General features: G+C 45.9%; 47 protein-coding genes (1 of these 47 running past the window's edge). 24 read left to right on the top strand and 23 right to left on the bottom strand.

Annotation, left to right across the window (positions count from 1 at the left end; all coding sequences use genetic code 11):
• Together QUA42_RS13235 and QUA42_RS13230 are read left to right on the top strand one after the other, a co-directional pair.
• A partial coding sequence (locus tag QUA42_RS13235; protein ID WP_333137665.1) for a GAF domain-containing sensor histidine kinase occupies positions 1–935 on the top strand: 935 nt, incomplete at its 5' end.
• A gap of 170 nt (positions 936–1,105) precedes the next feature.
• Positions 1,106–2,638 (top strand): ATP-binding protein, encoded by a 1,533-nt coding sequence (locus QUA42_RS13230; RefSeq protein WP_333137664.1) that lies wholly within the window; start codon positions 1,106–1,108, stop codon positions 2,636–2,638.
• A 247-nt stretch (positions 2,639–2,885) separates the two neighbouring features.
• On the opposite strand, the gene QUA42_RS27760 is transcribed toward QUA42_RS13230, so the two are convergent.
• The 3 genes from QUA42_RS27760 to QUA42_RS13220 all read right to left on the bottom strand — a co-directional run bounded on the left by QUA42_RS27760 (position 2,886) and on the right by QUA42_RS13220 (position 5,399).
• On the bottom strand, positions 2,886–2,996 hold the full coding sequence (locus tag QUA42_RS27760) for a hypothetical protein (protein ID WP_445301314.1): 111 nt from the start codon (positions 2,994–2,996) through the stop codon (positions 2,886–2,888).
• A 287-nt stretch (positions 2,997–3,283) separates the two neighbouring features.
• Positions 3,284–3,976 (bottom strand): hypothetical protein, encoded by a 693-nt coding sequence (locus tag QUA42_RS13225; protein ID WP_333137663.1) that lies wholly within the window; start codon positions 3,974–3,976, stop codon positions 3,284–3,286.
• A gap of 28 nt (positions 3,977–4,004) precedes the next feature.
• Positions 4,005–5,399: a sensor histidine kinase gene (locus tag QUA42_RS13220; protein WP_333137662.1), complete on the bottom strand. Its 1,395-nt coding sequence runs from the start codon at positions 5,397–5,399 to the stop codon at positions 4,005–4,007.
• Positions 5,400–5,514: 115 nt separating this feature from the next.
• On the opposite strand from QUA42_RS13220, the gene QUA42_RS13215 reads away from it, so the two are divergent.
• Positions 5,515–5,682: a hypothetical protein gene (locus tag QUA42_RS13215; RefSeq protein ID WP_333137661.1), complete on the top strand. Its 168-nt coding sequence runs from the start codon at positions 5,515–5,517 to the stop codon at positions 5,680–5,682.
• Between the two features lie 106 nt (positions 5,683–5,788).
• On the top strand, positions 5,789–6,112 hold the full coding sequence (locus QUA42_RS13210) for a DUF3155 domain-containing protein (RefSeq protein ID WP_006635576.1): 324 nt from the start codon (positions 5,789–5,791) through the stop codon (positions 6,110–6,112).
• 374 nt (positions 6,113–6,486) lie between these two features.
• Here QUA42_RS13210 and QUA42_RS13205 read toward each other — a convergent pair whose 3' ends face one another.
• The 3 genes from QUA42_RS13205 to QUA42_RS13195 all read right to left on the bottom strand — a co-directional run bounded on the left by QUA42_RS13205 (position 6,487) and on the right by QUA42_RS13195 (position 8,276).
• Positions 6,487–7,020: a cofactor assembly of complex C subunit B gene (locus tag QUA42_RS13205; RefSeq protein ID WP_333137660.1), complete on the bottom strand. Its 534-nt coding sequence runs from the start codon at positions 7,018–7,020 to the stop codon at positions 6,487–6,489.
• A gap of 317 nt (positions 7,021–7,337) precedes the next feature.
• Positions 7,338–7,730, bottom strand: a complete 393-nt coding sequence (locus QUA42_RS13200; RefSeq protein ID WP_333137659.1) for a PadR family transcriptional regulator — start codon at positions 7,728–7,730, stop codon at positions 7,338–7,340.
• A 342-nt stretch (positions 7,731–8,072) separates the two neighbouring features.
• Positions 8,073–8,276 (bottom strand): DUF751 family protein, encoded by a 204-nt coding sequence (locus tag QUA42_RS13195; protein ID WP_190657763.1) that lies wholly within the window; start codon positions 8,274–8,276, stop codon positions 8,073–8,075.
• A gap of 274 nt (positions 8,277–8,550) precedes the next feature.
• Here QUA42_RS13195 and QUA42_RS13190 point away from each other — a divergent pair, with 274 nt between their 5' ends.
• Positions 8,551–9,426: a DNA adenine methylase gene (locus QUA42_RS13190; protein ID WP_333137658.1), complete on the top strand. Its 876-nt coding sequence runs from the start codon at positions 8,551–8,553 to the stop codon at positions 9,424–9,426.
• 86 nt (positions 9,427–9,512) lie between these two features.
• On the opposite strand, the gene QUA42_RS13185 is transcribed toward QUA42_RS13190, so the two are convergent.
• Together QUA42_RS13185 and QUA42_RS13180 are read right to left on the bottom strand one after the other, a co-directional pair.
• Complete coding sequence (locus QUA42_RS13185) at positions 9,513–9,995, bottom strand: PD-(D/E)XK nuclease superfamily protein (RefSeq protein WP_333137657.1); 483 nt, start codon at positions 9,993–9,995, stop codon at positions 9,513–9,515.
• A gap of 27 nt (positions 9,996–10,022) precedes the next feature.
• Positions 10,023–10,958 carry a metallophosphoesterase gene (locus tag QUA42_RS13180; RefSeq protein WP_333137656.1) on the bottom strand — a complete coding sequence of 312 codons (936 nt, stop codon included), beginning with the start codon at positions 10,956–10,958 and terminating at the stop codon, positions 10,023–10,025.
• A gap of 102 nt (positions 10,959–11,060) precedes the next feature.
• On the opposite strand from QUA42_RS13180, the gene QUA42_RS13175 reads away from it, so the two are divergent.
• Entirely contained in the window at positions 11,061–12,092 is a 1,032-nt protein-coding gene (locus QUA42_RS13175) for a hypothetical protein (protein WP_333137655.1), read from the top strand.
• Positions 12,093–12,401: 309 nt separating this feature from the next.
• On the top strand, positions 12,402–12,674 hold the full coding sequence (locus QUA42_RS13170) for a hypothetical protein (RefSeq protein ID WP_333137654.1): 273 nt from the start codon (positions 12,402–12,404) through the stop codon (positions 12,672–12,674).
• 557 nt (positions 12,675–13,231) lie between these two features.
• On the opposite strand, the gene mrdA is transcribed toward QUA42_RS13170, so the two are convergent.
• Positions 13,232–15,046 carry a penicillin-binding protein 2 gene (gene mrdA / locus QUA42_RS13165; protein ID WP_333137653.1) on the bottom strand — a complete coding sequence of 605 codons (1,815 nt, stop codon included), beginning with the start codon at positions 15,044–15,046 and terminating at the stop codon, positions 13,232–13,234.
• 214 nt (positions 15,047–15,260) lie between these two features.
• Here mrdA and QUA42_RS13160 point away from each other — a divergent pair, with 214 nt between their 5' ends.
• Entirely contained in the window at positions 15,261–15,620 is a 360-nt protein-coding gene (locus QUA42_RS13160; protein WP_333052282.1) for a phage holin family protein, read from the top strand.
• Positions 15,621–15,832: 212 nt separating this feature from the next.
• Here QUA42_RS13160 and QUA42_RS13155 read toward each other — a convergent pair whose 3' ends face one another.
• Positions 15,833–16,507 (bottom strand): N-acetylmannosamine-6-phosphate 2-epimerase, encoded by a 675-nt coding sequence (locus QUA42_RS13155; RefSeq protein ID WP_333137652.1) that lies wholly within the window; start codon positions 16,505–16,507, stop codon positions 15,833–15,835.
• A 145-nt stretch (positions 16,508–16,652) separates the two neighbouring features.
• Complete coding sequence (locus tag QUA42_RS13150; RefSeq protein ID WP_333137651.1) at positions 16,653–19,199, bottom strand: ATP-binding protein; 2,547 nt, start codon at positions 19,197–19,199, stop codon at positions 16,653–16,655.
• 608 nt (positions 19,200–19,807) lie between these two features.
• On the opposite strand from QUA42_RS13150, the gene QUA42_RS13145 reads away from it, so the two are divergent.
• The 6 genes from QUA42_RS13145 to QUA42_RS13120 all read left to right on the top strand — a co-directional run bounded on the left by QUA42_RS13145 (position 19,808) and on the right by QUA42_RS13120 (position 29,430).
• A complete protein-coding gene (locus tag QUA42_RS13145; protein ID WP_333137650.1) occupies positions 19,808–21,094 on the top strand; it encodes a chemotaxis protein in 1,287 nt (428 codons plus the stop codon).
• Positions 21,095–21,296: 202 nt separating this feature from the next.
• Positions 21,297–23,219, top strand: a complete 1,923-nt coding sequence (locus QUA42_RS13140) for a response regulator (protein WP_333137649.1) — start codon at positions 21,297–21,299, stop codon at positions 23,217–23,219.
• Positions 23,220–23,489: 270 nt separating this feature from the next.
• A complete protein-coding gene (locus QUA42_RS13135; protein WP_333137648.1) occupies positions 23,490–26,960 on the top strand; it encodes a PAS domain S-box protein in 3,471 nt (1,156 codons plus the stop codon).
• A gap of 283 nt (positions 26,961–27,243) precedes the next feature.
• Positions 27,244–27,630 (top strand): response regulator, encoded by a 387-nt coding sequence (locus QUA42_RS13130; protein WP_333036815.1) that lies wholly within the window; start codon positions 27,244–27,246, stop codon positions 27,628–27,630.
• Between the two features lie 1,066 nt (positions 27,631–28,696).
• Entirely contained in the window at positions 28,697–29,005 is a 309-nt protein-coding gene (locus tag QUA42_RS13125) for a DUF1830 domain-containing protein (protein WP_333137647.1), read from the top strand.
• A 5-nt stretch (positions 29,006–29,010) separates the two neighbouring features.
• On the top strand, positions 29,011–29,430 hold the full coding sequence (locus tag QUA42_RS13120; protein ID WP_333137646.1) for a late competence development ComFB family protein: 420 nt from the start codon (positions 29,011–29,013) through the stop codon (positions 29,428–29,430).
• An 82-nt stretch (positions 29,431–29,512) separates the two neighbouring features.
• Here the strand turns inward: QUA42_RS13120 and QUA42_RS13115 are convergent, their stop codons facing one another.
• Together QUA42_RS13115 and QUA42_RS13110 are read right to left on the bottom strand one after the other, a co-directional pair.
• Positions 29,513–29,866 carry a DUF6464 family protein gene (locus QUA42_RS13115; RefSeq protein ID WP_333066483.1) on the bottom strand — a complete coding sequence of 118 codons (354 nt, stop codon included), beginning with the start codon at positions 29,864–29,866 and terminating at the stop codon, positions 29,513–29,515.
• Between the two features lie 445 nt (positions 29,867–30,311).
• Positions 30,312–31,043, bottom strand: coding sequence for a sucrose-phosphate phosphatase (locus QUA42_RS13110; RefSeq protein WP_333137645.1), 732 nt, complete (start codon positions 31,041–31,043; stop codon positions 30,312–30,314).
• A gap of 171 nt (positions 31,044–31,214) precedes the next feature.
• On the opposite strand from QUA42_RS13110, the gene QUA42_RS13105 reads away from it, so the two are divergent.
• Positions 31,215–33,461, top strand: a complete 2,247-nt coding sequence (locus tag QUA42_RS13105) for an iron uptake porin (protein ID WP_333137644.1) — start codon at positions 31,215–31,217, stop codon at positions 33,459–33,461.
• Positions 33,462–34,033: 572 nt separating this feature from the next.
• On the opposite strand, the gene QUA42_RS13100 is transcribed toward QUA42_RS13105, so the two are convergent.
• Both QUA42_RS13100 and QUA42_RS13095 read right to left on the bottom strand, forming a co-directional pair.
• Positions 34,034–37,375 carry a PAS domain S-box protein gene (locus QUA42_RS13100; RefSeq protein ID WP_333137643.1) on the bottom strand — a complete coding sequence of 1,114 codons (3,342 nt, stop codon included), beginning with the start codon at positions 37,373–37,375 and terminating at the stop codon, positions 34,034–34,036.
• A 407-nt stretch (positions 37,376–37,782) separates the two neighbouring features.
• A complete protein-coding gene (locus QUA42_RS13095; RefSeq protein ID WP_333137642.1) occupies positions 37,783–38,442 on the bottom strand; it encodes an HAD family hydrolase in 660 nt (219 codons plus the stop codon).
• A gap of 111 nt (positions 38,443–38,553) precedes the next feature.
• On the opposite strand from QUA42_RS13095, the gene QUA42_RS13090 reads away from it, so the two are divergent.
• Positions 38,554–39,297 (top strand): Uma2 family endonuclease, encoded by a 744-nt coding sequence (locus tag QUA42_RS13090; RefSeq protein ID WP_333137641.1) that lies wholly within the window; start codon positions 38,554–38,556, stop codon positions 39,295–39,297.
• 28 nt (positions 39,298–39,325) lie between these two features.
• Here the strand turns inward: QUA42_RS13090 and QUA42_RS13085 are convergent, their stop codons facing one another.
• A complete protein-coding gene (locus tag QUA42_RS13085; protein ID WP_333137640.1) occupies positions 39,326–39,523 on the bottom strand; it encodes a hypothetical protein in 198 nt (65 codons plus the stop codon).
• 67 nt (positions 39,524–39,590) lie between these two features.
• Here QUA42_RS13085 and QUA42_RS13080 point away from each other — a divergent pair, with 67 nt between their 5' ends.
• Positions 39,591–41,399, top strand: coding sequence for an aspartate kinase (locus tag QUA42_RS13080; RefSeq protein WP_333137639.1), 1,809 nt, complete (start codon positions 39,591–39,593; stop codon positions 41,397–41,399).
• Positions 41,400–41,798: 399 nt separating this feature from the next.
• Here the strand turns inward: QUA42_RS13080 and dcm are convergent, their stop codons facing one another.
• Entirely contained in the window at positions 41,799–42,830 is a 1,032-nt protein-coding gene (gene dcm, locus QUA42_RS13075) for a DNA (cytosine-5-)-methyltransferase (RefSeq protein ID WP_333137638.1), read from the bottom strand.
• A gap of 337 nt (positions 42,831–43,167) precedes the next feature.
• On the opposite strand from dcm, the gene QUA42_RS13070 reads away from it, so the two are divergent.
• On the top strand, positions 43,168–43,551 hold the full coding sequence (locus QUA42_RS13070; protein WP_190734275.1) for a DUF4346 domain-containing protein: 384 nt from the start codon (positions 43,168–43,170) through the stop codon (positions 43,549–43,551).
• A gap of 59 nt (positions 43,552–43,610) precedes the next feature.
• On the opposite strand, the gene psb32 is transcribed toward QUA42_RS13070, so the two are convergent.
• Positions 43,611–44,333: a photosystem II repair protein Psb32 gene (psb32, locus tag QUA42_RS13065; RefSeq protein ID WP_333137637.1), complete on the bottom strand. Its 723-nt coding sequence runs from the start codon at positions 44,331–44,333 to the stop codon at positions 43,611–43,613.
• 132 nt (positions 44,334–44,465) lie between these two features.
• Between psb32 and QUA42_RS13060 the strand changes: the two genes are divergently transcribed.
• On the top strand, positions 44,466–44,696 hold the full coding sequence (locus tag QUA42_RS13060; protein WP_006635545.1) for a hypothetical protein: 231 nt from the start codon (positions 44,466–44,468) through the stop codon (positions 44,694–44,696).
• A gap of 152 nt (positions 44,697–44,848) precedes the next feature.
• Here QUA42_RS13060 and QUA42_RS13055 read toward each other — a convergent pair whose 3' ends face one another.
• Entirely contained in the window at positions 44,849–45,394 is a 546-nt protein-coding gene (locus QUA42_RS13055) for an NADPH-dependent FMN reductase (RefSeq protein ID WP_333137668.1), read from the bottom strand.
• Between the two features lie 326 nt (positions 45,395–45,720).
• Here QUA42_RS13055 and ftsH point away from each other — a divergent pair, with 326 nt between their 5' ends.
• Entirely contained in the window at positions 45,721–47,655 is a 1,935-nt protein-coding gene (gene ftsH, locus QUA42_RS13050) for an ATP-dependent zinc metalloprotease FtsH (protein WP_333137636.1), read from the top strand.
• 235 nt (positions 47,656–47,890) lie between these two features.
• Here ftsH and QUA42_RS13045 read toward each other — a convergent pair whose 3' ends face one another.
• Positions 47,891–48,445, bottom strand: coding sequence for a M23 family metallopeptidase (locus tag QUA42_RS13045; protein ID WP_445301315.1), 555 nt, complete (start codon positions 48,443–48,445; stop codon positions 47,891–47,893).
• A gap of 264 nt (positions 48,446–48,709) precedes the next feature.
• Positions 48,710–48,895 (bottom strand): hypothetical protein, encoded by a 186-nt coding sequence (locus tag QUA42_RS13040; protein WP_333137634.1) that lies wholly within the window; start codon positions 48,893–48,895, stop codon positions 48,710–48,712.
• 33 nt (positions 48,896–48,928) lie between these two features.
• On the opposite strand from QUA42_RS13040, the gene QUA42_RS13035 reads away from it, so the two are divergent.
• Positions 48,929–49,309 (top strand): hypothetical protein, encoded by a 381-nt coding sequence (locus tag QUA42_RS13035; RefSeq protein WP_333036846.1) that lies wholly within the window; start codon positions 48,929–48,931, stop codon positions 49,307–49,309.
• Positions 49,310–49,553: 244 nt separating this feature from the next.
• Here QUA42_RS13035 and QUA42_RS13030 read toward each other — a convergent pair whose 3' ends face one another.
• A complete protein-coding gene (locus QUA42_RS13030; protein WP_333137633.1) occupies positions 49,554–50,363 on the bottom strand; it encodes a phytanoyl-CoA dioxygenase family protein in 810 nt (269 codons plus the stop codon).
• A gap of 226 nt (positions 50,364–50,589) precedes the next feature.
• Here QUA42_RS13030 and QUA42_RS13025 point away from each other — a divergent pair, with 226 nt between their 5' ends.
• The 3 genes from QUA42_RS13025 (at position 50,590) to QUA42_RS13015 (ending at position 53,607) form a co-directional block, all read left to right on the top strand.
• Complete coding sequence (locus QUA42_RS13025) at positions 50,590–51,981, top strand: RecQ family ATP-dependent DNA helicase (RefSeq protein WP_333137667.1); 1,392 nt, start codon at positions 50,590–50,592, stop codon at positions 51,979–51,981.
• Positions 51,982–52,176: 195 nt separating this feature from the next.
• The gene (locus QUA42_RS13020) at positions 52,177–53,142 is read left to right on the top strand and encodes an RluA family pseudouridine synthase (protein WP_333137632.1); all 966 of its coding nucleotides are present in this window, start codon (positions 52,177–52,179) and stop codon (positions 53,140–53,142) included.
• A 30-nt stretch (positions 53,143–53,172) separates the two neighbouring features.
• Positions 53,173–53,607, top strand: a complete 435-nt coding sequence (locus QUA42_RS13015) for a hypothetical protein (RefSeq protein ID WP_333137631.1) — start codon at positions 53,173–53,175, stop codon at positions 53,605–53,607.
• Positions 53,608–53,976: 369 nt separating this feature from the next.
• Here QUA42_RS13015 and QUA42_RS13010 read toward each other — a convergent pair whose 3' ends face one another.
• Positions 53,977–54,595 carry the 3' portion of a phycobilisome rod-core linker polypeptide gene (locus QUA42_RS13010; protein WP_333137630.1) on the bottom strand. Its footprint extends 140 nt past the window's final position, so only the last 619 of its 759 coding nucleotides appear in the window; its start codon lies off the right edge, out of view; it ends in the stop codon at positions 53,977–53,979.

Here is a 54,595-nt window from a genome sequence, read left to right as displayed (position 1 = left end):
TTACTACCGATCGCCTAGAATTGTTAAAACTTTTATCTTCCCAAATTGCTATTTCTATTGAGAATGCTCAACTTTACAAAAATTTACAGGAGTTTAATCAAAACTTAGAGCAATTAGTGAGCGATCGGACTCAACAATTATCGAACACCCTAGAGGCTTTAAAAGCCACCCAAACTCAGCTAGTCGAATCTGAAAAAATGGCATCTCTGGGAGGATTAGTTGCTGGTGTTGCCCATGAAATTAATACTCCTATCGGAGTGGGTGTCACTGTTGCTTCAGCTTTGGCAGAAAATACCACAGAATTTGCATCAATTTATAAAAGTGGCAAAATGAAGCGCTCGGATTTAGAAGAGTTTGTCGATATTGCTACTCAAAGCAGTAAAGCACTTCTAATTAACCTAGATCGGGCAGCAGCCTTGATTCAAAGCTTTAAGCAAGTAGCAGTAGATCGCTCTAGCGAAGAACGACGTACTTTCCAGATCAGACCTTATCTTGATGAAATTTTATTACAATTAAAACCAAAGTTGAAAAATAGCCAACATTCGCTTAAAATTAAGGGAGATAGCAAAATTGCTATAGATTCTTATCCAGGAGCATTGTCCCAAGTTGTGACAAACTTGCTAATCAATTCTCTGATTCATGCCTACGAACCAGGGATTTCTGGGGAACTAATCTTTGATTGGGAGCAAGAAGGTAATCGGCTAAGGTTTGAATACGCCGATGAAGGTAAAGGTATTCCCCCAGAAAACTTAAGTAAAATTTTTGAGCCATTCTTTACCACTAAACGTGGTCAAGGTGGCAGTGGGTTAGGGTTACATATTGTCTACAATTTAGTCACCCAAAAACTCAAAGGTGAAATTGAGTGTCTAAGTGAGGTGGGAAGAGGCACCAAGTTTATTATTAAATTACCCATGCAAATTGATTCACCAATGTAGAGTTCCAATTCTGATTTCCTGACCAAGAGAACTAAGTAAGTCCACCTCATTAAAAGTAAAGTAAAGATGACTGAAAAGGTTGCTGTGTAACTCTTCTCCCTTCTGCCTTTTTCTTAACAGGTTTTATAACTTCAAACCTAAACATTAGTAAAAAATAAAGGTGTACAGCAATGAAAAGTGATTTTGACGATTTGTTAACTCAACCATCTTCAGAAACAGTATACTTTGCCGAAGTAATCGACTCGGATGACGAGATATTGTTTGCAGATGAAACCACAGAAGAAAAACTGAGTGAAAGCTGGAAAATTTTAGTTGTAGATGATGAGGCTCAAGTTCACACCGCTACCGAAATTTCACTAAGGAAGTTTGTCTTTGAAAATAAATCTTTAACCTTCATTAATGCTTACTCCGCTCGTGAAGCTAAACAGCTAATCCAAGAAAATCCTGATGTTGCCATAATCTTACTTGATGTAATTATGGAAACAGATGATGCTGGCTTAAACTTTGTTAAATATGTCCGAGAAGTTTTAGGCAATCAGTTAGTGCGAATTATTTTACGCACGGGTCAACCCGGACAAGTCCCTGAAAAAAGCATTATTATCAATTACGATATTAATGACTATAAAACTAAAACTGAATTAACGACATCAAAGCTATACACTACGATGCTAACAGCTTTGAGAAGTTTTTCTATAAGTCAGAATTTGCAGTCTGAAATAGAGCGGCGCGAACAAGTAGAGAAAGCACTCCGTATCAGTGAAGAAAAAGAGCACCAAAAATCTGTTGCCTTAGAGCGTTTTGTCAAAGAACTCCAAGAAACACAACTCCAGCTAGTTCAAAGTGAAAAAATGTCTAGTCTCGGTCAATTAGTTGCAGGTGTCGCTCATGAAATCAACAATCCGGTTAATTTTATTTATGGCAATCTGTCCCACGCCAACGACTATATTAAAGAACTCATTAATATGTTGAATCTTTATCAAAGGTATTATCCGCAACCAGAAGCAGAAATTATCCATGAAATAGAAGATGCAGAGTTGCCATTTATCATAGATGATTTACCAAAATTGCTTTCTTCCATGCAGTTAGGGATCGAACGCATTCGCAATATTGTTCACTCTCTACGAAATTTTTCTCGGTTGGATGAAACTGAAATTAAATCAGTAGATATCCACGAAGGCATTAATAGCACTTTGATGATCTTACAGCACCGACTAAAGGCTAAGTCTGATCGCCCTGCTATTAATGTGATAAAGGACTATGGTGCATTGCCGCTTGTGAACTGTTATGCCGGTCAGCTCAATCAGGTCTTTATGAACCTTTTAGCGAATGCTATAGATGCTTTAGAAGAGCGGCTAAGTAGAGAAGATGGTGCAGTTTTTCACCCCCAGATTTTGATTCGGACTGAAGTTGTACCCGGCAATTCGCATGACAACATTAGCTCGGCTTCCCACATCCTGGTAACAATTGCTGATAATGGTGTGGGCATGACAGAAACAGTTCGTGCTAAACTTTTCACTCCATTTTTTACTACTAAACCCATAGGAAAAGGTACAGGCATGGGATTGTCCATCAGCCGAAAAATTCTGATAGAAAAACACTGCGGTCAATTGGAGTGTATTTCTACGCCAGAGCAGGGAACGCAGTTTATTATTGATCTGCCGACTATCTGTAGAGCCACTAATATCGCCGTAGCTAATGCCTAGAAAACTTATCTGGCTGAATTGATCATATATCGGTTTTCAGTTGCATGAGAATAGGATAATTGCTAATTGGTAATTGCTCATTAATCGGAATTATGATATAATTTTTACCCGCAGCAAGTACCCCCCCTTCTGGGGTCGGGATAGGCGCTCCGGCTTTAGCCACATTCTTCTAACTTAGAGCAGATTACAGGTTTATGAAGTAAACCCCTGATGGCTCAATCCCCGTAGGGGAGTGGCATTGCCGTGTCTAAAGCTGCACTTCATAAACCTGGGATACGCTGTAATTGTGTTGGTTTTCAATATATTTTTTAACTATCTCTTCGGAGACGTTACCAACTGTGTCGTAAAAATACAGCATATTCCATATACAGCGTATTCCAGGTTGATGAAGTGCACCTCAGAAACCGGGTTTCTTTACAGTTCTCGCACCATTACTGATTCTGTTCAAGGAACCCGGTTTCTCGCGCTCTACATCTACATGGAGTATGCTGTATATATAGGACAAGATTTGAGCGCGAAAATACAAGATTAATACATCCTGATAGCTCCTTATAAAAGAAATTATTTGGCTTTTATGCGATCGCCGGCGTTGCTTAGTGATACCCTAATTCTGAAACGACTTTTTTTGTAATATCATCGACGCGCTCAACGATTTTCGCTTTGCTGGAAATGCCGCCAAACTTCATGATGACAGACGTACCAAAAATACAGGGCTAAATTCACAAGACCTAATAATTTAGTGCCATCTTCTAGCATCGCGTGTAATCCTTGATTTGGAGTCTCTAAAATATCCTCTAACCGCGAGATAGCAAACAAGAAGAATGCTGCAACTAATGGCAGGTAATGAGTGGTTTTGATGTATCGCCAAAACTTAACTCCGTAAAGGAAAACTGCACTACCATAACACAAATAAATTAATTTCTTAGATATTCCCAACCGAGACATAATCAAAGTCATCCGAAACCGGTCATCCAGGTAAAAGACTCCCAGGAGTAAAGCACTAAAAAATAAGAATATCGCCGCTCTACTACCCGGATATTTTTGTCGCAACACTCCGAAAGTAAATGCACAAATTGCGACTGGGAGACACCCGAGAACTTCGGAAACTCCGGTGAAAATGCCTTCGTAAGGGAACCAGAAATTAAAAGGGTCGCTAAATAGGCGTTCAACTCCGCGTCCCTTGTTGTTGAGTTTGGCGTATATGCTCACCCCGCCCAAAATCAGAATAGTCAGAATATTAAAAAAAGCTAAAAACGGTACACCAAAAAAGTTTTTCTTGAAAAATTTTAAAGAATTTGATAACTTGGAAATTTGATTGGATAAAGGTAGATGCTTCATAAAAAATGTCTCTAAGCAATAGAGTTCCTTACTTATTCACTGGTAGCCAAACCACAAAGGTAGTGCCGCAATCGGTTGGATATACATGAGTTTCCGCCGATGGCAGCCATTCAGGATTGACTGGGGAAAATACTTCTATTTCTCCTTGCATTTGGCGGACTAAATCCCGCGCGATCGCCAAACCCAATCCTGTACCCGGAATTTCGGTCTGCGCTTTTTCTCCCCGGTAGTGCCGCTCAAATAAATGCTCTAAATCCTGGGGAGGAATGCCGGAACCTGTGTCACTGACAGCAACTGCTATGGCAGGCAATTGGCTGTATCCTGCCCGATCGCCATCCGCTGCTTTGTACCTGACTTTAATATAAATTTGGTGGCCGGCAGGGGTATATTTCAAAGCATTGTCAATTAAATTGCTCAAAACTTCGCGCAAAGCTCGATCGTTGGCTGAGACTGGTGGCAAATTCGCCTCCAGGTCGGCGACCAATTTCAGATGCCTTTCAGATGCGATCGCCTCGGCGGAAATTAACAGCGGTTTTAAGACTTCTGCCACAAAACAACAGGATTCCTGCAAATTGGCTGCAGGTGACAGCGACAGAGGAGAATGCCGGATTAATTCCACATTGGACATTGCTTTTTCTGAAGTGCCCGATCGCAGTTTTAGATGTGCTTCGCCGGTGTCAACAGTTCGATCGAACTGGCCGAGCAACTCTTGCAGCCGATCGCTCTCTCGGACAATACTAAAAGCCACATTGCGGTTTTTGTCTTCCGGTACCAGCCGCCGCGCTAACAGCTTGCCAAAAGTTCGCAACGCTGTCAGCGGACTTTTGAACTGGTGCAGCAAATTGTGCATCGTGTCGTAAACCTGAGCCTGGATTTGCCGACTCGTACCCAATTCCTGCTGCATCCACTGCGATCGCTGGTCTAAAATGCAGGCTAGGGCTAAGGTGCGAGCAATTTGTTGTATTTGAGCCTCCTCTCGCTCGTTCCAAGGCCTGTCATGCCGACCGCTGACTAGGAGTCCCATTACAGCTCCCTCGTGTATCAGAGGCGCCACAATTTGCCTGCGCTGCTGCCACAAATTCTCCGGGCCTTGGCACTGATGGGAACTGCGCTCCTTACCCGGAAGTCGATCGGGTGCGATCGCCCCTACCGTTGATTCTTCCACTGGCCGAACAGGCGGCGCCAGCAGTCGCGGTACCGGTTTCACTGTCGAGCTTTCGGAAGATTGCAACCTCAACCCCTGATTTTCTTCCGATTCGGCTGAGGTTTCTGGGTAAACTGCGATCGGCACCAACTTTGCTTCGCTGCCTTCTACCAACTCTTGTGTCAGGTATACCGCGCTGAATTCCGCTCCCAAACTAACGGCGATGGCCACCTGCGAACGGCAAAGTTTGACAAATTCTGAACTGGCTGGCATTAACATGAGCGCCACATTAAGATATCTAACGGAATTCTAAGTAAATTACAAATGATCGGCGGCCGATTACTGATGAGAGACTTCTAGATTTCAGATTTATTTCCTTTGATAGAAGGCAGCTATGTTGAAGGCATGGGGCTTTCATGAACCAAAATTGCCCCGCATCGCCCTCCGCGCAGCTTCCACCGATCCCCAACCTTGGCTCTTGCCGGAACTTGCGGCCAACCATACCACAACCCCTACACTTTTGTCGATCGGCACGAATGTTAAGATTATGTCGATATATTAAAAACAGTTGAAATTTTGAGCTAGAACGGATATACTGGCCTCGGATTTGGTAGCTATCATTACAACCTGTCTGCTCATACTGTCTGCTCACAGAGGAGGTAAAGAAATTGGCCAGGAGACGCAAACGCAAGAGTCGCCGCCGACAAGAAGGACGCAGAATTTTAGAGTGTGTGCCTCAATATAGCATCGAGAGCGGCGAAGATAAACCCGTAACAGCGGCTCGCAAGTTCATCCATGCAGAAGGCATTGCTCCCCCAGCTTTGCTGTTAGTCAAGCGTAACGAGCATACCACTGACAGATACTTCTGGGCTGAAAAAGGTTTATTTGGAGCCCAATACGTAGAAGAGAACCATTTCTTGTTTCCCAGCTTAAAGGTGATGTTGGAAGCTACCACAGAAAAAATTCCTGTGGTGTCAGCCAGCCGCGCATAGCTCAAAATGTTTAGCTCAAAACATTGACAGCAATGTTTTTCTAAGTCTTTTAACAAAAGCGCGAGAGTTCTCATTGTCTGGAGAGTGCCAACTGAAATTTCTGCGAAAAGTCCTTAGGAATTAGGGTATAAGGAGCCATCGCAAGAGGCTTGATCGCAGCCCAAGGGCGATCGCCACAATTGGCACTTTCACGATAATGGTTTTTTTTTGACTGTTTTGTCGATCAATTTGTCGATCGAACAAGTGGATCAAAAAAACAGCCACTGGTTTATCACTGGTTTATCAACGAGAGAGCCACTCTTGAGTCATCGGTTTGTCAGCTAGAAGTCTAACTACGGCATCTAGCATATCAAAAAACGTTCCGCGTCAAACTTTTAATCGATCGGTTTCAAATCTAAAGCTTTTTGCATGGCTGCTAGTTCATCGCGGTGAGCTCTGACAGTAACAAAGCTCTTGGTTTGGCTTCCCGACTCAGCAACTGATTCGAGTTTGAGGGAGACTTGCTCAGAGCGTCCAGCTTTTTTCCAGTAAAATACCCCCGCCAGCGGGGACAGCAGTACCAAAGCTAGGAAAATTTGACCCTGCTGAGGAACTAGCATTCCCAAAACCAGTCCCAAGCACAGAGCGCCACCTGCACTCAGCAGAGTTAGAAAAATAGCTAGAAACCAACTCGGCCGCACAACACCCTCAAACGTGACTTTATAGTTGGGGGCATCGACGGCTGCAACTCGGTAAGCTCTCTGGGCAAAATACTGTTGTAACTCGGTTAACAGTGACTCTTGGGCGCTCTCGGAAGCCAGCTTGACTTGTTCGATTCGATCTTTGACTGAAGCCTTGATGAAGAAAAACAAGCCAACAGCCAGCAGTAGCGTTAGCACAAATGTTGAAGGAAGAACAGCAGTATCCATCGGTAGAAGTTTGTGTAATTGAAATTATCTACTATTACTTTACAGAAGTTTACATAAGAAAGCGATCGAGGACTTACGCAGACACTTTGTTATCAAAATTCGCAGAAAGCTTCTTCTGCAAGGCGTTTTGCTCTCCATCACCCAATTCGCATATCTCCCCATCATCCCTAATTCTTAAGTGACAATGCGTAAGTCCTGACGTAGTGTAGCTGCTTTAATCGCTGTGCGGCGATCGAGCAAAGCGAAGGCAAGGAAGGCAAATCGCTTTGCAAGTAGCGCCAGCATCTCCAGGGTTTAGGCATCCGATTCCAACTCGGTTAACCCGTCTGACCAGTTTCTAAGGCGCGGGAACGACGCTCTGACGCGCCGTTTCCCTGACCAATGTAGTCATGCCAGAGACGAGCGAGGTCTTGAGCTTGGTGCCGCCACTCAGGGAGGATTTGATACATCCGACGGGGGCGGCCGCGTCCTTCTACTTTTTTCCAGTAACCGGTGATTACGGCTTCATCTTCAAGGAATTTCAGAGCGCTGTAGAGAACGGTATCAGAAAGTCGGTAGATGGGGAATTCCCTCTCTAGTTGGCCAATCAGTTCTGTACCGTAGGAATCTCCGCGCAATAACACGGAGAGAATGTAACACACCGCTAGTTCCTTGTTTAGATAAACAGGAGGGGGGTCTTGAAAAAATTGATAGATATGTTCAAACTTCATCTGTCTTGTCCGCTGGAAACTCTCGTGATACCGTCAGGTTAACGGGAGAGGAAAGCGGGGCGGGGTGTGCCGCTTCCTAATGATTAAGTGGGACACCGGGGAAACAGAGGTGCAGTATTTCCCCAGTGAATGTTGATAGCCCCAAACGCTTGTCCTGCACTTCGGTAATGTTTGCCTGCCCCTTGGTTGAGGAGCACTGCCGTAACTAGCGCAATTTTTTCCTCTTCCAATCTATCGCAGCGACTATTGTCAAGTGTGCGATCGCCTGCAAGAGTTGGCAGTTACTTTGGGAGTTAGTGTTTTAACTTAATTTGCCGTTGATGTTGGCGTTCTAGCTTGGCTTTAAACCGAACTCAGGCCTAACATAGCCCGCAGTGTAAAAGTTAGAAAGACAAAAGTCGCTACAATCGAACTAATTAGGGCGATGGCAGTTGCCGGTCGATCGAGCAGGGGTTTGAGTCGCTCGAACAGGAAAAAGAAAATTCCCAGACATATCGTAATGAAAAAGCGCGGGTAGCGAGAGACGTTATTAATAAAATCTTGCATGAGCTTGGTGGGGTAAAGTGTCACAGCACGATCTTTGACTGGTAACACTTGTGAGCGAGTTAGACAATTTTGGCACAGCCGGAGCTAAATCTGCCAATCGGGCGATCGGGCATTTTTGCCGGCGAGGCTGACATATATAATTCTAACGAAAACTTTTCGCCGATGGCTCCAGCACTCTCTGTTTAATGCCACGCGACCTCCGGTAAGAACTTCAGAAGTATTTCTATTGACTTCTAGTTGTGATAAATATTATAGGGCCGTTATTTCTAGATAAATGTCTGCTGCCGCACCTTCTTTCGTCTTGCCACGTCCCTTTCTGAAATGGGCAGGAGGCAAAACTCGGTTGATTGGACAATATCAACCTTATTTTCCTGAAAAGTTCACAACTTACTACGAGCCTTTTTTGGGTGGCGGAGCTGTATTTTTTTACTTAGCACAGCAGCACCCTGGTTTGCAAGCTGTTTTAACAGATATTAATCCTGAGTTGATTAATGCTTATCGCTGTGTAAGGGATAAAGTTGAGGAGCTGATTCTACTTTTAGAGGATCATCAGTTAGAACATACCAAGGACAATCAAGATTATTATTACTGGGTGCGATCGCGCTCCTACAAAACAGATACAGAAAAAGCAGCACGCCTGATTTACCTAAATAAAACTTGTTACAACGGCCTCTACAGAGAAAACTCAAAAGGTGAATTTAATGTTCCCATAGGTCGATACAAAAACCCTAACATTTGTCAAGCAGATTTACTGCGCTCGGTTTCATCTTTACTCGCGCCCGCTCAAATTGAAGTCAGAAAATTCGATAAAATTTTGGATTTTGCTACCAGCAGCGAAGACTTTGTTTATTTTGACCCGCCTTATTATCCCCTCAGTGCCACCAGTAACTTCACGACTTACAGCCGGGATAATTTCAAAGAATCGGAACAGCTTAAACTGAGAGATATTTTTGCAGAACTTGCAGAACGGGGCGTGAAAGTTATGCTATCTAATTCTAACTGCGATTTTATCGAAAAAATCTACAGCGAGACTCAAATTTTTCCAAATAAACCTCTGCCCAAATTCCTTGAAATATCAGCATCTAGGGGAATTAATTCTAATAGTTTCAAACGCGGAAAAGTCAAAGAATTATTAATACGTTCATTTTAAATATTACTTAAGTAAAGTCTCTAATTAAGCATATTGTGTAGGAGCAATACGTGGTTGCCCCACACGGAAAAGTTTGGTAATTACTGTTACAGATATTTGTTAGCCCAGGTAATAAAACCTTCGAGCTTGTGAACTGCCAACAGATTTTGATTTTCAGGAATTTGTTTTTTAAACCAGTCGATAGAACCTTGCCTCATACCGTCACCGCCCACTATAACAATAGTTGGCACCCGATAACAATTTTTAATATTTAAATTGAGGTAAGGATACTTCTCGTCTACTGAACCTTTGTCTTCTTGCCACTTGCACTCAACAATTAGACCCCGAGGAAAAAAACCGGAATTTACAATATAAAAATCGACATTTATTTCAGTTTCATAAATGCTAGACCCGATATAAACCTGTTTAGCATATCGCTTGGAATTTTCAGTAGAGATTAAGAGCCACTCTCGCTTGCGCTTTTTCGGCAACTGAGGGCATATTTCGAGATATCCGTGGCCTCTCAACGTACCTTCTACAGTTGTTTCTAAAACAAAACCAGTTTTATTGGCTCTAAAACCCCTATTCATTTTGTTGGCTCCTGAATATAATCTGAATTAAGCCGATCGCACTTCGATCGCTCCCCTGTCAAAAACCCGTTTGTCAGTACCGATAGAACTGACAAACATCCGGTCTTCATAGACATCAAACGTCGCAAAACTCAGGCGGCTAGCAGAATACTCCGTCCACTCAGAACGCCCTACCGGACGAGTGCCCCCGCCGGCACCGCAAATTAAATAAGTCGTACCGTTAATCGAGCGAGTGCGTTCGTAACTGTGCTCGTGTCCGTTGATATAAAGCTGCACGCCGTACTTTTTAAACAAAGGCGTCAAAGTCTTAATAAAAGATTGACTCACTCCGTATACGCCAGACGAATAAATCGGGTGGTGGCCGAACACAACTTTCCAAGGTGCGGTGCTCTGACTCAACTCTTTTTCCAGCCAAACAAGCTGATTTTTCCAATCCGCATTGTGATTGGTATCTAAAGCAAAAAACTGTACTGGATCTCGCCGAAAAGTATAGTAGCGACCTTGCATATTAAAACCCGCATATTTAACTTGCGGATCGCCGTTAGCAGTGCGGATATCGTGATTTCCCAGACAAGCATAAAATTTTACGTCTTGCTGCAATAACGGCTGATAAGGCCGCTCGAAAACAGCATTAATTTTTTCAATTTCGCCGTTGTTGTAGATATTGTCGCCGGCGAGAACAGCAACATTAAAAGGGTTTTCCCGGTGATATTGCGCCATCGCCTCAGCGACAGCATACTGACCTTCAGCGCCCGTACCGGTGTCGGCTACCGAAATAAAGCGTAAAATAGGCGGTGAGGCCGGCAAAGAGACCATCGCCCTTTCTGCCTCAACGTTAGAAGGCGCAGCAGCGTTGGCGTCTTTACCCCAGGCAGTCCGAAGCTGAAACATTTTCCAGACTCCGGCAAAACCAAAGCTGCTGAGACTGCCTAAAATTAGAAAGTGACGACGTTTGATGCTCATTTTGATTCGGTTACAACTAATAAAATGATAAATTAAGGTTGAGATGGCTCAATTAAAATTTATCTCGTTTAGATATATTTGCAACGCCCCAAGGCAGAGAAAATGTCAGAAGAACAACTAAACCAGTCAATTCCAGAACCCTCTCAATCTCCGACACCGGAGGTTGATTCGGCTGCAAAGTCTGCCCCCACTGGCAGCAAAACTCAAAATGTCAGCAGCGCGGTTCCCAAAAATCAGAGAATCAAAAATTTGATGGCATCGATTGGGAATTTGGGAAAAAAAGGCAAAAAATTACCAGCCGAACCCCCCTTGCAGCAAGTAAAGCCGATCGCGCCCACCGCTTCTGACTCAGCAACAGTAACTCCTCCCGCTGTTGCTGCGGAAGTTAACAGTGTGCCACCAAAAGTTGCTGTAAAAGTTGATAAAAAGCCGGTATCCCAACGCAGGGAAGGGAGTTTTTTAGAGAACGTCGGTGTACTTTGGCAAAGTATTGTGCGGCTAGTGCGATCGCTACTGCCACCATCTACGAACCAGAAGCTGTCCGATCCAATTTTAAACGCCGCCATAGCAGCAATTCTGATCGTTGCAGTCGGTTTAACTTTCAACAGTTTCTCAGGAAAACCGCCGGAGAAAGTAGCAAAAGTGCCTTTGCCAGCAGCGCAGCAGTCGCCGCCAACTTTTGGTGATTTTATGGCCTCGGGAACGCCGAAATCGCCCGAGGTGATCGCACCGTCTGAGCCAATCTCTGCTAAATTCAAAAGCAAGTTGCCCGATTTAGTGGCGCCGGAAAAACCGCAACCAGTAGAAATTATCCCACCGCCCCCGCTGACGCCCGAACAGTCTCTGATTGCTGGGATTCAAAATCAAGTTACTGACATTAAGAATCGACTGGGCGGCGGTTTAGTTGAGTCTGTTCAAGCTAATTTTTCCAGCAGCATTTTGACAGTAAAAGTCGCTGAAGATTGGTACAAGCTCAGCGTAGTTGAGCAAAATCAACTAGCAACCAAGATGTGGAAGGAGGCTAACTCACTCGATTTCAGCAAGTTAGAAATTGCGAATATGGAAGGCAAGTTAATAGCTAGAAGTCCGGTTGTTGGTTCGCAAATGATTATTTTAGAGAGAGGGATTAATTAGAATTTAAATAGTCTGTATCTGTACAGCATCTTACCAGCCTTAAAGTCCAGGACGCATAACCTAATTATTTAGCGTGATCCCTGCGTCCTTTACGGCTGTTGATTTTATTTGATGAGTATCTAACTTTTAAAAGTACCGACAGAATCCTAGCATTAAATCATATCATGTCAGCGGTCACGACCACAATTAAATAGTTTTGTAGTGAAGAGTTCAGTCCTCATAAAACTACTAGGAATGCAGTTCTCACTAAAAACCTTAGAACGCATATTTACCCCGCATTAAATTAATAAATTTGAGGAAAATTGAAAAATGACAATTTTAACTCAAGCCGAACAACTAGAAATTGAATATCCCAGCAGCGACGGAGAGCCGATGGCTGAAAGCGACATCACGCGCAATTACATGACTTACAGCGTAGAAGCTGTCAAGCTTTACTTTCAAGGACGTTCTGATGTTTACGTGTCAGCTAATTCTTTCATTTATTATGAACAAGGGAACAACCAAGCGGTTGTTGCTCCGGATATTTATGTGGTGTTTGGAGTGGCAAACCGCAAAAGACATAATTATAAAGTTGGGGAATAAGGCGGAATTACTCCCGATTTTGTGTTATAAATTACTTCGGAAACAACTCAGACGAAAGACCAAGAAACAAAACCGGAAATTTATTGGGCTTTGGGAGTTAGGGAATATTTTCAGTATGATCCGTCGGGAGATTATCTGAATCCAATTTTACAGGGAGTACGTCTAATAAACAATCAGTATGAGCCGATTGCAGCCAACAATATCGCTTTCGATACGCTGTGGTTGTTCAGTGAAGTGCTGGGACTAGAATTGCATCTAATTTCAGGATAATTGAGGTTTAGAGTTCCTGAAACGGGGGAGTTTTTGAAGACTCATAAGGAAGAGAACCTGGGACGACTAGCTGCGGAGTCAACATTACGCTCGCTCGTAAATCAACTCTTAAATTCTGGAGTGGGTCGGGAACAGGTAGCGCAAATGATGAATTTATCGACCGTGGAAGTGAGAGGATTGGTAGGGGAAAACTTTTGATCGATCGCACTTTTCTAAGATATCAAGAAAAGTGCGATCGAAGTATGGCAAAAAATGTGAATAGTCAACAGTCCACAGTTAGCTAATGACTAGAAAGGCTTATTAGTAGGTTTAAAACCCTGCTTTTGAAAATAGGTTCTAAATACCTCTTGAGCAATTGGTGCTGCCGCTACAGCACCATATCCGCCGCCTTCAACTATAACTGCGATCGCAACTTCCGGTTTGTCAGCGGGAGCAAAACCCACATACATAGAATTGTCAGGATGACCGGGCATTTCCACAGTCCCAGTTTTGCCAGCACTTAAAGGAATAGTACCGTCATTCATGCCGCGGCCTGTACCTTTTTTCACCACCTCAATCAATCCTTGTTTAACGACATTTAAAGTGGCCGGCTTAATACCGGTTTGAATTTTTTGAGTTATAGGAGTATTGGTTTGAGAAGCCAACAAATGCGGCTGCACTCGCCAACCACCGTTGGCAACAGTTGACACCATCACAGCCAATTCTAGAGGAGTACAAAGTACCAAACCCTGACCGATCGCCATTGTTACCGTATCCCCTACGTACCAATCTTCACCATACATTTTATTTTTCTCTGCTGGGATCGGAACTTGACCGTGATTGGCGCCGTCTATCCCCAAAAGATCTAAATTAATAGTACCGCCAATGCCCATTTTTTTAGCCCATTTTGCCATTTCTTCCGGCCCAGCAGTCATACCTACTTGATAGAAAAACGTATTGCTGCTGTAGGCTAAAGCATCGCGGAAACCGATAACGCCGTAACCGGCGCCGTGTTCGTTAAAGGAAATTCCGCCGATGTTAATTGAAGCAGAACTTACCAAAGTCGAGTCAGGAGAAAACTTGCCCGACTCCATCCCGGCTACAGAAGTTACAATCTTAAAAGTGCTGCCGACTGGATAGCCTTGAACTGCCCGATTTAAAAATGGTTTGTCTGGCCCTTGCAGCCGATCCCATTCTTTTTGAGTCACCTTGCGGGTGAAAATATTGGGGTCAAATGTCGGCCAACTAGCCATTGTTAAAAGAGCTCCGGTTTTCACGTCGATCGCCACAACGGCACCAAGGCGATCGCCCAAAGCTTTTTCGGCAGTTTTCTGCATATCTAAATCTAAAGTTAGCTGCACCGGTTTGCCGGGAATAGGATCTTTTACACCTAAATCTTGGATTTCCTCGCCCTTAGCATTTACCTCGATTAAACGGTTTCCCCAAACGCCCTCTAAAGTTGAATTGGCTAATTTTTCAACTCCCATTTGACCGACGATCATTCCCATCGGATATGCAGGATTAGCTTTTAATTGATCTAAACTAGCTTCGCCGACGTATCCCAAAAGGTGAGCTGCTAATTGCTGGTTGGGATTGTCTCGGCTCGATTCTACGCGAATTTCAACTCCCCGCAAAGTATTAGCTTGTTCTCCCAACGCCACGAAAGTACCGACATCGATATCCTTACTAATTCGCACTGGCAGGGCTGATCTGTAGCCAACTGCATCGATTTTTTTGACAATTTCCGCTGCGGGAAGTTTGACGATCGGGCCCAGTGTAGCAGCGATCTCTTGCCACTCCTTAGCCGATCGCTCTTTTGGCCACACATAGACCGATCGAGATACGCGGCTGGCCGCAAAAATTTTGCCGTTGCGGTCTAAAATTTGACCGCGATTGGCTGCGACTGACACAGGGCGAATGCGGTTATTTTCCGCCCGCTGTCGGTTGTAGGCTCCCTGTACCAGTTGCAGTTCGGCTAGACGAAATATTGGTAGCGTCACCAAGGTAGTGACGAACAGCATAAAAATCATAACTTGGAGCGATCGGCTGCCTTGCCGTGCAGGGTTGTCCAAGGCTTTTTTGTCGAATCTGATTTTAGAGTTAAAAGAAAAATCGCCAGCCATATTAATTAATCTGCTCTTTTTATTCAACTAACAGGTTGATACGGTTCCCATCCGGATCATTTGGCAGAAAATGCAGCGATTGGAATTTCTCACTCTTTAGTGACAGACATAAATTCGGCCTGTTGGCAGACGAATCAGCCGGATTGTTTGATTAAGGTAGATGTTAAATATCAGGTTTTTTTAACAATTCAACTGTTAAGGAGGTACGAGCGCTGTGGAACCGATCGATTTTTTGATTGCTTGGCTGGTGACAGGTAGCAGCTTGCTACTGATTTCTCAACTGCCGATCGGCGTAGAAATTGACAGCACACCGAAAGCAGTAATTTCGGCTGCGGTTTTGGGAATGTTGAATGTTTTAATTTTGCCAATCCTAAAAGCAGTTTTTTTCGTGCCGAACTTGCTGACGCTGGGATTGCTTTCCGGCGCCTTTGCTTTTGTAATGAACGTGATTGTTTTTGCCTCGGCTGCGAAGTTAGTTGAAGGATTTAGCTTGCGGATGGGTCTTTGGAGCGCGGTACTGGGGGCGATCGCCTTAGCTGTAGTTAGCAGCTTTATCAACGGCGCACTGATTTAGCAACTTCCCCTGATAAAGGGTGATGGAAATCGCCCGCTATTTCCCACCCTTAGCTGGCGCGTTTCCTTTGCCTACAAGCCATTTCTCTCGCCGAATATTTCTTCTCCCTTCTTCCTTCCATCCGTTACATCCGTTACATTGGTTAAATCCGTTAAACAATCGGTTGCCGAACTGCCTTCAATCCGTTAAATCCGTTAAATCCGTTGCCGAAGTTACTTCCCCATCAGCGCCTTATAGGCTGTCACCTTAATATCAATCCCAGTAATATCTGTCCCCACAACAACAGCCACCGCTCCTAAATCCAAGGCTTTTTTAGCCATTTCCGGCCCCGATATCCCGCCTTCGCAGATAATGGGAACCTTAAGCTTTTCTACCATTTCCGCAAGCAAATCAAATCCCGGCGGCGATAAATTTTCCGTCTGGGCAGTATAGCCAAAAAGAGTAGTTGCTACAGTATCTGCACCCGCTTCGGTTGCCGCGATCGCAGCTTCTATTGTATCTACATCCGCCATCACTAATTTACCCAATTCACTGTGAATTCGCGCGATTAACGTCTTTAACTCTTCGCCGGAAGGACGGTTTCTCAGAGTAGCATCAACGGCGATAATATCGGCTCCCGAGGCGGCGATCGCCCGCGCGTCTTCAAACCGAGGAGTAATGTAAATCTCGCATCCCGGCAATTGCTGCTTCCAAATCCCAATTATGGGAGCGGATATCTGTTTTCGCACCGCTGCAATGTGACCCGGAGTGTCAATCCGCACGCCCGATGCACCTCGATTGATAGCGGTTCGCGCCATTGCCACAATTACGATCGGATCGTGCAGCGGCGAATCAGCAGGTGCTTGACAAGAAACAATTAATCCTGTAGGAATTTGACAATTAATCATGGGGAATTGCGGATGGGGAATTGGTAATTGGGAATTACAAATTATACCAGTTCAAAAAAAGAATGTAACTGTAGACCATATCCCAACCCATATCCAATGAGTCATTCCCCAATCTAAAATCTAAAATCTAAAATCTAAAATTGTATTACCCATTACCAATCCCGGCCATTAAAGAAATAATTTTGTCCAGCAATTGCTCAGGGTGAATCGGTTTAGCCAAACACTCGTTAGCTCCCGCCGTCACGAAAGATATCTGATCTGGCGGAATTTCATTAGCGCTTAAAGCTAGAATCTTGATATTTTCAGTAGCGGGTTTTTGGCGCAGTTGGTGAATTATTTCGCAGCCATTCATACCGGGCAAACGCATATCGACAATCACAGCATTCGGCTGCAAAAGTTCAATTTGTTCGACCGCCGCCGAACCTTCAATCATCCACACCACTTGCAGTCCTGCTGCTGTCAGGATATCGCAAATCAGCATGGCAGTTTCTTCATCTTCTTCGACGAGTACGAGGCTGCCCCACGAGGAAGAATGCAGCGGTAAAGATGAATTCGATTTTTCATATGTAAATTTTGTGGATTCATCTTTGCTGAAAGTTTGGATGGGTATAAAAACCGTAAAAGTAGAGCCGACATCAACTGTAGAGCTGACTTCGATCGCACCGCCGTGAAGCTCTACTAACTGTTTAGTTAAAGCCAATCCCAGACCGGTGCCGCCGTATTCGCGGCGGTACGGGGAATCCAACTGCTGGAATTTTTGAAACAAAAGCGACCGCTGATTTTCGGGAATTCCAATGCCGGTATCTTTGATTTGAAAAACAGCGGTGCTGCCTGCCGGTGCAGTACCGGGCTGCCGCACTGCCGGCGTTCGATTTTTATCTTCTGTCACCCAAACTCGCAGGATGACTCGCCCGCCTTTGGGAGTAAATTTAATCGCATTTCCTAAAAGATTGAAGAGAATTTGTCTCAAGCGGCGGGGGTCAGCGATGAAGCGATCGCACTCTTGTTTGAGCCGTTGTTCTTGCAGCAGTTCCACGCCCTTAGCTGCAGCTTTTTCTTTGAGGGCGTGCAGGCTCTGAGAAGCTAATTTAGAAAGTGAAAATTCACTAATTTTTAATATTGCTTTTCCCGCTTCTACTTGCGATAAATCTAAAATATCGTTAATTAATTCTAATAAGTGGTCGCCACTGTCTCGGATAGTTTGCAGGTACTGCCGCTGCTTTTGCACTGGCACTTCTTTACTGCCAACTTTGCCGTAAGACCACCGCAGCAGCGTGTCGGAAATGCCGATGACGCAGGTGAGAGGAGTCCGCAATTCGTGGCTCATAGCTGCCAAAAATTCGCTCTTGGCGAGGCTGGCAGACTGGGCGGCAACCAGTGCATCGCGCAGTTCTCGCGTGCGTTCTATTACGCGCTGTTCTGAGGTGCGCTTTTGCTGCTGGACTTGTGCATAAAGTTCGGCTTGGTAAATGGCGATCGCCAAATGTTCTGCTATTTGTCGCAAAAATGTTTTTTTGCTTTCTTCCCACTCGCGAAAAGTACACTGGTGGGCAATTAGCAGCCCCCACAAGTCGTCTTGAACTACGATCGGCACTAGCAACTTTGCCCGTACCTTCGCCCGCCGCATCAACTCTAAAAAACAAGGCTGCGAAGAGTAACTTGTTTCCACATCCGCGACGCACAAAGCCAAACCTTTGCGATATTTCTCTCGGTCAATGACTCCATTGGTAAAACACTGCGCGTCTTCACTAAAATTTAGTACAGACGAGATACCATCATTGGCTAAAGCTTCGTAGGTAACGCGACCTAAATACAAGTAAGACCCGGAATTTTCGGGGATTTCGCCAGACCCAGAAACCGCCGCCGGTATTTCTTTAGCTAACTCGCCCTTGTGCGGCGCAGGAACTTTTTCAAATTGATAAATTAACAGGCGATCGACCTCCAAAAACTCTCGCACTTGCTCGACTGCTTTTGACAAAATTACAGGCAATTCCAGACTCTGGCGGATTTGAGTTGTGACCTGATTCAAAAGTCGCTCTTGTTCAAGCTGTTGCTGCAAAGCATCTTCTACTGGCTGACAAAATGAAATGCAGGGACTGGCAATTTGTAATTGATTGACGGCTTCAGCAATCTGGCTTTGTAGCGTTTCTGGATCTATAACTTTGGGCGCGGATTTTCCCTCTATTTCTGTTTGGCTGTGTAGGGGCAGGTGATTATTTTTGCTGGCATTGGCAGCGAGAATATCCAGCAAATTTAGGGTGAATTCGCTTTGAAGAACGGCCGAGTTAGTCTGTATATTTTTAATTGCTTGTTTGAGGGCGCGAATGTCAATTTTCCACGAGGGTGAGCCCGTTATTTCTGCGAGTTTGTCTGCCAGGGGAGACAGGAAATTGGCGATCGCCCCGGGGTCGAAAGTCAACTGCACATTCAATTGCGAATGGAGATTTTGTTCGCTGTGCTTGTGTCCGTTTGTTGCGAACTCATCTAATAGATTGCCCCGCAGCAGTGCGCTAAAATGCTCTGATACCACTGCTGCAAACCTTTCCGACGAATTGTCCAGATTTTGAGAATCAGCGATCGCATCGTCGGTCAGCCAAATCGCCCCTGGGATTTCAGCCATTTGCTGTAACAACTGGTAAGCAGCCTCAAAGGTTGCTAGCGGCAAAGTCCGATTTAAGGTTTTTGGTTTCAATCTAGATATTTTCCCGGTTGTTTTAAAGAACAAAATATGAATGCCTCTGTTGTGAGGACGGAACCCGTGGCACAACAGGCGCGGCCGATCCAACAGACTTGAGATGACAGTAGTCAGAAAGTAGGTAATAGAAGGCCCCGGAGCCAGAGAGCTAATTTCTCCCTATAGTTGTCCTCTTTCTTCTGGGCGAGTAACCCCCGCTTCAGCGCTTTACGAGCGCGAAAGCGGTAGGAGGAAACGGGGGGAAGGGATACGGCTGTATAATCGATCGCTTCGCGTGGTGTTTGTGAACCGGGTTGTTGATTGAAACTAAGCAATTCCACTCCCATTGCTGGGGTGAAGTTAGCACGCGCCTTTGTTTTCTGAGCGGATTCGGCTAATGGCACGTCCTTAACCCAAATAAAAATGTTTAACCCTTAACGACAGAACAGGGGACTAGCTACGCATCCGCTTGGTGTCATTACTGTCAGGCTGGTCAACTGAAAATGAAGTTTTAGGCGCGAAGCCCAGTCACTTCCGTGCTGGGTCGTTGACTACTTTCAACAATCTTATTCCAGTATAATATTAATATATAATTTGTTAACTTGTACTTAACACTATCCGGGTAAATGAGCAATCCAACTCAACTCACCCCCGATTTCACGATCGGACATCTGCCGTGTCACGACTTCCAAGTGAGCGCTGCAACTCTAGGACAGGTAGTGGCTGAAAGATTTGAGCAAGAACCCGATCTGCCGGGAGTCATTATTACTCATGAATCACAGGTATTGGGCATGATTTCTCGCGTCAAATTTCGAGAGCAAATGAGTTTTCCCGATCGCCTAGAACTTTACGGGTCACACCCGATTCGAGCCTTGTTAGATTTTATTAGAATTCCGCCTTTGCTGCTTTCGGCAAACTGGAAAGTTGACGATGCCGTGCAAGCGTCTTTCAACAGGCACAAAGACTTGGTTTATGAACCGATTATTGTGGTAAGAGAAGACCAGAGCCACCACCTTTTGGACGTTCATACTCTGGTGATTGCCCAGTCAAAACTTTTAGCGCAAGCTAACAAAGTTATTCAAAAATACCGAGTAGAAAGACACAAGTATTTGGCGCTACTTCAACAAGAACAGGCTAAGGTTCACGAATGTAATGAGCTTTTAAAAATCCACCAACGTCAAACAGAAAAGTCCTATGCCAATCCTAGTTCCCAGCAAGTGGCACTTATCAAACAAGCTGAAGAAATTGCTCAAATGAATCAGCGATTTGTGAGGATTGCGAAACTGATTTCTTCGGAAGGTCGCCAAGCATTTCAAGCTACTTTTCAAGGTGCTAATTCTATTTGCAACAATACAGATAAAATTTTGGGCGTGGGCAAAGCCATAGCTAATGATTTAGAAACGGTTAACCGCACTTCCCGAACCATCCGGGAGGCGATCGAACAAGTCAGGCATTTAGCAGTACAGGTGGCTGTAGTTACCAATCAAATGGGAAGTCAGCCCAGTGGTCTGAGCAAAGTGAGTCTAGAAATTGGCAGGCTGGCAAGTAAAACTTTTGAATTGGGGACTCAAATGGAGCAAATTGCCAGCCGGTTTAAACTTCGAGTTCACGAACTCACGGAGGCAGCAAGAGCAGGTGCTAATGTGGCTAAATCCGTGACGATCAAGATCGATCGCGCAGAAATGGCCCTGTTAGAGTTAGAAGAATTAATAGCGGAAAAAAATTTCAATTCATTGACCGCTATCCAAGAACCTTTGGGAGTCATAAAAAGTGTTACCGCTGATTCTTTAGTGCGAGAGAGAGAACAAGCGGAAGTCACGGTTTCCGAGTTGGAAGACTTAGTTAAACATCAAGATTCCTCGCAATATCTGATTCAAAAGATTCAGCAGGCGCTGAAGTCCAAAAAGCCATAAAATCCCAGCCCAAATATAATGAAATATTTCGAGAGGCAAACAAATAAAATAAAAATAATAATTTACAATTATTCTATTTCCAGAATACTATTTGTTATACTGAAGGTGGGGAATTTTTAAATTCAGTTGTAAAAAGGCTATTTAATTAGCCCCAAAAACCGATAAAAAGTTCCAAAAATAGTTGGAAGGACAGGTGACGTTTATGAAAATCCTGCTGGTAGAAGATGACACAGTTACAGTCAGTTTGCTGACTCAAGCGCTGAACTCTCACAATTACAATGTGAATGCGGCAGCCGACGGTGAAACAGCGTTGCATTTGGTGCAGGCATACGATTACGACCTGATTGTTTTGGATGTGCTGATTCCTAAACTCGACGGCATTAGTTTGTGTCGAAAATTGCGATCGTCCGGCTGCCAAATGCCGATTTTACTGCTGACAGCGCTAGATAGCAGCAACGATCGAGTCCAAGGTTTAGAGGCGGGTGCAGACGATTATGTGGTCAAACCCTTTAATCTAGAAGAATTAATCGCTCGAATTCGGGCTTTGCTGCGCCGGGGTAAGGCAACTTTGTCGAGTACAAATTTGACCTGGGAAAAACTGCAAGTCAACCCGGACACTACGGAAGTAACTTATGCCGAAAAAGTGCTGCACTTGACTCCCAAAGAGTACAATTTGCTAGAACTTTTCCTGAGAAATCCTCGGCGCATTTTCAGTCGCAGCGCCATCCTCGATCGCATTTGGTCGGCCGGTGAATTTCCTCAAGAAGAAGCCGTTACCGCTCACATCAAGGGGCTGCGGCAGAAGCTGAAAGCAGCCGGGATGACTGTAGATTTAGTGGAAACCGTTTACGGATTGGGCTATCGGCTCAAAAGTCTGCCGGAGGAGATTGAGAGCCAACAAGTTGGGCAGGAAACGGCAGAAACTGCTAAAACTCAAGAGACTTTATCTACTGAATCCAGCGGGTCGCTCCAGGAATTAAACAAAGACGAGCGCCGTCTCAAAGTCTTGAATGCGATTGCCCAAATGCGGGAAAATTTAAAAGCTAATTTTATAGAAAAGGTGGCGATATTCGATCGCGCGATCGCTCAACTGAAAAACGGAAGCTTGGAGGGCGAAGTGCGCCAGGAAGCCCAAGCCCAAGCTCACAAATTAGTCGGTTCTTTGGGAACTCTAGGGCTGCCGAAAGGTTCAGAAGTTGCGCGCCAGATAGAACATTTGTTCAAGGCTGAAAACATCTGGAAACCGGATACGGCTCAGCAGATTGAGGGATTTCTGCATCAGCTCAAACAGATATTCGATCGCCCGTCGGCCGAACCAGAAGGCGATTTGGTTCCTGCGGTTTCCCAAAAGCGCCGAATGCTGATTGTTGATGATGATACTTTTGGGAGCGATCAACTGAAAACAGTAGCATCCGGTTCCGACTTCCAGATAGAAGTCGCCAACTCTCCGCAAGCGGCAAGAAATGCAATTTCTCAACAGCCTCCCGACGCGATTTTGCTGGATTTGACATTTTCCAGATCTCAGGAAAACGGACTTTCTCTCTTAGCCGAACTCCGCAGTGAAAAGCCCGAAATTCCGGTGATGGTTTTTAGCGGGCACAATCAATTGAGCGATCGAATAGAAGTTGCTCGTTTGGGAGCTTCGGGCTTTTTACACAAATCTATCCCCCCAGCAGATATACTCAAAGCAGTCGCCCAACTACTCGACCAGACTGGCCCTGCTGAAGCTAAAGTTATGGTGGTAGACGATGACGTGCATCTATTGGCTGCACTGCAACTGATTCTACAACCTTGGGGATTTCAAGTAACAACATTGGACGATCCCGAAAAGTTCTGGGAGGTACTCGAAACAACTTGTCCGGATTTGCTAATTTTAGATGTGGAGATGCCCGGTTACAGCGGTATCGAGCTGTGTTTGGCAGTTCGCAACGATTTGCGCTGGAGCAAGCTCCCCGTGCTATTTTTGACAGCTCATTCCGAATCGGAAACCGTGCGCCAAATGTTTGTCGCAGGTGCTGACGACTACGTGAACAAGCCGATCGTGAAACCGGAATTAATTGCTCGCCTCCTGAATCGTTTGGAGCGGACTCAACTCAGAAACAGACTGGCTCAGGCACAGCGCTAATCCCATTTTAGATTTAAAAAATTAAAGAATTAAAGAATTGAAGAACTGGGAATGACTGATAAGATATGGCTTTCGATCACGTACCTACAGTTGTATTCTTTTTTTTAAATGGGATAACTAGGAGCAAATATGCAGTGCGTGTCCGAAACAAATCAGGAAGCCTTAGCCAAGACTTGGGATTGTTAGATTGTGTGAATCCGACGCGGTGCTGTTGATTGATGCTGGCCCGCCGATCGAGAACACAGGCTAATTTAGAGAAGTATTAATCAGATGAAAGCAATGGTATTGCCCTCAGACACAGACAATCTCAATGGCAGCAACTGCGAACTAATTTACGCCCCGGCTGCGATCCAACCTCATGGCATCCTTTTAGTGCTGGAATCTCCTGATTTAAAAATTTTGCAAGTTAGTAACAATATTTTTGAGGATCTCGGCATTTATCCCGAAGAACTTTTGGGCAAATTTTTACAGGAATTTGTCGAAACTGAGGAAATTGAGGCTATAGAAAAAGCTTTATTTGAAAACTGCGATCAATCTAACGGTATCAGATTATCATTCAAAAGTCAAAACCGCCAGTCTTTTTTTCAGGGGACGGTGCATCAATCTAGTTCAGCATTAATTCTTGAACTCGAGTCGGCTGTTTCCCCAAAACCTAGCGATTCTTTCAATTTTTATCATTTAGTCCAAGAGCCGATCGACAAAATCCACAGAACACCAAACCTGCAAGTGCTGTGTCAGACAGCAGTTGAAGAAGTGCGGAGGATGATCGGTTTCGATCGAGCGATCGTCTATCAATTTGATGCCACCGGGGCGGGGGAAGTTGTCGCAGAAGACAAAGTAGAAAGTTTGGCTCCTTTATTGGGACTGCACTATCCGGCTGGCGATATTCCCCCCCAGGCAAGAAACCTGTTCAACATGAATTCAATTCGGTTTATTCCGGATATTAACTGTCAGCCTGTAGAACTAATTCCTCACTGCAATCCGCTGACCGGTCGCCCCCTGAATCTGGGCTTTTCTTTGTTGAGAGCAGTTTCCCCTTGCCATGTTCAATATCTCAAGAACATGAACATTGGTGCTAGCATGACCTTGACATTAATCAAAGATAAAAAACTCTGGGGATTGATCGCCTGTCACCACCCAACACGAAAGTATGTCAACTACGAAACAAGAAAGGCTTGCGAACTGCTAGCCAAGTTTGTGAATCTAGAACTTAGCTACAAACAAGATAGCGAAAATTGGGAATATGCAATTTATTTAAAAGAAAATTGCCATAAATTTGTCACCCAAATTTCTCAATCACACTGGTTTGTAGAAGGTTTACTTAAATCCAGAGATGAATTGCTGACCTTAGTGGGCGCTACGGGTGGAGTTGTGTGTGCCAATGAAAATTTAACAACCCTCGGCAAAACCCCGGAATTGGGAGAAATAAAAAGCTTAATTGCTTGGATAAAAACTCAAAGAAATAATGATATTTTTCATACAGATTCTCTCTCAAAACTGTATCCGCCATCCGAGAAGTTTAAAGAAGTTGCTAGCGGTTTGCTGGTACTTGCCATGTCCGAAATGCAAAATTATTACATTTTGTGGTTCCGTCCAGAAACAATTCAAACTGTCAACTGGGCCGGTAAACCAGACGGGGAAATTGAAGTTAACCCGGATGGCAGCAGGCCACTGTCTCCTCGCAATTCCTTTGACTTGTGGCAAGAAACTGTGAGGTCAAAATCTTTGCCTTGGCAGCGCTGCGAAATCGAAATAGCTCGAGAACTTCGAGTTGCTATTACTAGCATGGAGTTGCGGAAAACCAATCAGCAACTCAGCTTAGCTTTGTCGGCTACCAAAATTGGATTTTGGGACTGGGACGTGCCGAAAAATCGCATAGTTTGGTCGAGGGAACACGAAGAGTTGTTTGGGTTGACCCCAGGCACTTTTGCCGGAACTTATCAAAGTTTTGCAACTTGCATTCACCCAGAAGATTTAAAAAGTATGGAGAATGCTATAAATCAGGCGATCGCCCAGCGAGGAGATTACTGTCACGAAACCCGCGTGGTTTGGCCGGACGGCAGCATTCACTGGATGGAGGGGAAAGGTAAGTTTTTTTACAACGAAGCCGGCGATGCAGTGCGGATGGTGGGGACTGTTACAGAAATTACCGATCGCAAAGCTAGAGAATTACAGTTGCGCCTGTTGGAATCAGCAGTCACCACCACTAACGACGCCGTGTTAATTACCGAAGCTGAACCGATTGAGGAACCGGGGCCGCGAATTATTTATGTCAATCCAGCTTTCACGCGGATGACCGGCTATACGCTAGAAGAAGTTGTGGGCAAAACGCCGCGCATCTTGCAAGGAGAAAAAACCGACCGCGCAAGTCTCGATCAAGTTCGGACAGCTTTAGAAACCTGGCAGCCCGTGCGGGTTGATTCGATCAATTACCGCAAAGACGGGACGGAATTTTGGGTAGAAATGAGCATTGTGCCCATAGCTGACGAAACAGGTGAGTTTACCCACTGGGTATCAGTGCACCGGGATATTAGCGATCGCAAACTTGCTGAAGCCGCCCTCCAACAGCTCAACGAACGGTTAGAAATGCGAGTTTTGCAGCGAACCAGAGAACTAGAAAGCTCTCAAGCAGAACTCCGGGAAAGCGAAGCTTTATTTCGCTCTCTGAGCGAGAGTTCCCCCGTCGGTATTTTCAAAATCGATACTGAGGGGAAATGTACTTATACAAATCCTCGCTGTCAAGCAATTGGCCACTTCACACCTGCAGCCGCTTTAGGAAACGGCTGGATGCGCTTTGTTCACCGCGAAGACCTCAAACTAATTCTGTCTAAGTGGTCCCAATCGCAATCGCTAGATGGGGAATTTTCCTGCGAATTCCGCCACATCCAGCGAGACGGAACCATCCGGTTTTGTCGGCTTAAAACAGCTCCGATTTTTTCCGACAGATCTCAACTAATTGGTCACGTGGGCACAGTCACAGATATCACAGAAAGTCGGGCAATTGAAAAAATGAAAAATGAGTTTATTTCAATTGTCAGCCACGAACTGCGAACGCCGCTTGCTTCCATTCGCGGTTCTTTAGGTTTGCTGGCGGCTGGGGTACTCAAAAGTAAACCGGAAACTGCCAAACAGATGTTAGAAATCGCTTCCAGCGATACTGAACGGTTAGTGCGTTTGGTAAACGATATTCTCGACTTAGAGCGGCTCGATTCGAGCCAAGTTATCCTCGTCAAGCAGTGGTGCGATGCCCAGGTTTTGATGCGGAAGTCTGCAGAAGCTGTACTTTCTTTGGCTGCTGAAAATAACATTGATTTGTCGATTTTGCCCGCAACAGCCCAAATTTGGGCTGACCCCGACAGAATCGTTCAACTGCTGGTAAATTTGTTGAGCAATGCGATTAAATTCTCCGATCCAGGGAGTACAGTAACTGTCAGGGTGGAAGATTTGGGCGATTCCCTACGGGATAGCTACGCTTCACGGGTTTTATTTGAAGTCAAAGATCGAGGGCGGGGGATTCCTGCCGATAAACTAGAAACTATCTTTGGACGGTTTCAACAGGTCGATGCTTCAGACTCCCGCCAAAAAGGAGGTACGGGTTTGGGTTTGGCTATCTGTCGCAGCATAGTACAGCAGCATGGGGGCAGAATTTGGGTCGAAAGTGTTGTCTCACAAGGCTGCAGTTTCTATTTCACAGTGCCTGCACCGTTGGAAGGCGAAGGGGGAAAAAGTTTGGAGGTTTGAGATTGCTTTGATAATATCTCGCGAAAGCTCAAGTTCCTGACAACCCACGCGGGTAGAATGATTTTGGGAGGCTGATAGCTCGATTTTTCAGTTCAGGGTTTAAGTAGGTGAGCGGCAAAATATATCAACCGCGCCCGACGATTAGGACGTTTTTAAGTGCTCAAACTCTTAATTTTATTGCTTCTTCCTTTGGCTATATCTTTCAAGAAACCCGGTTGATGAGGCAGCGTGCGTAAGTCCTTTTTCGGTTTACCATGATTAATTTAAAATTAGAGTTTTAATTATGTCAGCAAAGCGCATTCTGGTCATCGATGATGAAAAAAACCTCTGCAGCGTGATTCAGGCCTGTCTGGAACATTTAGGCGGCTGGATTGTACTAAGCGCGCCCGACGGCAGCCAAGGATTGCTTTTAGCTGAAACTCAACTCCCTGACGCTATTCTGCTAGATGTGATGATGCCGGATATGGACGGACTTACTCTGTTTGGTTTGCTGCAAAACAATGCGACTACTCGGGGGATTCCGGTGATTTTCCTGACGGCTAAGGTGCAGGCGATGGATTTGAGCGAATTTGCTGATTTGGGGGTAGCGGGGGTGATTGCCAAGCCTTTCGATCCTTTGAGTTTGGCACAGCAAGTGGCGGACATTCTGGGTTGGGAACCGTTGCTTTAAACTGGGGTAAAAGGCGAGCGCAGATAGCATATCAAACTCGGCATTTGAAACCGCTACTAGACCAACAAAGTCGGCCCACCCCGACGGCAGAATCAAGGGCATTAAAGCCGGATGACGATCGAAAATCCGCTTTCTGGTTCTCTTGACTATTCCGAAAATCACGCAATTACGTTATTAAACCGGGTTGATGCGTTCACGAAAGTTCTAGTTTTTCCGGCTATTTTCATAATTTCCTCATTTTTTTGATTTAGCTTTGAGATGGATCGGTGATTGGTTAATTTAAACTCTGATTCCCTATAAGTTCTAGAGATAATCTCAGGGAGTCGGGGTTTTTTGTTACCTCCAAAGCCGATCGGCTATCACCGTATTTACAGGCAGAATAACTCCTCCAGAAGTTACGCACACTGGCATCAAGAACGGTTTTTTTTTACCCGGAATCACAGATGCAGCGAAGTTTTTGGGTGAAAAACCCGGTTTCAGCCTGCTAACCCCAGATTTACGCAGAGTTCCCTGAGAAACCTGGTTTTTTAACCCAGGATCACAGATGGAACCAAGTTTTTGGCTAAAAAACCAGGTTTTTGCCTAACTCTTGTAATCCCTGCTTCGGCCAAAGTATATTTATTAAAAAAAATGATGGTCTTCATAATTTCCTCATATTTTTTAGATAAAGTTTACTCCAAGCTCTTGATCTTAAGGTCGATCGCACTCTCAGCACCATTCCGCTGCCAAAGAGTGAATCTGTTGTCAGGAGACTTCGGCAAAGTGACGGAACTTTCAATTAACTGCTGCTACAGTACAACCAACCTCAATAAGTCAGGATATAGGCCCTGCATACCAAACAAACTGGGTTTTTTAACCGGGAAAAACGGAGTTTCTGCGCCAGACCTCTAAGTGTTGGCAGGATAACTCAATGCTACAAAAATTAATAACTGAAGATGTGATTTGCGCTCTCGAATAACACCCCAAAAATAAGTCGGTCGTTTGATCAAGAGCCAAACTCGCAATTGCCACTAACAGGCAAAGCCAAGTCTCAGTAAGTTTTTGAAAGAGTGTGGAGATTTTTTTAATGTCTGATCAGCTATCTTATAAAGGTAACAACCCGATTCTGTGCTATTACGCAAATGTTACCAACCTAGTTCAGGTGGTTCGGATTGGGAACATTCCTAATTGGTACTTTGAAAAAGTGCTGTTTCCGGGACAGCGACTGATGTTTGAAGCTGCTGCTGAAGCAGTCTTAGAAATTCACACTGGTACGGTGGCAAGTGCTATTTTATCGGACAAGATTCCCTGCTACGTGCTGCGGGTTATAGAAGAGGTAAGTTCCGAGTTCGAGCTGGTGATGACCGAAGAACGATTGGCGGTATTAGCCGGTTAAAATTTATGAGAAATCAGACGATATCGAGAACGGGCACAAAAATATTAGTTAACGAGTGTTTGGGGACAGGGAAAATGCAGAAAAATCTTGTCAATATTACCTTAGCTGTAGTAACAGAGGAAGTAGAAATTATCTTGGAGTCTTATCCGAAGCACCCATACCAACAAGCTTTTTCGCCTTCGGGATTGCGACAGGAGTTAATTGCTTATGTGCTCAGCCGAGTTCCTAATAGATATACTGCGATCGACTCCGGCGAGTCTGTGTCAAACCAAACAGTTCAGGTTCGCTGTTCTTCAGAGCAGTTGCTGCACATAGAAAATTTGATTCATACTGGCATTCGTGACGTGCTGCACAGCTATGAGAAGATAGATTACCCCCTGCCTGAAGAAGTTAAATTCGATTCCAGAGTTGCTAGTTGGTTGTGATAGTTTCTGGTAAATGAGGGAGACGCCGAGATTCTCGGCCCTCTCGGTTGGGCGAGGTGGAATTGTGTACTGACTCGATGGTTCAAGACTTTTGGTAATCGCAGCAGCAGTTGCACGGGCCATTGGGATTGACAGCACAGCGCAGAATTTCCGATCGAGCATTAAAGCGACAGCTAGCATCTCCGATAACCCAGATGCCGCTTACAAAAGTTCTTTCCGTCGGCGGTGTGGCCGACTGCACGTACAGGGCAATTTTTTGCAGTCGGTAGCGGCCGGATTTGAGTTGATAGCGGTGGTGGCGTTCCAAGACAGCGTAGGTTTGTCCCTCTAAATCTAGATAGTTCCCCGGTTGTGGCGTCCAATCCAGCCGAATGCTACCTAAATATTGGCGGGGGTGAGAGAGAATCACCTCTACAGGTAAAGTATTTTGTTCCATGTGGCGGTGCGTTCGCGAACTGAACTAAAGGGGCAAATAGTTGACTCAACCTACATCTTGTTCATCTAGAAAGATAAGTTTTTATAGAGAGAGTAATTTAGGTTTAGGCGCTACACTTAACTATAGAACCTTTGGCGCTCGAGGAATAGGCGACTTATCTTGGGATAGCCGACTCCCTCCACTACGTTCCGCCCAACAGGCTAGGAAATAAACTTCAACTCGCTTGAGGTAACTAAAGTTAAGTTCGATTAGCTTTGATAAAGCAGTACACGCTGATGGTATCGCAACTCGCAGGTTCAATCGATACGCGGTTGAGATTCCTGAACAGATTTTAACGGTTTGCAGGACTTGGGGTGCTTGAGGTGGGTTTGTACTAAGGACTTCAGTCCTCTGATTTGTATGAGGACTTAACTGCTGACTACAAACCAAACCGCTTTTTTGGCAATCAAAATTCCCAAAAATATGCCATTCCTTCCATGATTCCCCAAGCGCAAACAGAACCAGCTAAATAATGATTTGTAGTGCCAAATTCGCGATGCCATTCTAAGAGTTCTGACAGAGCATTAGCAACGATTACTCCCCGGACAGCCTGTTCAAACATACTGATATCATTGCCAGAATCACCGCAAACTAATGTTGCCTCAGATGGAATTTGTAGGCGCTTTTGTAAATAAAAAAGGGCATTGCCTTTATTGCTAGTTTGCGGTAAAATATCTACATTACTATTACTGCTAAAAATGATTTGAGCTGGCAGTCCCGATTCAGTTAACTTTTGCTGCAAAGCCTGGACAGTCGAGCTATTTTCTGCTGCTGGTTCCAGACAATAACTGATTTTCCAAGGATTTTGTTCTTTTAGGGATTGGGGTTTAAGCTGGGAAAACTGCTGAGCTAAAGAGGCGATCGCCATTTTATCCCAGTCTTGAGAAAGATATTCCGCCCAATCTAAATCGAGGATTCCGTCTTGGTAAATTTCGCTACCTACACCTGCGATCAAATAGTCGGGTGCTAGCAGTTGCTTTTGGGCAATTAATTCGCAAGTTGAAGCATTAGAACGCCCGGTAGCGTAAACCAAACAAATTTGCGATCGCTGTGATTGCAAGCGCTGGTTGAAAACTTGAGTTGCTTCGTCATCTCCGACTAGCGTGTTGTCTAAATCTGTAACTAATAAAAACTTCATTTGGGGAATTAGTCAGGAGTCAGTAGTCTTCAGTCATTAGTGATTGGGAATTGCTCGCTTCCTAAAATAATTTTAACTATTTATAAGAATTTGTTAAACCAACTACATTTATAAGCAAGCTTATCGGTTAACATTGGCCAGATTTAATTTTCAATAAGTGGTGTGAGTTTTATGGTGAATAATGCAACCTCCGTTAAAGCTTTTTGGCTGTCTTTCTTGATTTCTGGTGCTGCAGTGCCTTTGGCGCCGATCGCAGCAACAGCTCAAATTCAGGATACCTCAACTCCAGAAGTTGCGTTAGAAGCGAGTGCCGTCTCTACGGCTACCCCAGACGCAGCGCTGGCAGCAGGTAAGATTGAGATACCGCACTTAGCGGCGAGCACGGCAGAGACTAACTCAGCAGTCGATCGCGCTTTACCCGAAACAGATGCAGCATGGGTGAATAGCGCTTTACCCGAAACAGATGCAGCATGGGTGAATAGCGCTTTACCGCAAACAGATATAGCCACAGTCGATCGTGCTTTATCCGAAACAGATGCAGCATGGGTGAATCGTACTTTACCCGAAACAGATGCAGCAGTCGATCGCGCTTTACCTCAAACAGATATAGCATGGGTGAATCGCGCTTTACCCCAAACAGATATAGCAACAGTCGATCGTGCAACAACAACCCCAGAAATAACGGAGGCAATTCGCGAATTGCCCCCACAGGAGTTAGAAATTGCAAACTCTCCTCAGTCTCAACAAGTTGCTGAAGCCAGCAAAGTTGCCGACATCAGCAGCGAGACGGGCACCGCTGATGACCTCAGCATACAAGAAGACGCAGCACAAGTCACTTCTGTTTCCCAACTGTCCGACGTGCGGCCGACTGATTGGGCTTTTCAAGCCTTGCAATCCCTAGTAGAAAGATACGGCTGCATTGCGGGATATCCAGACGGCACATTCCGAGGCAATCGAGCAATGACTCGGTATGAATTCGCCGCCGGATTAAACGCTTGCTTAGACCAAATTACCAAACAACTTGGCGGTTCTAGTGGTAATTTAGTCAAGCGAGAAGATTTACTTGCTTTGCAAAGATTGCAAGAAGAATTTGCAGCAGAATTAGCTACATTGCGCGGTCGAGTCGATGCTTTAGAAGCCCGCACTGCCGAATTGGAAGCCAATCAATTTTCAACTACCACTAAATTAAACGCATTTGCTTGGTTTAACCTGACTGGAGCTTTTGCGAGCAAGCGAGTCCGAGTTGAAGCAACCAATGGAAATGCTGCTCCGCTCGATCGAGTAGCCGGACGCGATCCTGTCACCAACAGACCAATTGTGCAGAGAGTGGACGACCCAGAAATCACTTTCAGTCAGTTAGTTTGGTTGACTCTCACTACTTCTTTTACAGGGAAAGACGAATTAATTACACAGCTAGCTGTAGGTAACGGCAATTCCCCAGCCAATCAATATACTTCTACGGGCCTGTTCAATACATTTGGCACTCCTTTCCTCGATCAAACTGCGGGAGGAAATCCCAATGAAGTTATCCTGCGGGAACTTTCCTATCGGTTCCCGCTTAGCAACAGCTTGCAAGTAGTAGTCGGGCCGAGGATTAATTTCTACCGCTACTTTGACAACAATAGGTTTAACTTTTTCGTAGACGGTGCGAGCAGCTTTAATTCTAACAACAGCCCTTTATTAAGCGCTACCAGACGCGGTGCGGGTGCTTTGGTTTTGTGGGATATCGGCCGCGCATTGAAACTGCGTTTTGGCTACTTGGGGGAGAGTACGGAATTTTTGCCCACTTCCGTGTTTAATTCAGCTTCCAATCCGTCTCAAGGCTTGTTTGATGGGACAAATACGACTACAGCAGAATTAACATTCAGTCCGAGCGAGCGGACTAATTTGCGTTTTCTGTACAGCCGTTCCAACATCCAGCAAATCGGTGGCTTAATTGGATCTCCTAACAGCAAGCCGTTAAACGGTGTGGCAGATGACGGTTTCGGCGGCCGCCTGGGCAATTCGACGTCGAATACTTATAGTTTCAATTTCGATTGGTTAGTCAGTCGCCGCTTTGGTCTTTTCGGCCGCTACGGCTACGCCGAAACCAATATATTTCCCAAGACTGACCGACCCGACGGCACGATCAAAAATCAATCTTATCAGTTAGGACTTGCATTTCCCGATTTGTTCAAAGAAGGAGCTTTGCTTACGGTGTCATATTTAGTACCTTTTGACTTTACTGGCGGTCGGAGGTTTCTGGTTTCTGGCGGAGGGAATGGCGGCACGCAGTACGAAATTGAGGCAACTTATTATTTGCCTCTCACCGACCATATTTCGATCGTGCCAGCATTTTATGCGATCAGCAATGCCAATAATTTCGATAACAACCCGACAATTTTTGTCGGCAATTTGCGGACGCAGTTTAGTTTTTAAGTAAATCAGGGCTGACTTGAACATTATTATAGTATTTTTCAGTTGAGTCAGCTACACATTAATAATCGGTAATGGGGCGCTGAGTGTAGATTACCTGACTCTGTTGAAAACTGCTATATGTAAGGTATGCCTGAAACACCTTACCGCGTTATATCAAATCTGTTAGCCTCGGAATTCTTCCTATCTCTCTTCTCGACCTCTGCGTGAATCAGCGTCAATCCCTTGTCATCTGCGGTTAATACATTCTCTTTTTTTAACCGCAGATACAGGCAGATCAACACAGATTAACGCAGATAAATTCTATCAATTTCGGTGACACCATCCATCCGTGATTGTTGACTGTTGACTGGATTTGACTATTCCGATGCAACCGGAATTGATATTAGACTAGGGTGTCAAACCACTGATAGCAAATCCGCGCTTCATCGTCGGGCGTAAAATCGAGTCAACAGTCAACACTCAACCATCCTTCAGTTTTTCGACCCCGAGTTAACCGCCAACAGTCAACAGTCAACAATCATGAGGAGTGCAACCGGAATTGATATGATATCCTGATTAGCGTTGTCCTGATGTCAACGAATTGGAATTTCGATGATAAATTCAGTGCCTTTACCTGGTTCTGAGAAGCACTGCAATTTGCCGTTGTGTTTTTCAACGACAATTTGGTGCGAAATTGATAAACCCAAACCTGTGCCTTTACCTACGGGTTTTGTGGTAAAAAACGGGTCAAACAAACGCACAATCTGATCTTCGGGAATGCCCAGACCGTTGTCTTTGATCCGAATTAAAATGCTCTTTTCATCAATCGTTTCAGTTTTAATGGTAATAGTAGGAAAGATAGAAATTCCGGTGTCTTTGGCTTGGCTGCTGCTTTCTTCCAAGGCGTCGATCGCGTTTGCCAATACATTCATAAATACCTGATTTAACAGTCCGGGATGACAGTTTATTTGCGGCAGTTGTCCGTATTCTTTAATCACTTTAATGCCCTGCCAGTTGGCTTTGGCTTTCAGTCGGGTGTTTAACATTAACAAGGTACTTTCTAAACCTTCGTGAATGTCGGCAGTCTTGATTTTAGCTTCGTCTGCCCGCGAGAAATTGCGAAGAGTTTGAATAATTTCTACAATGCGCTCGCATCCGGTCTGCATCGAATTGAGCAACTTGGGCAGGTCTTCTGCTAAAAATTCTAAGTCTATATCATCGGCTTGTTGCTGAAGTTTGGCTGGGGGATTCGGGTACTCTTCTCGATACACCTGCACGATTTCTAATAAGTCTAGAACGTAGCCTCGGACGTGGCAGAGGTTGCCGGCGACAAAGCCCACTGGGTTGTTAATTTCGTGGGCAATTCCTGCTAGCACCTGTCCGAGGGAAGACATTTTTTCGGTTTGTACTAACTGCATTTGAGTTTGCTGCAATTCCTGCAAAGCTGTTTGCAATTCTTGGGATTTTTGCCGATCGCGATCGGCGGCGGCGGCCCGTTCTTCCTCAACTCCGATCGCCCCGGCAATAATTCCGATCAGCTTGCAGTCGGCTTCTGTGGGCGTGATGGGCTCAGTGTTGACAACGCACACCACACCCACGTAATTGTCGCGCAGCCGCACTGCTTGTCCCAGATAGCTTTGCAGTTGGTAGCGGATGACAGCGGGATCGGTTTTGCCGTAGATAGTGTTCTGCAAGTCAGGAATAGCCACAGCCCGATCGCTTGCTTTGTGGCATACGTCGGTGCAGACGTGGCCTTCGGCGCGATCGATCAGCGGGTAGTCCGGTGGCGCTTGCCAAGTCCCGATTGCGTGCAGCAGTCCGCCACCTAAACGGCTGTAGATGGCGCAGCTTCCGCCCAAAAGCTCGCCGGCTAAGGATGTCAACCGCTGGATGTTCTCAGCGGCGTCGGTGGTGAATCCCAAAAAGCACTCGTTGATTTTGCTGAGGCGGTACTCTGCTTGCCTGCGCGCCGTCATGTCGCGGGAGTTGATCACAATTCCTTTCACAGCGGGGTCTGCTAGCAAGTTGATGCCGACACCTTCAAGAAAACACCAAGAACCGTCAGCGCGCCGGAACCGACCTTCTAGAGCCATCGGAGCGCCTGGATTTGCCATCAGTTTTTCGCCGTCGGAAATCACCGAGGGCAGGTCGTCAGGGTGGATCGAATCGAGAGCAATTTGACCGGCGAGTTCATCGGCTTCGTAGCCTAACACTCTTTCTACAGAAGGGCTTTCGTAAACAATGCGACCGCTGGCGTCGAGAATAGTAATGATGTCGGAACTGTTGAGAATTAGCGATCGCCACTTAGCCTCATTTTGAAACAAAGCTGACTCGGCTTGTTTGCGATCGGTAATATCCTCTACCATTTGCAAAATAAACTGTGGCGTTCCCTGACTGCTGTCGATGACAGAGGCGCTGAGGCGTCCCCACCTGATGCTGCCGTCTTGGCGGAGGTAGCGCTTCTCGATTTGGTAAGCTTCGCGGGATCCCGCGACCAACTGTTGGCGTAACTCGCGCGAAACTTGTGCGTCTTCCGGGTGCGCGCAGTCGTCGAGGCCGACACCCCGCAGTTGAGCTTCCGATCGCCCTAGCATAGCTTGAAATGCCGGATTAGTGGCGATCGCAACACCTTCGAGGGTAGCGACTACCATGCCGATCGCAGCGCGTTCAAAAATTGCCCGAAACCGCTGTTCGCTATCTCGCAAAGCTGCATCCGCTTCCACTTCCTGCGTGATGTCCCGCCCCGCGACGGCCAAACCTTTGCGCGAACCGTCGGGGTTGAACAGTGGCACTTTCCGCACTTCAAACAAATTGCTGCCGCCTGTGGGCAAGGGGACAATTTGGCGGCTGGAGGTAAGAGTGCCTGCTTGCCAGGTGGTTTCGTCGGTTTCCTGCCAAGTTAGCAGGATTTCTCTGACTCTGGGATCGGCGGCGGCAGCTAGTTCGGCAGTAGTTTTACCCTGGTAGTCTGCGGTTTCCCAGCCCAAAAGTTGGAGGGCGCAGTCGTTGGCAATCAGCCAGCGCCCCTCGCTGTCTGTGAGGTTGATCGCGTCGGGCACGGCGTTAATCGCGGTTTTCAACCAGTATTCTTGATTTCGCAGGGCTGCTTCGGCTTGTTTGCGATCGGCGATTTCGGCGACGGTTCCTTCGTAGTAAAGGAGTTCGCCGTCTTCGTCGCGGACTTCGCGCACGTTTTCCGAGATCCAGGTAGTGCTGCCGTCTTTGCGGCGGACGCAGGACTCAAACTCTTTCAGGGAGCCATTTGTGCGGATTTCTGCCATGAAGGAAGCGCGGCGGGTGCGATCGGCGTAAAGGTTTTTTGCCGAACATTTGGCGATCAGTTCTGAGGGGGAATCGTAGCCGTACATTCGGGCGAGTGCCTGGTTGGCGCTGAGGTAGCGCCCGTCTGGGGCGGTTTGAAATATGCCTTCGGTGGCGTTTTCAAAGATGCTGCGGTATTTTGTCTCGGCTTGTTTGAGGGCTTCTTCTGCCTGGAAGCGATCGGTGATATCAGATTGGACGCCGATGAAGTGGGTAACGAGTCCGCTGCTGTCGCGCACCGGCGAGATGCTGAGTTCGTTCCAGAAAGGGGTGCCGTCTTTGCGGTAGTTTTTCAGAACTACTTTGCAGTCATGCTGTTGTTTCAGGGCCACGCGGATTTGATCGACGGCAGCGCCATCGGTATCCGGGCCTTGCAGGAAGCGGCAGTTCTGCCCGATTATTTCGCTGCGATTGTAGCCTGTAATCCGCTCGAAAGCCCCGTTGCAGTAGACTATAGGCCTGTCCGGCTGGGTAGCGTCCGCGATCGCGATGCCGTTGCTGGTAGCTGCCAGGGCGCGATCGTACAGCCGAAATACTTCTTCTATTAAATTCGGTGTGCCGCCAGTACGAGTCGGCGATAGCGTTTCAGAAGGAATGCTTATATCTATCTGCATGAGTTTCTATAAATTGAGTTTATTGTAGATCCCGACTGGCAGCACACCCTAGACTTTAACAGAATTGCCTGTTTTCCACAGGCAGAAGTTAGAAGGCTATTGTGCAGAATTTTGGCGGTAAATTCTACCTAAAAAAAATCTGGCTTCCCTCGTTTTTTTCCTCTTTGCTTCTGCCTTGTGCCTTCTACCTTCAAAGGAATCCTACTTGTTAATTTATAATAGCTGTTCTGGGGATCACTCTATCTTTAGTATGGTTTACTTGGCAGGGTTTAGATAGCTTATAAATTCGCGCACTTATTTTTTGTATTGAATCAAAATTAGATAGCCGGAGTCTCTATTAAAATATTTTGAATAAAAGACCTAGGATTTAAACGATTCAAAAGATACTAATAAAAAACCAGTAACAATTAATGTTGAACGAACACAGCAAGTTCTGAAATATCGTCGATCGCGAAAGTCGGTTCTAGGCCGAGACACTTAGCGCGATCGCCATATCCGTAAGCCGCCCAACAAACATCTATCCCAGCATTTTTAGCAAACAGCAAATCAATCGCTGTATCGCCAACCATTAAAATTTGACTGTTATCCAAGTCCGGGAACAGCGGTTTAATAATTGAGTGAAAAACCGCCGCATCGGGTTTCATAATCATTTCTCCGTTGTCACCTAAAATCAAATCAAAAAAACTGTGAATTTTCAATTTCTGCAGTAACGAATTCACAAAACTAACGTGTTTATTGCTGAAAACTCCCAAGTTACATCCCGACTTGCGTGCCAACTGCAAGACTTGCTTTGTTCCGGTAAATAACTCTACCTGCTTTTCACCTTCCGCCCGATAATAAGAGCGGTAAGTTTCAACCCATTCAGCAATTGCGCTTTCCTCGATCGCCGGATGGAGGATTTTAAAAGACTTTGGTAAATTGATGCCGATCGTACCTATAATAATATCAGCAGTAGGTGGGGTTATATTGAAACTTTCAAAAGTTTTGGTAAAGCAAAATACAATAGCTTTGTGAGTAATTGCCAAAGTGCCGTCGAAGTCAAAAATAATTAACTTGTACTGACTCATCTTTCTGAAAATTTTCTATATAGCAATCGGAGGCTTCCAATGACCTAATAGCATGATTAATCTCTAAGTCACTAATTATAAGTATAATCTTTAAACATTCAAGAGGTCAACATGAGTGTCACCGAAAAACCAGAAATTATAGCAACAGATTTCCCTGACCACACTCAATTACCAGACTCCGACGGTACTTTTGTGAAAAACTTCCAACAACATCCTCAAAGCATCCTGTTAACAACATCAATTCGACCCATTTTAGACCAAATTCATCCCGACGGACAATACTGCATCGGTCAAGATTCCGGTATTTACTGGCGAGTGCCCCGGCCCCCGGAACCGCCCGAAAGAGGATCCGAAGCGCCTGATTGGTTTTACGTGCCCGACGTGCCGCCAACTCTTGACGGAAATCTTCCCCACTCCTATGTCATGTGGCAGGAATTAATGCCGCCTCGGATTGTACTTGAATTTGTTTCTGGTGATGGCAGTGAAGAAAGAGATAGCACTCCTCGCCAAGGCAAATTCTGGATTTACGAGCAGATAATTCGACCTGCTTTTTACGGCATTTATGAAGTCAAAAAGGCACAAGTTGAAGTGTATCATTTGGTAGAAGATCGGTTCGAGTTAGTTCCACCAAATGAGCGCGGACATTACCAGATCGCACAAATAGGAGTGGAATTAGGCATTTGGCAAGGGGTTTATCAGGGTGTAGAACTGCCTTGGCTGCGCTGGTGGGATGCCTCCGGGAATTTGCTGCCGGCCGCCGAAGAGCGGGCAGAACAAGAACGACAAAGGCGCATAGAAGCTGAGTTGCGAATTCAAGCTTTAGAAGCGCGTTTGGGAGAGTTAGAATCGGGGTAATACAATTTTAGATTTTAGATTTTAGATTTTAGATTTGGGATGACTGATGATTATCGGGGTTGGGTTCTTCATAAGTCCTTCGCAATTCTTCAATTCTTCCATCAAAAATCTTAATTCCCATAAGTCGCAGATGCCGGTAGGGACACGGCAATTCAGTGTCGCTAGGAATATCATGTGCTGTAAAAACCCGATCGCCTAGCAGCCTCCTCAGAAACGATATAAACATTCATCGGTTATTATCAAAAATTTGCGTATATTAACTTAAGTATTGCATCACTTTTTGTGTAAGTCCTATGGCACTAATTGTTCAGAAATATGGCGGAACCTCGGTTGGCACAGTCGATCGCATTTTGGAAGTAGCCCGACGAGTTGTAAAAACAGCACAGCTCGGCAACTCTCTCGTTGTCGTACTTTCAGCGATGGGCAAAACCACCGACGGTTTAGTTAAACTCGCCAAGGAAATTTCCGCAAATCCCAACAAGCGGGAAATGGATATGTTGCTTTCCACTGGGGAACAAGTCTCGATCGCACTTTTGAGCATGGCATTGCAGGAAATGGGACAGCCCGCAATTTCCCTCACCGGCGCCCAAGTTGGCATTGTCACCGAAGCCGCCCACACCCGCGCCCGGATTTTGCGAATCGACCCAAATCGGCTTGAAAGCCAGTTAAAAAGCGGTAAAGTCGTTGTGGTGGCGGGTTTCCAAGGCATCGCCGATGCCGGAGAATTGGAAATTACCACCTTGGGCCGTGGCGGTTCCGACACAACCGCAGTAGCCTTGGCTGCAGCGCTGCGAGCCGACAGATGCGAAATTTATACCGACGTGCCCGGAATTCTGACTACAGATCCGCGCTTGGTTCCCGACGCGCAATTGATGGACGAAATCACTTGCGACGAAATGCTGGAATTGGCGAGTTTGGGCGCAAAAGTCCTCCACCCGCGCGCGGTAGAAATTGCCAAGAATTACGGCGTGCCGCTGGTAGTGCTTTCTAGCTGGAGTGACGCCCCCGGTACGCGGGTAGTGTCCCCACCCCCGAAACTTCGGTCTTTGGAGGGTTTGGAGCTCGCAACAGCGGTGGATGCGGTGGAATTTGACTTAGATCAGGCGGGGGTGTCGCTGCTGCGTTTGCCCGATCGCCCCGGCGTAGCAGCGCGGTTGTTTGGTGCGATCGCGCAGCAAAATCTCGATGTAGACTTAATTATTCAGTCAATTCATGAAGGAAATACTAACGATATTGCCTTCACAGTGACGCGAAAATCTCTGCAACAAGCCGCCGCCGTTGCAGATGCCATTATCCCCGCCCTCGGCAAGAATTCTCGCCCAGAATTGGGAGAACCGGAAGTGAAAGCAGAAGAGCGGCCAATAGCTAAAGTTAGCATTGCGGGTGCGGGAATGATCGGTCGTCCGAGGGTAGCGGCGCAGATGTTTAAGACTTTAGCGGATGCGGGAATTAACATTCAAATGATTTCTACATCAGAGGTTAAAGTTAGTTGTGCGATCGATGCTGAAGATTGCGATCGGGCTGTTGCCGAACTCTGCAAAGCATTTGATGTTGCCAACTCCCCTATTGGGCTGCGTTCATCCTCCCACAAACCGCCCGCAGTCCGCGCCGTTGCGTTGGATTTCAATCAAGCGCGTCTAGCCATTCGCCAATTGCCCGATCGACCCGGAGTAGCAGCAAAACTGTTCGGACTTTTAGCCGAGGAAAATATCAGCGTAGACACGATCATTCAGTCGCAGCGCTGTCACAATATTGACGGCATATTAACTCGCGACATTGCATTTACCGTAGCACAAATTGACGCCGAAGCTGCTAAAAACGCCCTCGAAAAAGCCGCCCCCCAATTTGGCTGGGGCGAAGTAGCAGTCGATACACAAATAGCCAAAGTTAGCGTTGTCGGTTCCGGGATGGTAGCGCATCCGGGAGTAGCGGCAAAAATGTTTGAAGCGCTTTCCCGCCAGCAAATCAACATTCAAATGATTGCAACTTCCGAGATTAAAATTAGCTGCGTTGTGGATGAGGAACAAGGTGTAACTGCTTTGAAGGCAATTCACGCAGCCTTTGAACTTGCCGGCACCGAAAAAATCCAAGTTCCCGCGTAATCGAGGTTTGTAGTTGCGCTTCAGCGCCGGCCGACTCTGAATCCCAACTACAAGCTTAAAAATTTCATTAATTAGAGTTTTCGGTAGGGATACGGCACTGCCGTGTCCTTGCAAATATCGCGGACACAGCAGTGCTGTATCCCTACAAATATATTCGGATTTGGACACCGTACTGCCGTGTTCATACAAATATCGATCGACAGTCAACGCTTGGAGTTTTGAGTGAAAATTTCACAGGATGAGGCTGTGTTAAAATGAAACTGGCGATCGAATTAAGGAATTTAATCTTAGTCCTGTATTAGTAGGGTGCGTCATAACCAAAATCCTCGATCGTCGCTCTCTACACCCGTCTGACGCACCTTACAAGTCGATGGGAGTGGCACACTTGCGTAAGTGCTGTTAGAAAAGAGCAACCTGTAAATATTCATTTATTTCTCTTGGCAATCCCTTCATTTCATCATACAATAAATTTTGACTTACTATTTCTTGCGCGATCGCCTCCACAATCGGTACACAAACCGAATTCCCAATTTGCTTGTAACTTTCCCCCGCACTCGGATAACTCTTAAAATCTTCAGGAAAACCCATAAGACGGTAACATTCCTTCAGCGTCAACTTTCTCACCATATCTTGCTCAGGAATGTAGATAAAAAACCTGCCAGATGTTTCTTGTGAAGGAATGGTGGGATGCACTCCATCTACCGAATAAATGCGATTAGGCTGTCTGTGCACTCTCGATAAATGTTCTGTATTCGGCCTCACGCCAGTTTTCCAAGTACCTTTATTTCTGTAACCTACAAACAAAAGTCCCGAATCTTGCTTTCTCGGAGACTCAATTAAAGTATACTCGGATTTATCCAATATTTCAAAATCCCCTGTCTTGTCTAGAAATTCCCTGAGTTTTGGAGTCAACTGGGTTTTAAGCAGAGAAAAATTGAATGGTTTACCTTTAGTTGCAATAAGGAATATTCTTTCACGATGTTGAGGAATTCCAAAGTCTTTAGCATTCAGCATTTTGTAATTCACGCTGTATCCCAAATCTTCAAGACTGGCAATAATTACTTTTAAGGTATTTCCCTTGTCGTGATGGATTAAGTGCTTGACATTTTCGAGAACGATAACTTTAGGCTGCTTGATTTTGATAATTTTACCAATCTCGAAAAATAGCGTGCCTCTAGTATCTTCAAAACCCAGCTTTTTGCCACAGATGCTAAAAGGTTGGCACGGAAACCCGGCGACTAAAATATCAAAGTCTGCTAAATCGGTGGGATTAATTTTACTGATATCGGCAAAAGGAACCTCACCGAAATTTTTCTGGTAAACTTCTCGGCATTTGCTGTTAATTTCGCAGGAAAAAACGCATTCAAAGCCTATCTTTTCAAATCCTTGTCTGAAACCTCCTATTCCTGAAAACAAATCTATAAATTTCATTTTGGCTTAGCTTTAATACCAACAAATTCTATATACAATGATAACCGATTTTGCATCATATATAAGTGAGCAACGACTAAAAAATACAATATCCAGAGTCCCGAGTCTTTCAAGAAGTCGGGTATCTAAAAGCGATCGCGTCTTAAGTTCACTCATCAATTTATCTGTCCAGTCCGATCGACTGTAGCATAGGAGCGATCGGCAAATTGCAGGAATTGTCGATCGCCCCAAATTTCCCCCCGCATTCAACCAACCAACCTGCCAAACTTGTCCCGCAGCCGACTAAACTAGAAATAGCAAAAAAAATATAGCTATTGTTTACTTCCTTTCACCAACCATGAGTCAAACCTTGGAAAACCTCACCGCAATTGATGACAAGCTATCCAAACGCCACATCGACCTCGATCCAGGCGGCTACTTCATCATCTATCTCGATCGCGAAACCAGCTTAATTTGTGCCAAACATTTCACCAACATCATCGACGATCGAGGCCTCGCCGTCGATCCCGAAACTGGTAAACCCATCCCCGCCCGTGGCAAAGTAGAACGCACGGAGGTCACACTTTTTACCGGCAGAACCGCCAAAGAACTTTGTGTCAAAATCCTAGAAGAAACCCGCCCCAGCCCGGTGACAATGTTAGATCACGCAGCTTATCTGGGACGGGAATTTGTACGGGCAGAAATTGCATTGTTGAGCGATCGAGAATACGTTCAAGATTAGTGCAGCCCTGCCTTAATTTCTTGCCAAAACGGTAACTTATCAGATTTATCAGCACCCGATCACGAAAAACCTTGATACCAGAAATAAGTCACCATCGGAATCACTGTCGCCAACACCAACAGCACAACCACAACAACTGTGGCATTGCCTTGATCTGTTTCTTCAGCTTTTTTAAACGTGCCTTCAACTTGAATGTTGTCAACAACTTCAGGAGGACCCGGATCGGGTTCGCCCGACAAAACAGTTGCAATGCGCGTACTTGCAGCCGAAAATGCCTCGTTGTATTTATTGGCTTCCCGCAGTGGCACTTGCACGGTTTCCCCAGCCACACTCTGGGCAATTTCATCGGTTAGCAGGGATTTCACCCCTTCCCCGGTGCGAATTGCCGCGCTGTTGGTAACAGTGTCGAGAACGAGTAAAATTTGATTAGTCTGGTCTTCTTTTGCGGGAAACCACTGTTCAAACAGTTGGTCGGCGAAAGTGGCAGCCGTTTCGCCGTAGTCTAAGCGGTGGATGGTGACAAATCTGACTTGTTTCCCTGTTTTGTTTTCCAGGTTGTCGAGCACGCTGCTGATATTGCTTTCGCTGCTGCGGCTGAGCACGTCGCCTTTGTCGAACACCCAAGTTCGATCGCCCGCCGACAACACGGGCATTTCGTAAACGCCAGTCGCCAATGCCGGCAATACCGCCATCTGGGATGCGATTAGGGCGATCGCGATCGTCGCCGCCAAAGGTTGGAGATATTTTCTCCAGTTAAATAATTGCTTCAGGAGTCGGGTCATGAGGTTAACCGTAAAACTGACTTTTTTCCAAAAATACTATAGAAACCCCCGTAAAATTCATTTTATGCAGGGCAATATTTACAATTAGCTCGCCAGTGGAACTCCCCGCCCGATTATTTTAGGATTCTAACTATGGAACCAGCAGACACTTATAAAGGTTGGATTATTCAATCCCAGAAAGTCTTCTACGTCGAGGTTTGGGATAGTCGCGGCAACCGCCACGTGGCCGTCCAAAATGCCAAGACTGAGGAGGAAGCTTTGGAATTGGCCAAAAAGTGGATAGACAAATATGAGTCAAAACCCGGAAGAATGCCGATCGACGTACCCCATCCTTTCGGAGACATGATCGATATGCCATTTTAATTCAGTTGACTGTTGACTGTTAACTGTTAACTTTACAGCTTGTCGGGTACTCTACTAGAGACAAAACCTCTTCAAATCGAGCAATTATTGCAACTGACGCATCCGAAGAATAGGTCAGTTGCGTCCCGGACTGCATTTGTCATGAGATACAATTACGAAATTCCTCGCAATTTCCGCGTATTTTCTACCAAACTCCGAGCAAATTCGTCGAACCTTTCAGACAGTTTTTCATCCAACAATTTACCCTCAGGACTAAAAGCTTTCCAAGCTTGTCCGATCGCAATTTGTTCGGGAATTACCCAAGCGTGCACCCATCTCAAAATCACGCGCAAATCGTTGAGTGCATTGTTGTTAACTTGCCCTCCCAAAACGCTAATCCCACCCGCAACTTTCCCGTCCAAATGCTCAAAACTCATCAAATCCAGGGCATTCTTGAGAGCACCGCTGATGCTACCGTGATACTCCGGCGTTGCCAAAATCAAGGCGTCGGCTTGCTTAACCGCATTCTGCAGCTTTTCCACATCCGGATAATCGATATAATCATTCTCACCATTGCAGAATGGCAGATTGAGCGATCGCAAATCGAATATTTCAACTTCCGCGCCCAGGGCTTGCGCCCGTTCTGCTGCCACCTTCAACGCTAACTGGCTGTAGGAGCCAGCCCGCAAACTTCCACCAATGCCGACAATTTTTACCATAAAGCTTAAAAACAAAAACTGCTTTCCTAAAGCGTACTCATTACGAGTATGATTAACATAGCAAGTTTGATCGGCAACTGTCAAGTAAAGTTTCCGATGTAGAAAATAGAAGGAAGAATAGAAGGTTATGGGTAGGAGGGGTGAGTGCTCATAAGCCCGGTCAGGGAAAACAGACTCGGAGCGTTCACAAGCCACTATTTTGAGGGGTTTCTTAAGATGCCCGCGAGAGATAAACCCATTCAACACCCGCCCTCTTGTTAAAATAAATGAACGTAGCAAACCACAAGCGGTCAATCTTGGCAGTCTTCAACATTGGGCAAAGCAATATGAAAAATTCTTGGAAACACGCATGGCTGGGGCATCTAGCTGTAAACAAAGACAAGTCGAGCCAGAATCCTAAAAAATCAATTCCAGGACGGAATCTTTGGCGCATCCTGGGCAGTTTGGTGATTTCTCAAGGAATATTGCTCTCGACCCCGGTGTTTGCCGACAGCGCGCCAAACACCATGAGTTACAGCCAACTGATCGACAACATAGAAAAAGGGCAAGTCAGTAAAATCGAAGTAGACGAAACTCAAAAAACTGCCAAGGTTAGGCTAAAAAATCAAAAAAGCGATCAGACCCAATCAGTTAGTCTGTTCGACTACAACAACCGAGAACTGTACTCGCAAATCCGCGCCAAAAAGATTGACTTTGAAGTCAAACAAACAGCCGACAACGCCGCCGCAGTCAGTTTAGTAGTAAACTTGCTAGTGATTTTTGCAGTGTTGGCAGTGCTGATGGCAATCCTGCGCCGATCGACCCAATCTCAAGGAAATGCCATGAACTTCGGCAAATCCAGAGCCCGTTTCCAAATGGAAGCCAAAACCGGCGTGATGTTCGACGACGTAGCAGGGATCGAAGAAGCTAAAGAAGAACTGCAAGAAGTCGTAACCTTCCTCAAAAAACCCGAACGCTTCAACGCCATCGGCGCCAAAATTCCCAGAGGAGTTCTGTTAATCGGGCCTCCAGGAACCGGCAAAACAATGCTGGCAAAAGCCATCGCAGGCGAAGCAGCCGTCCCCTTCTTCAGCATCTCCGGTTCCGAATTTGTCGAAATGTTTGTTGGAGTCGGCGCCTCCCGCGTCCGCGACTTGTTCAAGAAAGCTAAAGAAAATTCGCCCTGCATCGTCTTCATCGACGAAATAGACGCCGTAGGAAGGCAGCGCGGCGCTGGTATCGGCGGCGGCAACGACGAACGCGAACAAACTCTCAACCAGTTGCTGACAGAAATGGACGGCTTTGAGGGTAACAGTGGCGTGATTGTGATTGCAGCTACAAACAGGCCCGACGTGCTCGATACCGCCCTGCTGCGACCCGGCAGGTTCGATCGCCAAGTAACGGTAGATTTACCCAGTTACAAAGGGCGTTTGGGGATTTTGCAAGTTCACGCGCGCAACAAAAAACTCGACCCAGAAGTTGGCCTAGACACGATCGCCCGCCGCACTCCCGGCTTTTCCGGCGCCGACTTGGCAAACTTGCTCAACGAAGCAGCTATTCTCACAGCGAGGCGTCGCAAAGACACCATTACTAACCTAGAAGTTCACGACGCGATCGACCGGATCACGATCGGGCTTACCCTCAACCCGCTGCTCGACAGCAAGAAAAAGTGGATGACAGCATACCACGAAGTCGGACACGCCCTAGTCGCGACCATGCTCAAAAATGCCGACCCGGTTGAAAAAGTAACGATTATTCCGCGTTCCGGCGGGGTCGAAGGCTTTACTAGCTTTGTGCTTGACGACGAAATGCTCGACAGCGAAGGTTTGAGGAGTCGGGCTTTGCTGCTAAACCGAATTAAAGTAGCTTTGGGGGGACGGGCGGCGGAGGCCGAAATTTATGGCGATGCTGAAATCGACACCGGCGCCGGTAGTGATCTCAGAAAAGTTAGCAGTCTCGCCAGGGAGATGGTAACGCTTTATGGAATGTCGGATTTGGGGCCTGTGGCTTTTGAAAGTCCGAACAATGAGGTGTTTTTAGGCCAGAACTGGAATTCGCGATCAGAGTATTCCGAAGACATGGCAATCAAGATCGATCGGCAAGTCCGGGAAATTGCCTTTGACTGCTACGAAGAAGCTCGTCGGATTATCCGCGAAAATCGGGCTTTGGTAGACAAACTTGTCGAAGCGCTGTTGGAGGAAGAAACGATCGACGGCGACGAATTCCGCCAAATTGTCGAGCGGTACACCGAGTTGACCAAAAAAGAGTTGGCACCAACATAAAGAGTCAGTTGGCAGTTGGCAGTTGGCAGTGGTCAGTGGTCAGTGGTCATTAGTTATATCATGTCCGCCTAATCACTTACGATATGTCCGCAGGGAGTGAAACGAAGCAATCGCAATAATGTTTCTGCGATTGCTTCTCTATGGTCACAATGACAAGTGTTTAACCGGACAATATATTATTGGTAATAACTGACAACTGACAACTGACAACTGTCAACTGTCAACTGTCAACTGTTTAAGATTGTTGCGCGTACATTTCCCGAAGTACCAAAGCCGGGTCTACCCAGCGGCCACCGTACTTCAATCCCCAGTGCAAGTGAGGCCCACTCGTGCGGCCGGTCATCCCAACTCTGGCAATCCTCGCACCCGCAGGCACTGTTTGACCTTGCCAAACTTGTACGGTACCTTCGCGATCGGTATAATAACGCCCGCCGTTAGCCGTTAGCACTCGGCCTCTGAGGTGACAGTAGATGTGTTCCCAATTTCCCGATCGCACCACCATACCAGTGCCGCACCGGCCATCTTCCCAAACTTCCACAATTTGCCCGCCCCACCAATTGCGGATATAGCTGCCTTCCGGGGCGGCCAAGTCCAAACCGTAATGAAAATCTCCACCACGGGGGCCGAAGGCGGAAGTGTATGTTTCAAAGTTTTCGACTGGAAAAGAAGCTTCTTGCCACAAATTACCCGTCGCTACTCTGTTTGGTAAGCCTGACTGAGCTTTGACCACCTGCTGCTGTAAATAAGGGCTGATCAAAACAATGCCGATCGAAAGTGCCAGCAGCAGCATCTGTCTGAGACGAAAAAAGCGTTTTGCCGTCAGCGGGCCTCTAGAGTCTTGCAGGATTTTTTTCACGGCTCAAAGTTAAATGTGTGTGCGAGTGTGCGTTGTCTGTTAGGCTCACATCTTGCACCAATGTCAATAAACCTTTCAGGGGCGGGCTTTCCGGCCCGTTCCACAAAAAAATTATTCTTTGTAGAACGGGCCGGAGAGCCCGTTTCTGAGGTGCAAGATGTAAGTTATGCCAATTCGCTGCAAGATTGGCTTTGGGCTCTATCCGCGATCGCGAATCAGTTTAATAACAACGTGTATCTTACTCCATCCAAAACCCGTGTCAAGGCTTCCGGGTAAATGCCCAGGGGTGATAAAAAAAAATTGGCCGAGGAATTGCTGTTGCGGTTGAATTCGATCGAGCTTTTGCTTGACACTATAGTGAAGTTCGGGGATTTTGGATAACATCCAAAATCTCAAATTCATCACAAACATCAAGCAATGCTTACTGAAATTTTTCCCTTTAGTTTTGCCATAGACGCAACTGCGATCGCCGGTGCGTCCTTGTGGTCTTTGGCCCTGTACTGGGGCCTGTCGCCCGTGACAGAATGGGTAATCCTGCAACTCAACCGCTGGATGAATTTTGCTGAGAGATCCCTCTACACCTCGGAAGCCGAGTTTGAAAGAACCCGCCAAGCGAGAGAAGCTCAAAATGCCTTTTACGCTTCGCTGTTGAGCATTTTGCCCTTTTTGATTGTGGGCGGATTGTGCAATTGGGGGGTCGAATTGTCTCTGGGCACTGGTTGGGCGGTATCTATGGGTACGATCGCCTGTATTGGCGGCGGCGTTTACGAACTCGGCCGCCGTGACGGTCAATCTTAGGCGATTTTAGATTTTGGATTTTGGATTTTGGATTGCTCAAGATATTCGGGAATTCGCAGGGTTCTAGAATGGACGATCGTCTCAAATCCAAAACTCAAAATCTAAAATAGACGAGCAATTACATAAATCTTTGATAGAGTCGGTCAACCGCAGATGCTAGGCAGATAAACACAGATAAACGCAGATAATTCCCTGTTATGGCGAGGCAATGAAGGCAATTTAAGTCTCAAATTTATCATATATTTTAACCGTAATTTGACTCAGGATGTTTGCCTAAAAGCCGCAGTTGCCGTTCTGTAGCGGTAGCTATAATTTCGGGGTTAAACTGCCACGGCCAAGGCGAAAATTTCTGGGCGATGTTGCGGTGGGAATAATGCACTTGCAGTAAGTAGCGAGTTCCCTCTGTTGTGGTATTTTTGCCGCCGGAGTGCCAAATTTCACTGCGAAAAAACAGCACATCTCCTGCTTTGCACAAAACTGGTTCTGGGGAGTGTCCGTTCCAAGTTTCTTCCCCGCGATCGGGTTTGCGACCAGATTTGTGACTGCCGGGAATAATGTAGGTAGGACAGAGGTCTTCTGCAATGTCGCTGAGATAGAAATGGGCTGTACAAATCCATACTGGCAGTTGAAAAGTGCGATCTGCAAACACGCTTTCGGGCACGGATACAAACACCTGATCGACGTGGACGCGCCAACCATCATAACCGGGCCCGCTTTTCCACGCAGTCATGCCGATAATATGGCAATCGCTGCCCATTAATGCTTCGGCTAACTCAATTATTCCCGGTCGATCGGCATAGGAAAGCCACAGCCGATCGCGATTAAAAACGCACTTAAAATGCTGGTTCAATTCACTCCAACTGCTGCCGTCGAGTCCGAAAGGTTGCAGGCGATCGAGTGCTTCCTTTGTTTGCGCCACTTCCGACGGACTGAGTACACCAGGAATCAGCGCAAAACCATCTTCATGCACCGCATCTACCGCCCCCGCTGTATCGAAAAGGTCACAAGTCTTTTGCCGATAGCTGAAAACTTCGCTTAACGTGCTGGCGTTCATAATTCAAAAAGTAAAATTATTAACTGTTATTAAATTAACACTTATTCTGCTCGATACTTGCATACTATGAAACCAACCACCCGGTTTATTGGCACATCAGGACTTACACAAAATTTAATTATATAGGGTACGCACTGCTCACATTACGTCTGATTTGGGGAGAAATAAAATGAAATACCAACCATAACCAGTATCATTAAATCAAGCCCGCACAGCCTTCCAAAAAATTTGGGGATACGACGACTTTCGACCGCCCCAAGGAGAAATCGTCGGTAGTTTATTAGCCGGAAAAGATACAATTATAATTATGCCGACAGGTGGCGGCAAATCAATCTGCTTTCAATTGCCAGCTTTGTTACAAACAGGCTTAACGTTGGTAGTTTCGCCGTTAGTCGCACTGATGGAAAATCAAGTGCAAGAATTGCGCGATCGCAATCTTCCCGCTTCCCTCCTCCACAGTCAATTGCCAACAGCGCAGCGCCGACAAACTATGCAGTCGCTGCAACAAAACAAATTAAGATTGCTGTACCTGTCTCCCGAAACGTTACTCAGCAAACCTGTTTGGGAAATTATCAGTCAGCCGCACATCCAAATCAACGGTTTAATATTAGATGAAGCTCACTGTTTAGTACAATGGGGTGATACATTTCGACCAGCTTACCGCCGTTTGGGAACAGTGCGGCCTGCTTTGTTGAAAGCTAAACCAGCAAATAGTAAAATTGCGATCGCAGCTTTCACCGCTACCGCCAACCCGGAAGCACAGCAGACAATCAAAAATGTCTTGCAACTGCAAAAACCCGAAGCCTTTTTGCTAAGTCCCTACCGTTCTAACCTGCACCTGCAAGTGCAGACAGTCTGGACGCCGAGAGGACGCAAGCAGCAATTATTAAATTTTATCAAAGCCCGACCCAAACAAGCAGGTTTAGTCTATGTCCGCACTAGAAAAGATAGTGAAAGTTTGGCGGAGTTGTTGGAAGCAGCAGGCTATGAAACAGCAGCATATCATGCAGGTTTAAGTCCCGAATCACGGCGAAAAATAGAAACTGCTTGGCTGAACAATGAGCTTAAATTCGTGACTTGTACGTCAGCATTCGGGATGGGAATTAATAAGCCCGATGTCCGGTGGGTTGTTCACTTTCAAGCACCTTTGCTATTATCGGAATACATTCAAGAAATTGGTAGAGGTGGACGCGACGGCAAATCGGCGATCGCCCTGACATTGATTAGCGAACCTACGGGTTTGCTTTATCCTGAAGATAAACAAAGAGGGCAATTTTTTCAAGATAAATTGCGATCGCAATACCGAGAAGCTCAGCAATTGGCTAAAAAACTGCCAGTTAAAGGCGATATAGAAGCAGTTTCCCGTGAATTCCCTGAAAGTGCGATCGCCCTTTCAATCTTGCACAGCAGCGGACAATTAACATGGCAAGATCCTTTTAATTATGCGATCAATAAATCTCCAAAGCAAAAAGCGGAAAAATTTAATTTTTCCGCAGCGGAAGAAATGGCAAAATATCTCAAACATCGCGAGTGCAGGTGGCAATTTTTGCTGCAAGCTTTTGGGTTTGCAAAGGAAGCTAAATCTATGCGCTGCGGCCACTGCGATAATTGTCGATAGAATTGACGATTATACTCAAACGATTTAACCACTCCGCTCAAAGAAACCGGGTTTTTTACCCAGTCTGTGGGCAGAAACGAAGTATTGCTGTGAAAAAATCCGGTTTCTCGCTGCCCGTGCGATCGCGAACTAACTCACAGATGTTATGATTAAGATATTTGCTTTACACACTTGGCAAAAAATAGTAAAAAGTAAATGATAGAAACAGACACTGCGGCAAAGATTTACACAGTAGAAAATACAGAGGAATTCAATCGCAGTAATGTCAATCAGCGATTAGATATTTGGCTGTCAAACCAGATACCGGACTTATCCCGATCGCGAATCCAAACTCTCATATCACAAGGCAACGTCAAAGTCAACGACGAAACCTGCACCTCGAAAAAAATATCAGTAAAAACGGGCGATCGCATCCAAATTATCCTACCCGAAATCCAAGCCACAAACTTGCAGCCCGAAGCAATTCCCCTCGACATTCTCTACGAAGACGACAGCCTAATTATCATCAACAAACCAGCCGGATTAGTCGTCCACCCAGCCGCCGGACACCAAGACGGTACATTAGTCAACGCCCTGTTAGCCCACTGTCCCCTAGCAGAAATAGGCGGAGTTCAGCGGCCGGGAATCGTGCACAGATTAGACAAAGATACAACAGGTGCGATCGCGATCGCCAAAACCGACATAGCCCACCAACACCTGCAAGCCCAACTGAAAGCCAAAACCGCCCGCCGCGAATATTTAGGCATAGTTTACGGCGCTCCCAACACCGAAACAGGCACAATAGACCTACCCATCGGGCGCCATCCCACAGACCGCAAAAAAATGGCAGTAGTACCAGTAGAAAAAGGCGGTCGCCCCGCAGTTACTCACTGGACAATCAAAGAAAGAATCGGCAACTATTGCTTAATGCACTATCAATTAGAAACCGGCCGGACCCATCAAATTCGCGTGCATACAGCGGAAATAAAACATCCGATTGTCGGCGACCCGATGTACAGTTCCAACCGTTCTATCGGCGTCAATTTAACCGGACAAGCCCTCCACGCATGGCGGCTGACATTGCAGCATCCCGTAACCGGAGAATTAATAGAGGCGATCGCACCTTTACCCGCTCAATTCAACACTTTGTTAAAAATATTGCGGTTGCGATCGCATATTTGATATTGTGGGCACTTAAAACGGGTAATTTCGATGTCGAAATTTGAGGAACTTTGCAAAGCTTACGCTGCATCCCGGCAAGCATACCGCGAATCCTGCGAAGATTGTCAGGATTTTAGTGAAATTTTTATCAAGCAATTGAGCGATTATTTTGACTGCCCGATTCAAAGCCAAAATCAGAAGTTTGATGACAATGGCATACTGTATTTTGATGGTGCGATAGATATTTGCGAAAATCCCGACAATCCCGAAAAGGGCGATCGCGAAACAGTCGAAATATCTTTGAGTGTTAACAAAGTTATTGACAATTTCATTGTCACGGTTTATCCTTGGGGTCACGAATTCAAGATTCTCATTGATGAACCCAGACACTTTGAAGAAGCTTTTGAATACATTTTTGATCGACTCCAATCAGCTTATACTGGCATAAGTTTGTTACCGTCAGAACCCGATCCTCTACCTTTTTAATGACTAAATTCCTTACTATAAACCTTTTTTTCCCTGCCTTTTTTCTTGATGAAACTTCTTGCCTAAATCTTTGATGTAAGAGGGCAACCGCAGATGAAAACAGATGCACGCAGATGAACGCAGATACATTTAAAGATAAGAGAGCGAAAAAGGGCTTGAATTCAAGTCAAATATTTATAGGTTAAATTCTGTAGATTGCTGGTTGCCGAACTTGCTTCTTTCCCCAAAAATTATGAGTCCCGAGTTTTGGATTCCAAGTTTAGCAAAAAACTCAAACCTCAAAACTCAAGACTCAAAACTCTCTCAGCCTAAAAGCCGATCGATTCAGTCGATCGCCCGACACAAATAATCGCATCAGGGCAGCATCAATTACCGGCGACGCGGAACCATCGTTTCGATATTGATATTAGCTAGAGGCACGCGCTGCGGCGGAGTAGCAGGCATGGGCATATTACGCGCCATACCCAAATAGTTCGACGGATCGCCAGCCTTCGGTTGCTGTTCTTGAGGAACAAAACGGCGCACGCCAGTCTGCCAGATGATTTGCGGGAAGCCAAGCTGCGAACGGTGGTACTCACTGTAGCGGGGCGTTTTCAAGTTGAAAGGAGTATCCCCTCCAACTCGCTGAGGCAAAATTCGGCGCTGCTGGAAAGGTACGGTATCGTAGCCGAACTTTTCCAGGTACTCTTCGCTATTGACCAACTCGTCAATAAAGCCTTGAGGCCCCTTATTTGCTACTACGATCGACCAAGCAATCTTTTCGCGCTCGCTGTACACATCCCGGCCCAAAATGCGCTGCACGCACATTTCCACAAACCGATAGTTGCTGTTAGTTTGGTAATTCCGCTCTAGGAAAGGAGCAGAAGTCGCCAAACCGCGAATAAAGTCCCGCACAGTAATTTGGCCGAACTTGAGTTGCGACTCCAAAGACTTTTGGCGGTTGCTCTTGAGGATTTGGTGTTCGCTGTAAATCTGGCGATATCCAGCC

This window comes from Microcoleus sp. Pol11C2 (assembly GCF_036701505.1).
Taxonomy (GTDB): domain Bacteria; phylum Cyanobacteriota; class Cyanobacteriia; order Cyanobacteriales; family Microcoleaceae; genus Microcoleus.
This window is presented reverse-complemented; position numbering and strand designations above follow the sequence as displayed.

Bases quoted from the DNA above. Each gene is read 5' to 3' on its own strand.
- QUA42_RS13230 (WP_333137664.1), top strand. From the start codon at position 1,106: ATGAAAAGTGATTTTGACGATTTGTTAACTCAACCATCTTCAGAAACA.
- QUA42_RS27760 (WP_445301314.1), bottom strand. From the start codon at position 2,996: ATGCTGTATTTTTACGACACAGTTGGTAACGTCTCCGAAGAGATAGTT.
- QUA42_RS13225 (WP_333137663.1), bottom strand. From the start codon at position 3,976: ATGAAGCATCTACCTTTATCCAATCAAATTTCCAAGTTATCAAATTCT.
- QUA42_RS13220 (WP_333137662.1), bottom strand. From the start codon at position 5,399: ATGTTAATGCCAGCCAGTTCAGAATTTGTCAAACTTTGCCGTTCGCAG.
- QUA42_RS13215 (WP_333137661.1), top strand. From the start codon at position 5,515: ATGTTGAAGGCATGGGGCTTTCATGAACCAAAATTGCCCCGCATCGCC.
- QUA42_RS13205 (WP_333137660.1), bottom strand. From the start codon at position 7,020: ATGGATACTGCTGTTCTTCCTTCAACATTTGTGCTAACGCTACTGCTG.
- QUA42_RS13200 (WP_333137659.1), bottom strand. From the start codon at position 7,730: ATGAAGTTTGAACATATCTATCAATTTTTTCAAGACCCCCCTCCTGTT.
- QUA42_RS13195 (WP_190657763.1), bottom strand. From the start codon at position 8,276: ATGCAAGATTTTATTAATAACGTCTCTCGCTACCCGCGCTTTTTCATT.
- QUA42_RS13190 (WP_333137658.1), top strand. From the start codon at position 8,551: ATGTCTGCTGCCGCACCTTCTTTCGTCTTGCCACGTCCCTTTCTGAAA.
- QUA42_RS13185 (WP_333137657.1), bottom strand. From the start codon at position 9,995: ATGAATAGGGGTTTTAGAGCCAATAAAACTGGTTTTGTTTTAGAAACA.
- QUA42_RS13180 (WP_333137656.1), bottom strand. From the start codon at position 10,958: ATGAGCATCAAACGTCGTCACTTTCTAATTTTAGGCAGTCTCAGCAGC.
- QUA42_RS13175 (WP_333137655.1), top strand. From the start codon at position 11,061: ATGTCAGAAGAACAACTAAACCAGTCAATTCCAGAACCCTCTCAATCT.
- QUA42_RS13170 (WP_333137654.1), top strand. From the start codon at position 12,402: ATGACAATTTTAACTCAAGCCGAACAACTAGAAATTGAATATCCCAGC.
- mrdA (WP_333137653.1), bottom strand. From the start codon at position 15,046: ATGGCTGGCGATTTTTCTTTTAACTCTAAAATCAGATTCGACAAAAAA.
- QUA42_RS13155 (WP_333137652.1), bottom strand. From the start codon at position 16,507: ATGATTAATTGTCAAATTCCTACAGGATTAATTGTTTCTTGTCAAGCA.
- QUA42_RS13145 (WP_333137650.1), top strand. From the start codon at position 19,808: ATGAGCAATCCAACTCAACTCACCCCCGATTTCACGATCGGACATCTG.
- QUA42_RS13140 (WP_333137649.1), top strand. From the start codon at position 21,297: ATGAAAATCCTGCTGGTAGAAGATGACACAGTTACAGTCAGTTTGCTG.
- QUA42_RS13135 (WP_333137648.1), top strand. From the start codon at position 23,490: ATGAAAGCAATGGTATTGCCCTCAGACACAGACAATCTCAATGGCAGC.
- QUA42_RS13130 (WP_333036815.1), top strand. From the start codon at position 27,244: ATGTCAGCAAAGCGCATTCTGGTCATCGATGATGAAAAAAACCTCTGC.
- QUA42_RS13125 (WP_333137647.1), top strand. From the start codon at position 28,697: ATGTCTGATCAGCTATCTTATAAAGGTAACAACCCGATTCTGTGCTAT.
- QUA42_RS13120 (WP_333137646.1), top strand. From the start codon at position 29,011: ATGAGAAATCAGACGATATCGAGAACGGGCACAAAAATATTAGTTAAC.
- QUA42_RS13115 (WP_333066483.1), bottom strand. From the start codon at position 29,866: ATGGAACAAAATACTTTACCTGTAGAGGTGATTCTCTCTCACCCCCGC.
- QUA42_RS13110 (WP_333137645.1), bottom strand. From the start codon at position 31,043: ATGAAGTTTTTATTAGTTACAGATTTAGACAACACGCTAGTCGGAGAT.
- QUA42_RS13105 (WP_333137644.1), top strand. From the start codon at position 31,215: ATGGTGAATAATGCAACCTCCGTTAAAGCTTTTTGGCTGTCTTTCTTG.
- QUA42_RS13100 (WP_333137643.1), bottom strand. From the start codon at position 37,375: ATGCAGATAGATATAAGCATTCCTTCTGAAACGCTATCGCCGACTCGT.
- QUA42_RS13095 (WP_333137642.1), bottom strand. From the start codon at position 38,442: ATGAGTCAGTACAAGTTAATTATTTTTGACTTCGACGGCACTTTGGCA.
- QUA42_RS13090 (WP_333137641.1), top strand. From the start codon at position 38,554: ATGAGTGTCACCGAAAAACCAGAAATTATAGCAACAGATTTCCCTGAC.
- QUA42_RS13085 (WP_333137640.1), bottom strand. From the start codon at position 39,523: ATGTTTATATCGTTTCTGAGGAGGCTGCTAGGCGATCGGGTTTTTACA.
- QUA42_RS13080 (WP_333137639.1), top strand. From the start codon at position 39,591: ATGGCACTAATTGTTCAGAAATATGGCGGAACCTCGGTTGGCACAGTC.
- dcm (WP_333137638.1), bottom strand. From the start codon at position 42,830: ATGAAATTTATAGATTTGTTTTCAGGAATAGGAGGTTTCAGACAAGGA.
- QUA42_RS13070 (WP_190734275.1), top strand. From the start codon at position 43,168: ATGAGTCAAACCTTGGAAAACCTCACCGCAATTGATGACAAGCTATCC.
- psb32 (WP_333137637.1), bottom strand. From the start codon at position 44,333: ATGACCCGACTCCTGAAGCAATTATTTAACTGGAGAAAATATCTCCAA.
- QUA42_RS13060 (WP_006635545.1), top strand. From the start codon at position 44,466: ATGGAACCAGCAGACACTTATAAAGGTTGGATTATTCAATCCCAGAAA.
- QUA42_RS13055 (WP_333137668.1), bottom strand. From the start codon at position 45,394: ATGGTAAAAATTGTCGGCATTGGTGGAAGTTTGCGGGCTGGCTCCTAC.
- ftsH (WP_333137636.1), top strand. From the start codon at position 45,721: ATGAAAAATTCTTGGAAACACGCATGGCTGGGGCATCTAGCTGTAAAC.
- QUA42_RS13045 (WP_445301315.1), bottom strand. From the start codon at position 48,445: ATGCTGCTGCTGGCACTTTCGATCGGCATTGTTTTGATCAGCCCTTAT.
- QUA42_RS13040 (WP_333137634.1), bottom strand. From the start codon at position 48,895: ATGTTATCCAAAATCCCCGAACTTCACTATAGTGTCAAGCAAAAGCTC.
- QUA42_RS13035 (WP_333036846.1), top strand. From the start codon at position 48,929: ATGCTTACTGAAATTTTTCCCTTTAGTTTTGCCATAGACGCAACTGCG.
- QUA42_RS13030 (WP_333137633.1), bottom strand. From the start codon at position 50,363: ATGAACGCCAGCACGTTAAGCGAAGTTTTCAGCTATCGGCAAAAGACT.
- QUA42_RS13020 (WP_333137632.1), top strand. From the start codon at position 52,177: ATGATAGAAACAGACACTGCGGCAAAGATTTACACAGTAGAAAATACA.
- QUA42_RS13015 (WP_333137631.1), top strand. From the start codon at position 53,173: ATGTCGAAATTTGAGGAACTTTGCAAAGCTTACGCTGCATCCCGGCAA.